Source organism: Youxingia wuxianensis (assembly GCF_014385085.1).
Taxonomy (GTDB): domain Bacteria; phylum Bacillota; class Clostridia; order Oscillospirales; family Ruminococcaceae; genus Youxingia; species Youxingia wuxianensis.
This window is the reverse complement of record NZ_JACRTD010000001.1, coordinates 400,188-446,317: the sequence shown is the minus strand read 5'-3', so window position 1 is coordinate 446,317 and position 46,130 is coordinate 400,188. Positions and strand designations below refer to the sequence as shown.

Below are 46,130 nucleotides of genomic sequence, written 5' to 3'. Positions count from 1 at the left end.
CACGGTTCACTCAGGTTGAGAGATCCGGCTATCATGTCAGGAAAGTTAGCTATCATCTGTATCACCCCCTAGAGAGTATATCACAAAATCCCTTTATCCACTAACTTTGGAGTAGAGCCGAAAAATATCAACGAAAAGGCCGCAAGAATATTGCCGCTATGGAGCAAATCTTGAAGCGGATAAAAAGAATGAAGTGACTGCGATCACTCACACTTGACATTATATAGATATTGTGATAATATGATAAACTGGAATAAGTGGTGGAGTCTGTCATAGAGAGCTTTTTGCATCTCTATTTATTCCAAAATGTTTTTAATCAAAAATTAGTTGCTGATATTTGATTAAGCACAGAAGGCAGAACTTCTCACAGAAGGGTCTGCCTTCTTTTTTTGCCAATGATTTGAGGAGGGAAATTGTGGATTTTTCTTTTAATGCATTTCTTGAAGGGGTCTCATCAAGTCCGATCTTATGCATCACAGTATTATTTACATTGGGCGTGATTTTTGTAAACGGTTGGACCGATGCGCCCAACGCTATCGCAACATGCATCACGACTCGATGTATGCGTGTGCGCAGCGCCATTTTGATGAGTGCGGTATTTAATTTTCTTGGCGTCTTAATTATGACTCAGATCAACAGCTCGGTAGCCTCCACCATAAGCAACATGGTTGACTTTGGCGGTGATACGCACAGCGCTCTCGTTGCCTTGTGTGCCGCCCTGCTTTCCATTGTGGTGTATAGCGTAGGTGTTTCCCGTTTAGGAATTCCCACCAGCGAGAGTCACAGTCTGATTGCCGGCTTGACCGGAGCGGCTCTGGCCATTCAAAACGGAACTGACGGGATCAATATGGATGAGTGATCCAAGGTGCTCTACGGTTTGGTACTGAGCCTTGTGCTGGGTTTTGCTATCGGCTGGATCATGTGCAAACTGGTTACGCTGATATGCAGTTCTAAGGATCGCCGAACGACCAATCGTTTTTTTGGAGCAGCGCAAATTTTCGGTGCTGCAGCTATGAGTTTTATGCACGGTGCACAGGATGGTCAAAAGTTTATCGGCGTTTTGTTTTTAGGGATCGCTTTTTCAAATGGCCAGAGTAGTGTTACTGGAATGACCATCCCGGTCTGGCTAATGCTGCTGTGCAGTATCATCATGGCTCTTGGGACAAGCGTAGGCGGAGAGAAAATCATCAAATCTGTGGGTATGGACATGGTAAAACTGGAAAAATATCAGGGATTCTCTGCCGATCTTGCCGCAGCGTTCTGCCTGTTGCTCTCCAGTCTGTTTGGCATTCCGGTTTCAACCACCCATACAAAAACCAGCGCGATCATGGGCGTTGGTGCTGTAAAAAGGCTTTCCGCCATCAATCTTGGTGTTGTGAAGGATATGGTGCTTACGTGGATTTTCACTTTTCCGGGGTGTGGATTGATCAGTTTCGTGGTAGCGAAAATCTTTATTGCCGTTTTTTAAGCATAAATGCATTTGCGTTAATATAATAACCAGTATGAGGTGGAAACAATGTCGAAAAAACAAGATTCTTTTTATTTTCAGAATTTTATGGACTGTGCAGATTGCTCACGACGAGCCGCGTATTTTTTAAGAGACACCCTGGAGCACTTTGATGCGACAGCTTTAAAAGAAAAGCTGGACGAAATGCATAAGATTGAGCATGCTGGCGACAGCAAAAAACATGAATTGATAAACACCTTGGTGAAAGCGTTTATTACGCCCATTGATCGGGAGGACTTGGTGCAGATTAGCCAGAACATGGATGATCTTACCGACAAAATTGAAGATGTTCTGATTCGAATCTATTACAATCATATTTCTGACATACGTGAAGACGCTTTCCAGATGGTAGATGTACTTATCCGCTGCTGTGAGGAAATCTGCTTATTGATGGAAGAATTTCCACATTTCAAACATTCCAAGAAACTCCACGAATGTATTGTTCGAATTAACAGTCTGGAGGAAGAATCGGACGAACTGTTCATCTCCTGTATGTACCGTCTGCACGGAACAAACATCGATCCGTTGCATATTCTCGTATGGCGGGAAATTTATCTCTATCTGGAAAAATGTGCAGATACCTGTGAACATATTGCAGATATTGTGGAAAGCGTTGTTATGAAAAACAGATGAGGAGAAAAATATGCTTGCGAAGATAAAAAAACAACCTCCAGGGCGATTAATTGCCATAGGGTTTGCCCTGGTGATATTGATTGGGGCACTTTTACTTATGCTGCCAGTATCGGTGCGAAATGATGCGAAGGTACATTTCATCGACGCCCTTTTTACCTCGACCAGTGCAGTTTGCGTGACAGGTTTGATTTCCATTGACGTTGCGGATCACTTCACCTTCTTTGGTCAGGTAGTCGTTGCTGCCCTGATCCAGATCGGCGGATTGGGCGTTACATCCATTGGTGTAGGACTGATTTTGGCTGCGAGAAAAAATATCGGAATCAAAGGACGGATCCTGGTCAAAGAGGCCCTGAATATAGATGGGATCAAGGGCATTGTCCGGCTTGTTAAAGCGGTTTTACTCATGACCTTCTGCTTTGAACTGGCAGGTGTTATTTTGAGCTTCATCGTATTTGTGCAGGATTACCCCGTCCTGAAAGCGCTTTGGATCAGCATTTTCCACTCCATCGCCGCCTTCAACAACTCCGGCTTTGACATTCTGGGCGGCTTGAGAAATTTAATCCCATATCAAAGCAATGTTCTGCTGAACTTGACTACATGTGGCCTGATCATTTTCGGCGGACTGGGTTTTCTTGTAATTTTAGACATATTGAAAAAACGGTCCTTCCGGAAATTGACTCTTCATTCCAAAGTGGTCTTGTCAACAACGCTTGCTCTGCTTTTGGGCGGTACGCTGCTTTTAAAGGCAACCGAGAATGTGACATGGATGGGTGCGTTTTTTCAGAGCGTATCTGCACGTACGGCAGGATTTTCTACCTATCCCATTGGCGAGTTTACCAATGCAGGCTTATTCACCTTGATCGTACTGATGTTTATTGGCGCCTCGCCTGGCTCTACGGGCGGTGGTATCAAGACAAGTACATTTTTTGTTTTGGTGCAGCATGTACGGAGCTTGTTTACCAAACGTCATATCGGCGCATTTCGTCGCAGTATCCCATTTGAAGTGTTCTCTAAGGCGTGCACCGTTACGCTGCTTTCCATGCTGTTGGTATGCGGCGGAACGTTTTTGCTCTGTGTGCTGGAGCCGGAATACAGTTTTGTGCAGCTTATGTTCGAAGAAGTATCCGCGTTTGGTACAGTGGGTCTTTCTACTGGAATCACGCCGGATCTCGGTGTGGCAAGCAAACTGGTGTTAATTTTCACGATGTTTGCCGGACGCGTCGGTGCGTTTACCTTGCTGACGCTCTGGATAGATCGTCCTTTGCCCAATATCCGTTATACGGAAGAATCTATCACAATTGGATAATACAAGGAGAAGTGCAAAATGAAAAAGAAAAATAATGCAAATTCCTACGGAATTATAGGGTTGGGGCGTTTTGGTATGGCGCTGGTGGAGTGCCTTGCATCAGCGGGAAAAGAAGTCATCGCTATCGATAAGGACGAGACGCGGGTACGAGAGGCCAGGCGCTTTACGGAAATGGCTTTGGTTGTTGATAATCTGGAACAAATGACCCTTGAAGAGGCCGGGATTCAGAACTGTGAAGTTGTTGCGATATGTATTGGAGAACAAATTGATGTCAGCATTCTTGCAACCATGACAGTATTGAAAATGGGCGTCGGACATGTCATAGCAAAGGCAACAAGCTTTATTCATGGCGAAGCGCTCAAACAACTGGGAGCATCGGTCGTATACCCTGAGAGAGATATGGCGATACGGCTTGGCAAAGGACTGCTGTATAATAGTTTTCTGGATTCTATCGCATTGAGCGGCAATGCTGAGGTGCGCCGTCTCCAGGTGTCTCAAAAACTGATTGGCACGACCATTCAGGATATGAACATCCGCCGCCGTTATGGAGTAAACATTATCGCCGTTGAACATGACGGCCATACAGATGTGAATTTTGCGGCGGAATATTGCTTCCGTGAAGGTGATGTGATCAATGTCGTTGGACAGATTAAAAATTTGGAACATTTTGAGGAGGATATCCAATGAACCACGGCGAATAACGCGGCATTGGAAAAACTACTTTTCCATCGCTGTGAAAGGGTGTATTGTCGGCGGAACGATGTTGGTTCCGGGTGTCAGCGGCGGTTCAATGGCCATGATTCTTGGCATCTATAGTTCTCTTATTTCCGCCGTCAGCTCATTTCGTCAGAAAAAAAGCAGGAACTTTTGCTTCCTGCTTGTGTTTTGTATTGGGGCAATGGTCGGAATGGCGTTGCTTTCAAATCCGATCTCTTATTTAATAACTACATACCCGAAACCGACGATGTATTTCTTTATAGGAGCAGTGATTGGGGGAATTCCCATGATAATCCGCGAATCAAAAATTCATGCGTTCTCATGGAGAGTCCCTGCGTATATTTCTCTTGGCGTACTGATTGTTGTCGGCATATCAGTATTTCCGTTCCGTTCGGAAAATATTGGACAATTAACTGGATTATCAGGATTTTTGAGTTTGTTCGCCGCAGGAGCAATTGCCGCAATCGCACTGCTTCTTCCCGGTGTCAGCGTATCTTATTTTCTGCTGTTGTTAGGGTTGTATGACGAAACAATAACGGCCATTCAAACATTTCAACTGTCTTTTCTGATTCCCATGTTGTTAGGAGGTATCGTTGGTATTATTTTAACAGCCAAGTTATTAGAAAAAGCAATGATGCGCTACCCGCGATTTACATATTTGGTCATCCTTGGCTTCATCCTTGGATCCGTCGCCAGTATTTTCCCTGGAATCCCCGCTTGGAGGGAGTTAATAGTATGTATCGCAGCCGGCTTAGGCGGCTTTTTCATAATCTATTTGCTTTCACATAATGGTGTTATCACAAAAGAGGAAAAATAAAAAGAACTTGACAAATCTCTTTTCAGCAGCAGAAATTAATAGATGCTCTATCGTTATGTCCCATGAGCCATCTACACCGTAAGGATTCGCATCGCATTTTCCGGGGATGTATGGAAAAAGGACAATCCCCATGTCGACCGAACCGGTATAAATGCTATTTTCCCGCACAAAGCATACAAATAAAGGCTCTACTCCCGTTTTAGTGGATAGGAGTATTTAGAAAGGGTTAGGGACAGCGAGTTGGAGTTTACCAGCAACAGGTAAATCATCGAGGCAAAGCCCTCATAGGTATTAAAGCCACGGGCTTTCCGTTTGGCTGCCTGTATCATGGAGTTAATACCCTCACAGACAGCGTTGGTAATGCGGTGGTAGAAGTAGGCCAGTATCTTCTCCTTGTGGTTGCGTAGTGTGGTGGCAGCGTCTTTCATTGGCTGCAACCGGCAACGGCGCATCCAGGAATAGAGAGAGTCAAAGGCGTTCCTTGCTTCCTCCACCGTATAGCAGTAACCGTCAAAGCTGAGGGCGGCTGGACAGACATGGGACAATAGTGGTGGGAAGTTGCGAAACTTCCCACCACTATAACGTTCAGGGGTGTACAGTAAATGACGAGCAATGAACTGAAACACGAAGCCAAGAAGCAGGAATGGAACATAGCTATACAGGAATGCCGGGGCAGCGGTCTCTCCGTAAGCGAATGGTGCCGGCAGCAGGGCGTTACAACAACCACCTATTACCGTTGGGAGCGGGAACTTCTGACGGGAGTGCGGAGCAACGGAACACCGCCATCAACGACCGTGACCTTTGCGGAGCTGCCGGCGCCGAAGCAGGTGTCACGCAACGTTGCAGAACGTTGCGCCACGCTGCATATTGGCAGTGCCAGTCTGGACATTTACTCGGGATGCGATGCAGAACAGCTGAAAATGCTGGTGGAGCTGCTGCGCCCATGCTGAACGATTTCACCGGCGCAGACAAAGTCTATATTGCCTGTGGCTACACAGATCTGCGCAAAGGTATAGACGGTCTGGCACGCCTCGTCCAGCAGCAGTTTGCGTTAGATCCATTTACCAACACATTATTTTTGTTCTGCGGACGGCGGCGGGATCGGATCAAGGGCTTGTACTGGGAAAAGGATGGCTTCATCCTGCTGTACAAACGACTGGAAATGGGCGCGTATCAATGGCCGCGTTTTGAATCTGAGGTAAAAACCTTAACGCCGCAGCAGTACCGTTGGCTTATGGAGGGGCTGCAGATCGAGCAGCCGAAAGCCCATCGCCCAGTAATGGGATTGACCACAGTCTAAGCAGAGAAAAAGTGGCTGGAAACCATTGAAAACACTGGCTTTTTGCCGTGTTCTGTGGTATAATATCTACATGGAAAACAAAGAAATGCAGACAAGGAACACGGAAGAAATGGTGACCATTTCCCGTGCGGAATATGAGCGTTTGCAGCAAGAAAATGCGCAGATGGAAGCAACGCGAGTAAGGCTTGAAGCAGAGCGCATCAAGCTTGAGGCGGAACATGCAAGACTGGAAGCAAAGCTTGCTGCCCGTGAGCAGGAGCAAGCTCAAGTCATTACCAGCCTTACGCTGCAAAATGAGTGGCTGCTGGAGCAGCTGAAGCTGTCCAGGAAAAAGCTGTTTGGCCGTTCTTCAGAGCAGGCGGAGCAGATGGTCATGGATCAGCTGAGCCTGACCTACAACGAGCTGGAAGCCTACGCCTTCGGCACAAAGGCCGCCACGGAGAAGCAGATCACCGTGAAGGCACACGAGCGCAAACGGCAGTCCGGCAATGTGCTGGATGTCGTTCCAAAGGGTACTCCCACCGAGGTGGTGGAGCACCGTCTGCCGGAGAATGAGCGGATCTGCTCTGCCTGCGGAAGCGAGTTGGTTGAGATCGGCAAAGAGGTTCGCCGGACGCTGCAGATGAAGCCGGCAGAGTTCTGGGTTCGCGAGGATGTATACTACACCTACGCCTGCAAGAACTGTGAGCAGGAGACTGGCGAGGCCAACATTGTGAAGGCAGCGAAAGAACCCTCACTGCTGCCCGGCAGTTTTGCCTCTGCGGAGGCGGTGGCGTATCTGGCAGCGCAGAAGTTTGTCATGTACTCGCCGCTGTACCGGCTGGAACAGGAATTTAATCGTCAGGGGCTGAAGCTGTCCCGGCAGACCATGGCCAACTGGCTGCTGAACTCTTCGGAGAAGTGGCTGCAGCCGGTCTACGATACGCTGCACGAGCAGCTCTGCAGGGAGACTGTGCTGCACGCCGACGAGACGACCTTGCAGGTGTTGAGAGAGCCGGGACGTTCCTCCACCAGCAAGTCCTACATGTGGCTGTACCGCACCAGCGGCTGCGCAAAACAGGCCATTGTGCTGTATGAGTATCAGCCCACGAGGAAAGCGGAGCACGCCGAGCGTTTCCTGCAAGGCTTCTCAGGATGGCTGCACGCGGATGGGTACCAGGGCTACCACAAGCTTCCTGAGAATATCCGGGTGGTTGGGTGCTGGGCCCACGCGCGGCGAAAATTTGACGAGGCACTGCAAACGCTGCCTAAGGAGATGCAAAAGGACTCCCCGGCAGCGATTGGCGAATGCTATTGCTCCCGGCTTTTCAAGCTGGAGCAGGCGTTTGCGGAGCTGACGCCGGAGGAGCGGTATGAAAAGCGGCTGGAACAGGAGAAACCTGTTTTAGACGCGCTGTTGTCATGGACAAATGAGATGCAGGTGAAAACAGTCCCGAAATCCACGTTGGGCAGGGCCATTCACTATCTGTTGGAGCAGTGGCCGTACCTGACAAGGTATCTGGAGGATGGCCGTCTAGAGCTGAGCAACAACCGCGCCGAGCGCAGCATCAAGCCCTTCGTGATGGGCAGGAAGAACTGGCTGTTTGCCAATACAGCCGGTGGCGCGCGGGCCAGCAGCTTGATCTACAGCCTGATTGAAACGGCGAAGGAAAACGGGCTGGATCCGTACCGATATTTGCTTTGGATCCTGCGAAATGCGCCGCAACTGAGTGAAACTGATGAAGCATGGGCTGAAAAGCTGCTGCCCGCGAGAGCCCCGAAAGAATGCTATATGCCGCAATAACAGAAGACCGCCATCTCGGTGAGCAGTAGCTCCTTGAGATGGCGGTCTTTTTATACGCGGGGAGGTTTGACGCTTGCGTATAGCAAGCGTAGAAGTCATCCAGGGCAGCAACAATGCTGTATGCCTTCCAGTAATATATACAGATAATTATCTCTTTCAAAAAAGGCGGAGGGTGCCCCCTCCGCCTTTTTGCTTATTTATGAATATGCTTTTTAATGGTCTTTACAATTTCTACTTGTAGGATTGACATAAGGGACAGCCCAATGACGATTAGCCACTGTGTGCCATCCAACAAGGTCAACCGGAACGCATTTTGCAGCGCAGGAACAAGCAGAATGCACGCCATCAGAAGAGCAGATACCACGAAGGAAACGATCAACCAAGGATTGATCCCTTCTGCCCGCACCCAGATAGGCTCCGTATTGGAGCGCTGATTAAAAGCGCGAAGCATCTGCGAGAAGGCCAGTACACAGAACGCCATTGTCTGACCGGTCACATGCCCGCCCATGCTTGCGCCGATCCAGTAAGCGCAGGTGGTCATGGCCGCCACAAAGATGCCTTGTATAATAACACGGCGTACCAGATCTTTTTCAAACAGAGTGCCCGATTTTACTGGCTTATGCTTCATAATGTTCTTGCTGGCCGGATCAACACCCAGTGCAAGGGCAGGCAAGGTGGCCGTGGCAAGGTTTACCCACAAAATGTGAACGGCCAGAAGGGGTGCATCCCAGTTAAACAGGGTTGCAACAAACAAGGTTAGAATTTCTGCAATATTACCAACCAAAAGGAACTGGATTACCTTCTGGATATTGCGGTAGACACGACGGCCTTCCTTGATGGCATAAGCAATCGTGGTAAAGCTGTCATCCAGCAAGATCATGTCGGCGGCATCCTTGGCCACATCCGTACCGGTGATACCCATCGCAACACCGATGTCCGCTGCTTTCAGGGCGGGGGAGTCATTGACACCGTCACCCGTCATAGCCGCTACTTCACCGGTGCGTTTCAAACTCTGGATGATACGCAGTTTATCCGCAGGGGATACACGGGCGAAGACGGTTGTTGTTTTTACCGCATCGTCCAATTCGTCATCCGTCATCGTATCCAGTTCCTCACCGGATACGACGGTGTTGCCTTCTCGGTAAATATCCAGCTCTTTCGCAATGGCAAGGGCTGTCACCTTATGGTCGCCGGTGATCATAATCGTTCGGATGCCCGCCTGACGGCAGGTACGCACGGAATCGGCTACTTCCTTTCGGGGCGGGTCGATCATTCCGGTCACACCCACAAAAGTCATGTCAAATTCTACATTCTCATCATCATCATCTGTAGGTAGCTCCATGAGGGTGCGCATGGCAAAGCCAAGCACACGCAAGGCACCCTCCGACATGGAAAGGCAAAGTTTTGTAATGTTTTCTTTGTCAGCCTCCGTAATAGGCCGCACACCTTCCGAAGTCAGAATGTGAGTACACAGGGGCAGCATTTCATCCACCGCACCCTTGGTATAAGAAATCCACTTTTCATTGATGCGGTGAACAGTGGTCATCCTCTTACGCTCAGAATCAAAAGGCTGCTCAAAAAGGCGGGGATAATCATCCTCCAGGGCTTCATGGTCGATTCCAAACGCCTGTGCCAGATAGATCAGCGCACCCTCTGTGGGGTCACCGATGATTTCTCCCTTTCTATCCGGGTCAAGGCTGGCGTCATTGCAGAGAGCCGCTGCATAAACCAATTCCTTATAGACCGCGGGATGCTGGTTGGTAGCATTTTCAACCGGGGTAGTTGTGCCGTTTTCAAAATCTCCGTTGACCGCAATGTGTGTTACCGTCATTTTATTGAGTGTGAGCGTACCTGTTTTATCGGAGCAAATGACGGTGGCGCTACCCAGGGTTTCCACTGCGGGCAATTTACGAATCAGTGCGTTTTTCTTAGCCATACGCTGCACGCCCAGCGCCATTACAATAGTGGCTGTAGCAGGCAGACCTTCCGGGATGATAGAGATTGCCAGCGAAATCGCAACCAGGAACTGCGGAATCAGCGGGCGCTGATAGAAAGCACCGATGGCAAAGATCAGGGCACAGACGATTAGTCCAACAATGGTCAATGTCTTACCAACTGCGTTCAGCTTTCGCTTTAAGGGCGTATCCGTATCGTCCTGATTGTCCAGCATACCGGCGATGTTGCCTACCTCGGTATCCATGCCGGTGGCTACCACAACGCCGGTCGCCCGTCCGTATGTGACAATAGCGGAGGTGTATGCCATATTACTGCGGTCGCCCAGGGGGCAGTCTTCCGGCAGCAAATCTTCCGCTTCCTTTTCAGAAGGGACGGATTCGCCCGTTAAAGAAGCCTCCTGCACCTTCAAGTTGGCGGAATCTATCAGGCGTAAGTCCGCCGGAACCATGTCCCCATCGCCAAGCATCACAACGTCACCCACTACCAGCTCGCTGGCGGGAATTACGGTCTCCTCCCCCTGGCGCAGAACACGGGCCGTTGGGGCGCTCATGTTGCGAAGCGCCTCCAAAGAGGATTGTGCCTTCTTTTCCTGCACAATACCAATGACAGCGTTGACGATTACAATAACAAAGATTACCGCCGCTTCCGTCCATTCCTGCAAAATTGCGGAAAAAGCGGATGCGCCGATGAGGATAAGTACCATCGGGTCAATGATCTGCGCTTTCAGCATTTGAAGAATGGTTTTGGGCGGTTTCGAGCGCAATGCATTGCGCCCATATTTTTCCAGCCTTTCGGCAGCCTCGGCATCACTTAATCCTTCCTCGGAGGTATGTAAAGTCTCATAAACCTCCGTAAGTTTCAGTGCGTGCCAAGGCGTCTGTCTGTGTCGATCCATGATGGATCAATCACTCCTTTCTTTGATAAAATTTATATTCTGACCGCCTTTCAGCGGTGGTCAGCAAAAAAGAACACAAATAGGCATAGCCTGCTGTCTAACAATTGGACGCAGGTTATGCCTATTATATATAAAATCTATTCAATTTATAGTTATTGTTACTTCGATCAGCGTCGCTACTGTCGGCGTTGTCCATAGTAAGTCTTTCAATTCCCTTCTTTGAATAATTTGCTTTTTATTGTATAGGGAAACCCGCAAGAAGTCAAGGCTGAATTGGGAAGTTCATACTAATTTTAATTTTGAGCGTTTCAAGTTCTCTTTTATAACATGGAAATTTAGATTCACTGACGTTTGCCTATCTTTTATTAAGAAATTAAAGAAAATAAATTCATAGATTACCGCAAAGGTTTTTGTAAAAAACACCCTTGACAAATCTCTTTCCAAAAGGAAATTCTCTTGGATTACGCTAAGAAACACGGATATTTGCATCCTCAATTTTTCGTAGATGATGGAGTAAGTGGGACTACCTTTAACCGTCCAGATTTTCAGCGTATGCAGCGAATGGTTGAAAACGGAGAAGTGGGCACGATTATCGTAAAAGATGTTTCCCGTTTCGGTCGTGAGCAAGTGGAAATGGGCAGATTGACACAGGTTGTTTATCCATCTTTAGGCGTTACCTTTATCGCTATTCAGGAAAATGTAAACAGCACCACCGGCGAAGGTATGGAAATGCTGCCCTTTTACAGTATTTTCAACGAATGGTATGCGGCGCAGACAAGCAAGAAAATCCGTGCCGTCAATGAACTCAAGGCTTCACAGGGAAAAAGAGTTTCGCCAACGGTAGCTTATGGGTATAAGAAAATTGAAGGCAACAAAGAACAATGGTACATTGATGAACCTGCGGCAGAGGTTGTCCGCAAGATATTTAATCTCTGCTTAGCTGGTAAAGGTCCGTTGCAAATTGCCAAACAGCTTGAAAAAGAGAAAGTACTTGTACCGTCTGCATATTATGATTCGATAGGCAGAAAGCACAGCAATCCCACTCCGGCAAATGTGTACGGATGGGACTGCGCAACGATAAGAAATATTCTTGAAAATCAGCAATACACAGGATGTACTGTAAACGGAAAGTCCAGTACCGTCAGCTACAAGGTGCATAAAAAGGTTCATAAGCCAAAAGAGGAGTACCAGATTATCTCCAACACTCAAAAAGCAATCATTGATGAGCAGATATGGCTGAGAGTTCAGGAACTGCGAAAAAACAAGCGAAGAAATACGGCAACAGGCAGACAGAGCCTATTTGCGGGATTGCTGTTCTGTGCTGATTGCGGCTCCAAGCTTCATTTTTGTGCGGCAAAATCTTTGAAACGAAATCAGGAATTTTACCGCTGTGCCAACTATAAAGACGGCAGAGGTTCCTGCACAATCCATTATATCCGTGATGTGGTTTTGCAACAGATTGTGCTTGACGAAATATCGGCTTTGGCAGATTTTGTTCGCTGTTACGGTTCGGTGTTTCGCATAATCCAACAGAACAAACAATCCTCATTACAGCAAAAGAGAGTTCACGAATTAACGCAAACTCTCGAAAACAGTAAAAAACGTATTGCAGATTTAGATAAGCTTTTCACTCGTATTTATGAAGATAATGTAATCGGCAAGCTTCCTGATGACAGGTATTCCAAAATGGCTGCTGCATACGAAAAAGAGCAAAAGGAATTGGAAGTGCTTATATCCAATTGTGAGAAAGAACTTCGTGACGCTGAGAAAAAGACGGTGGATATGAAAACCTTGTATCAGGGCTTGATGGAGTTTACCGAGGTCAAGGAGCTTACCCCCACGATTGTAAACAAGCTAATCAAACGCATAGAAATCCATAATCCCGAAAAGAAGCATTCTCACAATTCCGTAAAAGTGGATATTACCTTTACAGCAATCGGGTTATTTCAAAAGCCGGACGAGGCGGAACTTCAAAAACTTATACAGACAGTTAAGGATAATCCCGCTGAATACAAGCAAATATCTGCATAAACGCAAACGGAGTAACACCCCGAAAAGTGTTACTCCATCTACATTTCAAAAAACTTCCTTATGCGTAGTCAGCAAAGCGCAGGCTTTTTATTTTGTTAAACAGCGACGTTCGAGCGTTTACGTGAGGGCTTCCCCTCCCGATAAGAAGAACGAGAATTTTTTTCCCGGAACGCCGGACGGTTCGCACCGTGTTTACCCTCATGTCGGTTCCCTTGCTTATAAAGAGCTTTCGGTTTAACACCGGAAAGGGTAAATGTAACCGGCTGGCCTTTAATAGTAGCGTTTTCCATATTCTCCAATACAGTCAAGGCGTCGTTTTCAAACATTTCCACTACAGAATGATGATCAAAAATATCAATTTTCCCAATAGAGCGAGAAGGTAAGCCGGTAGCGTCGACAATTGCACCGACGATAAAGTTCGGGCCGATTCGCTGGCTTCTGCCGATATCCACATTAAGGACCACACGCTTTCCGCCCCGTCTATCAGTACGGTTGGCAGCTACCGGACCTTTAAAGGCGGGAACCAATTTTTTATCCTTGGCGGACATCATCTGCAAAAGTGCGCAGGCGATATCTTTTGGCTCATAACCTTGCTGAGCGATCTGTTCCACCGTTTCCCCCCAGCTCTGATATTCTTCCAGCGCCAAACACTTTTCAATTTTAGAGATAAATTTTTCTCGGCGCTTGTGCATAATGCTTTCCGGGGAAGGAAGGGGAGATTCTATAATTTCCGCATTGATAAATCGTTTTAATTCTTTTATTGTCCCCACCTGTTTATAATTGCAAACCAGGGTATGGGAAGAGCCTTCTTTTCCGGCGCGGCCGGTTCGGCCAATCCGATGGATATAATATTCAAATTCCTGTGGGATATCATAATTAAAGACAGCTTCAATATTTTCTACATCAATTCCTCTAGCCGCAACATCAGTAGCTACCAGAACATGAATTTTTCCATCGCGAAACGACTGCATCACCTGGCTGCGGGCAGATTGTTTCATATCTCCATGAAGCCCGGCGCTTTTAAATCCCCGGTCATTTAGATACTCTACCATGTCATCCACCATTTTTTTCGTATTGCAAAAGATGACCGAACGCTTACAATCATTAAATTGAAGCAGCAGGTTGATGGCATCCATCTTTCGGGCCTGAGGGACTTGATAATAATACTGCTGTATTGTGCTGATCGTACGCTGGGAGGATTGAATATCCACCATTTCCGGATCAGTTTGGAACTGCTTAGTAATCTTTAGAATTGCCGGCGGCATAGTTGCAGAAAACAAAATGGTCTGCCGATCTTCCGGAGTCTCAGTAAGAATTGTTTGGATATCCTCCAAAAATCCCATATTCAGCATTTCATCCGCTTCATCCAGGATAACCATTTTCAGTTCATCCAGCTTTAAGGTTTTCCGGCGCATATGATCCATTAACCGGCCAGGGGTGCCGATAACAATATTTGCAGTTTTCAATTGGCGGATTTGGTTATCCATAGGAGCTCCGCCATAAACACAAGCGATACTGACACCTTGTTTATATTTCGAATATTTACGCATTTCTTCCGTAATTTGCATAGCAAGTTCCCGAGTAGGGGATAACACCAGCACCTGTGGTTTTTTCGAACCGGATGCGGCGACCAGTTCTACCGCAGGAAGTCCAAATGCGGCAGTTTTTCCGGTACCGGTGCTGGAGCGTCCGATGACGTCTTTGCCGGAAAGGATCAGGGGGATCGCCTGTGCCTGAATTGCAGTGGATTCTGTATAGTTCATATCTTCAATCGCCCGGTGAAGTTCCGGGGATAAATCAAAACTATCAAATAAAGGATTGCTCATGTAATTTTATAACCTCTTTCTTCTTTAAAAAAAGCAAGGAGTACAAAATCCTTGCTTACTAAACAATAATTAACTGTATTATTTATATAATATCACAAAAAATACAGTTTGTGTGAGTTTTTTAAATTTTTTATTGTTAAATTTTGAAGAAGAAAAGATCAGTAATTTGTGAACTCTTACCTAGAAATATTGAAAATATGACAAAATCGTGATAAAATGCGGATAAATATTTAAATATCTAAAATCTCTAGTAATAAAAAAGAAAGAGGCACTAAAATGAAAAAATTATCCACAGGCATGATTGCCTTGATTGTTGTAATCGCGCTGCTGGTCGTCTTTTCTGTTATGGCGGTCGGAGTGTACAATGGAATGATCAGTACCAGAGAAAATGTCAATACTGCCCAGGCCGCTATTGACGCCCAGTTAATGCGCCGCGCGGATTTAATCCCTAACTTGGTAGAAACGGTAAAAGGTCTGTCCGCTCAGGAGCAGTCGGTAATCGACAGTGTGACTGAGGCCAGAACGCAGCTTGCAGGCGCACAGTCTATGGAAGAAAAAGCGGCGGCCAACGATCAGCTCAGTTCCGCATTATCCCGTCTTTTGATGGTAGTGGAAAATTATCCGGAAATCCAGTCCAGCCAGGGTTATATCTCGCTGATGGATGAACTTTCTGGGACCGAAAATCGCATTACCGTGGCAAGGACCGACTATAATGAGGCGGTAAAAGAGTATAATCTGAAAATTACCCGATTCCCTGGGAGTTTATTTGCAGGTATATTCGGATTTGAAAAGGCAGAGTACTTTACGGCCCCGGATTCCGCTCAGGATGCCCCGCAGGTGGATTTTAGCTAAAAGTGTTTGTGAAAGATAGAGAGTAGTGAGTAAACTTGAAAAAATATAAACGGCTTTTTTCCTTAGCGGCGGCCCTTGTAATGATTGCCGCTTTGTTTTGCGGCGCCATACCAAAGCCTACGGATCAGTTTTATGTAAACGATTATGCAGGGGTGCTTTCCGAGCAAACTAAGGATTATATTATGAGCCATTCGGCTGCGTTGGAAAAAGAAACCAAAGCACAGATCGTTATTTTGACAGTACAAACGTTGGATGGCCAGGATCCGGCGTCCTATGGATTGGAAGTAGGGCGCAGCTGGGGTATCGGAGGGGAACAGGAGGATAATGGCCTGCTGATTCTTTTAGCCACAGAGGATGGAGAAATCCGTGTAGAGGTAGGGACCCGTTTGGAAGGCGCTTTAAACGACGCCAAGGTGGGGCGGCTGATCGACGATTATGCCCTTTCTTATTATAAGCAGGGAGATTTTGACACGGGCTCCTATGAACTTTACAACGCGTTGCTTGCCAATGTGATGGAAGAATATGGGCTGGAAAGCCTTGCAGGTTATGAAGATGCACTGCAGCAGGAGGATTCTTCCGAAAATATGGATCTGCTCATCATGGTGCTTATTCTCGTATTCATGTTTGGCATTTCTCCGGTATTATTCCGCAGACGCGGTTCCCGTTATCACAATCATCGCGGGCCGTTTGGAGGAGGAAATTTCCCTGGAAGCGGCTTTGGCGGTTTTGGAGGATTTTCCGGCGGCGGAGGCGGATTCTCTGGGGGAGGAGGATTTTCCGGCGGGGGCGGTGGTTTCTCCGGCGGAGGCTCCGGACGCAGCTTTTAAAGGTATAACAGTCCCACTTTTGTATTTAACAAAGTGGGACTGTTTTTTTCTCTTGGAGGAAGGCAAACAAGTCGTCTTGTGAAAAAAATAATCGGCAGGAGGAAGGCAAAACATCAAACTGCCGACATACACCCAGGAGTTCTTCCGGTGTATGGCAGAGATAAGTAGTATTGGGCAACGGCAGAAATCTGGCGTTTTTCGGCCAGGAAAGGCCGTATATTTTAGGAGTAGGGGAGTAGTGAGAAAGATAAAGAAGGGAAAGCTTTGGATATTCCATAAGCGCTGTACGCAATGCCGTGTTAAAGATTAACTTATCGCCTCTGCTGAGGATGTCATAGAGGATACACAGTTCAACTCCCTTTAATGCCGCTGCGATTTCCTGCGCAAGTTTTTCGCTGAGATAAAAAAACTGCTGGGGCACTGGAGTGAATGGCTGGGAATAGTCATATCTATCCACCGGCTTTTTACAGAAGGTGTCCGTAATAGTAACAACCTCTGACGGAAACTGATTAAAACAACCAAAGCAATGTTCCCGCAGGATTAAGCGGGGAGAAAGATCTTTTTCAATAAAATAATCTAATTGAGAAAAGACCATGCTACCTGGCTGCTCTTCCATGGTTAAAATTGCGGTTTTGATAACAATCCCCCCGTTTATCCAATATTTTATGTACTATATTATGGATTTTTCAGGATTTTGTTACAAAGCTACTTCTGTATGTTGCCTGCTTTCTTTAAACTGTGGTATACTTTATAAATAAGTTAAAGAAAGAAGTAGGGATTTATTATCAGATGAAATACCAGGTTATCTTATGGGACATGGATGGAACCTTGATTGATACTTCCGCCGGATTATTTCAAAGTCTTAAACAGGCTTTCTTAGGACTGGGGATGCCGGAACCATCCCCGGAACTGCTTAAAATATTTATCGGACCCCCGGTAAGTTATATTTTTAAAAACTACATAGGGGCCGATGAGCAAACCACCCAAAAGGCGGTACAGCTTTTTCGCAGCGATTACCAAGCATCTGGAATTTATAACAGCGTTGTATACGAAGGATTGGTGCCGCTGATTGAAAAAATGCGGGAAAATAAGATGCTTATCGGCGTCGCTACCTTAAAGCCGGATTCCTCTGCCAAGTGGCTTCTTGACTACTTGAAGATCGATCATTTAATCGACGCTTGCCAAGGCAGCGACGACATAAAAAATATTACAAAGGCTCAGACTATCGAGCATTGTCTGGAGCGTCTTGGCGTTTCAGATAAAAGTAAGGTTGTCTTAATCGGAGACACATCGGTTGACGCCGCTGGTGCGAAAGAAGCGGGTGTTGATTTCATTGGGGTAGAATATGGATGCGGCGGTTTAAAAAAAGCGGAGAAAGAAAAATTAGGCGCCGCCTATATCGCCGCAGATATTGCAGATTTGGAAAAATTTATTTTTGAGTAAATGTTATTAAGGGGGTAGACAGTATGGATATGAGTTTAAAAGCCATCATGGAAAAAAGAATTAACAAGACCATTGGAAATCTACAGAATAATAAGATGGACGCTTATTACGCAAAAACGAAGGAAGATGCGGTAAAGTTGGTAGACAGCCTGATTGGAGATGGGGAAACGGTATCTTTCGGCGGTTCTATGAGCTTGTACGAATCCGGCGTCATTGATCATCTTAGAAATAGTAAAAAATACAACCTTCTCGACCGGGATGTACCGGGCCTTACCCCGCAACAGCGCCGACAGATTTTTATCCAAGCCTTCGACTGCGACACCTACCTTGCCAGCAGCAACGCTGTAACAGAAACGGGGGAACTCTATAATGTGGATGGAATGGGCAATCGTGTGGCCGCATTGACTTTTGGGCCGAAAAGCGTCATTCTGGTAGTGGGCTATAATAAGATCGTAAAAGACTTAAACGCAGCGGCTGACCGGGTAAAAAATATTTCGGCGCCGGCAAATGCCATGCGGCTTGATTGCCAAACCCCTTGTAAGGTCCTGGGGGGCTGCGCCAACTGCCGCAGCGACGGACGTATCTGCTGCACCTATGTAATTCACGCCCAGCAAAGAGAAAAGGGAAGAATTAAAGTGATCATTGTAGGAGAACCCTTGGGCTATTAGCGATCAAAAAAAGAAGCCTTCCGCGGAAGGCTTCTTTTTTTATATAGCCGCGCCTTGGCAAATCGAAGATTTGCTCCCGCCGTTGGCGGCAAAACGCTGTGCGTTTTGGGGGCGCAGACCGGGAAAGGGATCTTATGGTTTCCAAAAAAGCGAAACCATTCTCGGACGAGGTCCGAAGTAAAACGGTATTTTTCCGTTATTTTTTATAACTCGTTAAATTTAGATTGTAGAGTTATGCGCCCGCTCAAACAAATCTTTTACTTCCTGGGACGGTTCCTTATCAATCAAGGAAACAAGGACAATTACTGCCAAAGCGATAAAGAAACCAGGAACCAGGGAGTAGAGGCCGGTGCCCGAAAGGAAGGATACATTTTCCCAAACAACTACGGTAACACCGCCCACAATCATACCGGAGACGGCCCCCTTCAAGGTCAGGCGTTTCCAGAAAAGGGACAGCAGTATGACTGGTCCAAAGGAAGAACCAAAACCAGCCCAAGCATAGGACACAAGGCCCATAACCGTACTGTTAGGATCCAATGCCAAACAATACGCGATCACTGAAATTACCATTACCGCGATACGGGAAACCCAAATCAGCTCTTTATCGGAGGCCTTCTTTCTGAATAAGGCTTTATAAAAGTCATTTGAAACGGCAGACGCCGCCACTAAAAGCTGTGAATCGGCGGTACTCATCGCTGCCGCTAGAATTGCGGAAAGCAGAACGCCAGCAATAAGTCCTGGGAACAGATGGGTAACCAAGTCCATAAAAATCACTTCCGCAGCGCCTACGTCAGTATAAGCGCCGCGTCCGCCAAGGAAGGCAATCCCAACAACTCCCACCATAACAGCGGCCAACAAAGAAATGATCACCCAAATCATGGCGATAATACGGCTCTTTTTAATCATTGAGCTCTCTTTAATCGCCATAAAGCGGGTAAGAATATGGGGCATACCAAAATAACCGAGTCCCCAGGCCAGACCGGAAATAATGGTTACCAAAGCTACTTGCCCTGAAGCGTCTGCAAACAGATTTAAATAGTTGGTTCCGCCTAATTCACTGATCAGCTGAAAGGAAAAATCAGGGGTTTTAGCCGCCGCCGCGAAGGGCACAATAACCAAGGCTACAAACATCAGTGTCCCTTGAATGAAGTCGGTCCAGCATACTGCCATAAATCCTCCTAAGAAGGTATATGCGATGATGATAAAGGAGCCGATCGTCAGCGCAACCACATAATCCAATTTAAATACATACTGGAACAGTTTCGCTCCGGCAGAAAATGCGGAAGCAGTATACACCAAAAAGAATACAAAAATAATTACCGCACATACGCTGCGGATCAAAGTAGACTGGCTCAAAAAACGGTTCTGCAGATATTGGGGAATCGTGATCGAATCATTGGCTACAGCAGTAAACTTCCGGAATTTAACCGCAATAAATTTCCAGTTAAGATACGTGCCGATTGCCAGGCCAATGGCAATCCACCCAGCAGACAATCCCGACCAAAAGGCCGCTGCGGGAAGCCCCAAAAGAAGCCACCCGGACATATCCGACGCCTGAGCGCTCAAAGCAGTTACCCAACTGCCAAGGCCGCGTCCGCCCAGGAAATAATCGGAGATGTTTTTGGATTTACTGTAGAAGTAAATCCCGATGGCCAGCATCATCAGAAAATAAACAATAAATGCTGACAGGATACTGATATTAATTTGCAAAGCTGAACTCTCCCTCCGAATTTTATTTGTTCAATGGTTTAACGCTTTTATATAAAGAAAATATAAAGATTATTTTATACTATCTTAACTACTTTTGCAAGTTTACTGTTAAGATCATTCAAAATTATTAAAATGAAGGTTAGTCGGTTGACAGCGGACAGGAAATTGGTATAATAAAAGTGTCTAGAAATTGTGCTGACGCATATTGTCTTATCAGGAGGATCTCTACCATGTCTATCCATTATTTATCAAAGAAACTAATGTCTTTGTTTACCGCAATATTGTTTGCACTTTCTCTTGCGGTTCCGGCGTTGGCAGGAAATCCGGATACGGGGGATAACTCCGGCTTGCTTTTAGGAGTAATGGGAGCACTGCTTTTAATTTCTGTGGTTCTGATTGTGGTTTATGCGGTAATGTCCGCGAAAAAAAGAAAAAAATAGTTAGTTTCTTATGAGCTTTTGCCAGAAAATCCTTTTTCTAAAAGAAGAAGGATTTTTTTGTTGTTTTTGCACTTTATTAAGGCAATAACTAAAAGCGAATTTGTGGTAAATCTTGAAAATCGCCTATAAATGTTGTGGATGAAAAAAGAAAGTGTTATAATACAAAGAATACTCCAACTCATTATGAGAGGGTGAGCTTATGGTTACTAATTTAAAACGAATCGTTGTGATTGTCGGGCACTACGGCAGCGGTAAAACCAATCTAGCGGTCAATTTGGCCTTGGATATAAAGAAAAAGACAAAAGATGTGGTCTTGGTAGACCTCGATATTGTCAATCCATATTTTCGAAGCGCCGATTTTCAGACGCTCATGGAAAAGCATGGAATAGAAATGATTACTCCCACTTATGCCAAAAGCAATTTGGACATTCCAGCACTGACCGGGCAGTTGGATGCGGCGATCTGCACGCAAAAACATCTGATTATTGACGTGGGCGGGGATGATGCCGGAGCGGCGGCTTTGGGTAGATACAGCCATGAGATTGAAGAAGCAGGCGGCTGTGATCTTCTCTATGTGGTTAACGGCTATCGTTATCTGACCAGAACTTCAAAAGAAGCGGCGGAGATTTTGCAGGAAATCCAGAAAATCTCCCGGCTGAAAGTAACCGGGGTGGTCAACAATTCTAACCTGGCGGATATTACTACGGCGGACGATGTGGTTTCTACCCATCAATTCGCTTTACAGACGGCGCAAGAATATCAGGTGCCTTTGCTTTTTACCTCCGTCAAAGAAGATCTTGCCAAGCAAGTAAAAGCTTTGATGCCCGGGCAGAAGGTATATCCTGTAAAGATATTTGTTAAAAAACCGTGGGAAGAATAAAACTCCCTGAAAACCATAAAAGGAGGTGCTTTATAATGGCAAAAATGACAGTACGAGAAAATTTATGTAAGGGATGCGGGTTGTGTGTTGAGGTGTGCCCGAAAAAGATTATTTTCCTTGATAAATCGAAGCTGAATGTGAAAGGCTACCATCCTGCGACTGTAATAGAGATGGACAGCTGTATCGGATGCGCAATGTGTGCAATTATGTGCCCTGACTGCGCAATTACCGTTGAAAAATAGAGTACAATAGGTTGTACATGAAAGGAAAGTGACAAACCATGAGTTCCAATCAAAGAGTTCTTATGAAAGGAAATGAGGCTCTTGCGGAAGCCGCTATCCAAGCGGGATGCCATCATTTCTTTGGTTACCCGATCACGCCTCAAACCGAGGTTGCCGCATATATGGCCAAACGTCTGCCCAAAATCGGCGGTACATATTTACAGGCAGAATCTGAGGTTGCCGCGATCAATATGGTATTGGGCGCAGCATCAGCGGGTATCCGCGCCATGACTTCTTCTTCTTCACCGGGAATTTCCCTGAAAGCGGAAGGTATTTCTTATATCGCCGGATCCGATCTTCCTTGTCTGATCATCAACGTACAGAGAGGCGGCCCTGGGTTGGGGGGAATCCAGCCTTCTCAGTCGGATTACTGGCAGGCTACCCGTGCTCCTGGTCATGGGGATCTGCATGCGCTGGTATTTGCGCCTTCTTCTATCCAGGAAATGGTCGATATGGTATTTGACGCGTTTGACTTGGCGGATCAATACCGTATGCCGTCTATGATTTTAGCGGACGGTATGCTGGGTCAGATGATGGAACCGGTCGTATTTCCAGAAAAAAGCGTAAACCCGGTGGACAAAAGTTCCTGGGCGCTCACTGGTCATCAGGGCAAGCGGGCCCATCATATTGTAAATTCTTTGTATCTGCAGCCGGATGAATTAGAGAAAAACGTGAAAGAACGTTTCGAACGCTATGAGCTGATTAAATCCAAGGAAGCCAGAGCAGAAGAATATTTAGTGGAAGACGCTCAGCTGGTGGTGGTGGCTTACGGCGCGACCTCCCGTATCGTTCGTTCCGCCATCAATACCGCCCGGGGCAAAGGGATAAAGGTTGGCATGATCCGTCCTCTGACCCTGTGGCCGTATCCGTCTTCTGTGATTGCTAAAGCGGCGGAAACCGCACAGGCTTTCTTAACAGTAGAAATGAGCATGGGGCAGATGGTGGACGACGTCCGCCTTGCAGTAAACGGCAAGAAGCCAGTAGCGTTTTTTGGTCATACCGGCGGTGTTATCCCCACGCCAGCAGAAGTACTGGCTGAAATTGAAAAAATGACAGGAGGTGACAGATAATGGCTGTTGTATATGATAGACCTCACGCACTTTTAGATGTTCCTACCCATTACTGTCCCGGCTGTACCCATGGTATCATTCATAAATTGGTTGCACAGGCGCTGGATGATCTGGGTGTAGAAGGCAAATCAATCGGTGTAGCGCCAGTTGGCTGTTCCGTAATGGCATACAATTATTTTGGATGTGATATGGTGGAGGCTCCCCATGGCCGCGCACCGGCAGTAGCTACCGGACTGAAAAGAGCCAGACCGGAAAATGTGGTCTTTACCTATCAAGGGGATGGCGATTTAGCGGCCATCGGTACTGCGGAAACCGTTCATGCGGCGACACGTGGAGAAAATATCACCGTTATCTTTGTTAACAATGCAATTTATGGTATGACCGGCGGACAGATGGCCCCGACCACACTGCCTGGCCAGGTAACCCAAACGACCCCCTATGGGCGTGATGTAAATCAGATTGGTTTCCCCATCCGAGTATGTGAAATGCTTTCCACTTTGAGCGGTGTAGCCTACGCTGAACGGGTTACTGTAGACAGCGTCCCCAATATCCGTAAAGCAGGCGCAGCTATTAAAAAAGCATTTACCGCCCAGATTGAAAACAAAGGATTTTCTATAATAGAGGTTCTTTCCACCTGTCCTACCAACTGGGGACTGACTCCCTCGGAAGCGTTAGGTTGGCTGCGTGAGAATATGATTCCCTATTATCCTCTGGGCGTTTATGTGGACCGGACAGAAAAGGGGGTTAGGCCGTAATGGTAAGCATGTTATTGGCTGGTTTCGGCGGACAGGGCGTTCTGTTTGCTGGGAAAGTAGCGGCATATGCCGGACTGATTGATGAAAAATATGTTTCCTGGCTGCCTTCCTATGGCCCGGAAATGAGAGGCGGCACCGCCAACTGCAGCGTTTGTATTTCTGAAGAACCTATCGGTTCTCCGTTGGTTCTTAATCCAGATGTTCTAATTGCTATGAATTTGCCGTCTTACGATAAATTTATCGACAAAGTAGTCCCCGGCGGCATCGCAGTGATCGACAGTTCCCTGATCGATAAAAAATGCGACCGCACCGACATAAAAACATTTTATATTCCAGCTACTACCTTAGCGGATAAAGAAGGCCTGAAAGGGCTGGCAAATATTATTATCCTGGGCAAGGTGCTGGCAGAAGCAAAATTTGCCTCTTATGAAACGGTTGAGAAGGCAATCTTAAAATGTGTTCCGCCTAAAAAGCAGCATTTGGCACAGCCTAACTTAAAAGCGATTAAATTGGGCATGAGCTTATAATTTAACTTTAAATAACAATCCATCCCCTTGGGATGGATTGTTATTTTCATTTAAAGGGAAGTATGATAAAATAAGAAAGAAACACAAAGCTGTGCTTTTCCCTCCAGGAAAAAGCAAATTACCGCTTGCCCAGCGCGGCTATTTCATACATTGAAAGAAGGGAAAAAGAATGCTGGATTTGATTTTAGGGGCCGCCGGAACGGGAAAAACCACCTTGCTTTACCAACGAATTGAAGCGGCTATAAATAGCGGCGACAAGGTAATTTTGATCGTACCGGAACAGTATTCTTTTGAAAGCGAAAAAGCGCTCTACCGGCGGCTGGGTCCGCAGAAAGCATTATCTGTGGAGGTCCTTAGCTTTACACGTCTGTGCAATCGAATTTTCCGCGAGTTTGGCGGACTTGCCGGCGTTTATATGGATAATACCGCAAAATATCTCCTGATGAGCGTTGCCTTGGATGAATTGTCCGGCCATCTGCAGTCATATCATAAAAATATTAGTACGGCCGCCTTTATAGAAGAAATGTGCTCAATGATCAGTGAACTGAAATCTTCTGGGGTGGATTGTGATAAGCTGCGGGAAATCGCCGAAGAACAAGGCAGCGCCTTCAGAGAAAAACTTTCGGATATCGCTTTGATTTATGATACCTACCAGGCGATGATCCAGCGGGGATATGCAGACCCGGATGATGATCTCATCCGGGCGTACAAGCTGCTGGAAGAACATCCGTTTTTCCAGGGATATCAGGTATTTATCGATGGTTTCATGGCCTTTATGGGCAGCGAGTTCAAACTGCTTTCCAGAATACTTATGCAGAGCCCAAAGGTAACGGCTGCGTTTACCTGTGACGGACTTGCCGATAAAAGCGGACATACAGGGATGTTCTCTGCGGCATGCGCTACTGCTAACCGACTGGTTGAGTGCGCCAAAAAATGCGGCGGGAAGGTACTTGCCCCAACGATCCTCACCCGTCCCAAACGATACCATAATCCGGCAATTGCGCATCTGTCTATACAGCTTCCCAAGCTATCCCATAGCATGTTTCCTCAGGAGGCCGACGGAATAAGTCTGCTTGCCTGTACAGATATCTATGATGAATTGGAATATATCGCCTCCCAGATCTGCACCCTTGTAAGAGAAGAGGGCTATCGCTACCGGGATATCGTACTGATCTCCCGCAGTCTAGAACGGTATTTGGTTCCCCTGCAAACCGTATTTTCCCGATATGAGATCCCTTTCTTTGCCGATCTTCGCCAGGATGTACAGATATACCCGCTGGTCAGCGGGTTAATGAGCGCCTTGGAGTCGATCCGTTCGAATTTCGATACAGAACAGGTGCTCTCCCTGGGAAAAAAATGCATCACCGGAATTGATCCGGTAAAAATGGGAAATCTGGAAAACTATGTATATATCTGGCAGATAAAAGGCTCTTCCTGGACCCAGCAGTTTACCAATAATCCCGCGGGTATGTCAGAAAAGTTCGGGGAAGAAGAGCAAAAGCTGTTAGAAGAAATCAATCTTACCCGGATCCAACTGATAGAACCCTTGGTCGCTTTGAAAAAAAAGGTTTCCCGGTGTGATGGAAAAAGCTTTGCATTGGCGGTATTTCGTTATTTGGAAGAGATTAACGCAGTAGAAAATCTTCAAAACAGCGCTCAGGAAATGCCTCCCAGTGAAAGCAAGGCTTTTTTGGAGACTGGGGCGCAGATTTGGGATCTTCTGATGGATATGCTGGATGTATTTGGGGGAGCGCTGTCCGGTGTGTACCTGCCGCTCTCTAAGTTGATCGATCTGCTGCGCCTGAGCCTGGTTTCGTGTGATATCGGCCTTTTACCGCAAACCTTGGACCAAGTGATTGTAGGAACGGCGGACCGTATCCGTCCCAATGAGCCGAAGGCTGTTTTTGTATTGGGACTAAATGAAGGGGAGTTCCCACGCTGGAGCTCTGCTTCCGGACTGCTTTCTTCGGTGGAACGGGAAGAACTGCGAAAACAAGGAGTGGAGCTTTTAAACACTCCGGAGCAGACAGCTCTTTACGAAAAATATTATGTTTATTTTGCACTGAGCGCTCCTTCGAACAAGCTGTTTTTAACCTATCCCCAACAGGATACTGCCGGAGTTTCTCTGGCCAAATCCTCGGTGATCGATCAGGTAAAGGAGTGTCTGCCTATAGAGCAGACATTTTCTTCCCAAATTCCTATGCTGGAAAAGGCGCAAAATAAAAAAACCGCCTTTGATATTATGACCCGTCACTTTGGAGAGGATAGCGTCCAGGAAAAGGCTTTAAAATATTATTTTTACCATCAGGAAAGGGAGCGTTTCCTGCATCTGAGCTCCTCAAACGCGGGGAAACGTTTTGTTCTTGAGGACAAGTCGGTGATTAAAGATCTTTTTGGCCAAACCATGCGGCTGTCTCCTTCGAAGGTAGAACGATTTTATAACTGCCCATTTTCGTATTTCTGTCAGGTAGGACTGCGGTTGAATAAGCGAAAAAAGGTGGAGTTTAATCCGCTGCAGTCAGGTTCTTTAGTCCATTTGGTGCTTCAGAAGATCGTTTCTAAATATGGCGGAAAAGGACTTGCTGAAGTTACATCCAACCAACTGCGCGCTGAAATTACCGAACTTATTGATCATTATCTGCGGGAGCGAATTAAAGATTATGATACTATGAGTTCCCGGTTTAAATATCTCTTCCACCGGCTGGTCAACACATTGTTGCGGTTATTGTCCCAGCTGTCCCGGGAGTTTGCACAAAGCAGCTTTGAGCCGGCCGCTTTTGAGCTTCCTATCGGGCTGGGGGAAGAGATAAAACCCATGATTCTGGAAACTGCCCAGGGAAACCGGGTAATTGTAGAAGGCATTGTGGATCGGATGGACGTCATGGAAAAGGGTGGAAAAAAATTTATCCGTGTAGTGGATTATAAGTCTGGATCAAAGCTGTTTAAGCTGTCGGATATTTTTTATGGACTGAATATGCAGATGCTGATCTACCTGTTTTCCATCTGGGAAAATGGAGAGAATAATCTCCCCGCCGGGGTGTTATATATGCCGGCAAAAGATAATATTATCTCTGCCGGAAGAGATGCCTCGGACGAAGAAATTATCAACGAGCAGACAAAAAGGCTTCGTATGAACGGCTTGATATTAGATGATATGGATGTATTATCCGGTATGGAGAAAAATATTGCCGGAATATTTATTCCGGCAAAGCTGAAAAAAGACGGCACCTTGGATGCCCATTCTTCGATCGCCTCCTTACATGAGATGACTAAAATAAAAAAGCTGGTAGAAACGCTGCTGACGGGTATTGGAGAGGAGCTTTACCAGGGGCATATACAGGATATTCCCTGCGATGGACCGGGCTACTCTCCTTGCCAGTGGTGTGATTACAAAAGTGTATGCACCCACGAGGAAACAGACCCGGTGCGAGAGCTTCATGAACTGGATAAAAAAGAGATTTTACAATGGGAAGAGGCAGGTGAGCGCCATCATGGATAAAAACTGGACCCCACAGCAGATGGACGCAATCACTGCCAGAGGCGGCACCGTCTTGGTCAGCGCCGCCGCGGGAAGCGGAAAAACCGCCGTGTTGGTGGAACGGGTGATCGGAAGAATTTTGGACGAAGAAAATCCGATCGATGCACACCGAATGTTGGTTGTTACTTTTTCCAATGCAGCGGCTCTGGAGATGAAGCAGCGTATCGCCGCCCGGATTTCTTCTTTGGTTGCCCAACAGCCGGAAAACGCTCATCTGCGGCGCCAGCAGCTTCTTTTGGAAAGGGCGCAGATCAGTACGATCCATGCATTTTGTATGGATCTCATCAAAAGCAATTTTCACCTTCTAGGGCTTCCTTCCAGTCTGCGGGTAGGGGACGAAAAGGAGTTGGAAGTTTTACGCAGGGATTGTGCGGCGCAGGTAATCGAACGGTTTCACGAAAGGGACAAAGACGGCTCCTTTGGCCAGCTAGTAGAACTTCTTAGCACCGGCAGGGACGACAAAAAGGTCTTTTCTACTTTATTTTCTCTGTATGATTTTGTTCGTTCCCATCCTTTTTATAATCAGTGGCTGGAAAGAAAACTGGATTTTTACGACAGTGAAATTCCTGTGGCCCGCAGTATTTGGGGGCAATGTATTTTAAAGTATGCTGAGGAAGCGGTAGAATACTGTATTCAGCTGGAACACAGCGCCTTAGAAATGATCCTGGAAGACGAGGACATGAAAAAGGCGTATTACTCCGCTTTTTCCCACGATCTTTCCCAGCTGTGTGAACTGAAAAAACTGCTTGATGGGGGAAAGTGGGATGAGATCTGCCGCCGGCTGAATCTTTTTGTTTTTGATTCGCTGAGCTCTTTGCGGGGTTATGAAAACGACCAGAAAAAGCGCGATGTGACCAGCAGGCGTAAAAAGGTAAAAGATACTGTAAATGGCCTGCGGGATAAGCAGTTCTGCGCAACTTCGGCTCAGTTTTCCCAGGATATGGTTTTTCTGCGCCCCATGGTTGAAATACTATTTCAAATGGTAAAAGAATTTGATACCTTATTTACCCAGACCAAACAGGAAAAAAACATTATGGATTTTCCCGATATGGAACATTATTCCATTCGGCTGTTAGTGGCGCCGGCAGGGGCGGGTTATGCGCCTACGGCGCTGGCAAGGACAGTCTCACAGTGCTACGATGAAATCCTTATTGACGAGTTTCAGGATACAAACGAAGCCCAGGAGATGATTTTTAAGGCCATCTCACTAAGAGAGAACAACCTGTTTATGGTGGGGGATGTAAAGCAGAGTATCTACCGGTTTCGGCAGGCGATGCCGGAGATTTTTATGGAGAAAAAGGCTCGTTTCTCCGCTTTTGACGCAAAGACGTTTCCTGCCAAGATTACCCTGGGAAAAAACTTCCGAAGCGCAGAAAAGGTAACAGGGGCTATTAACTTTTTCTTTTCTCTTTTGATGAGCGAGAAGATAGGGGAAATGGATTATACCAAGGAAGAAGAGTTGGTAGCGCAGGCCGTTTATCCACAAGAGGAAATTACCGGCTGTGAAATTAAGCTCTTGGACAGTTTAGATTATCAAGGGGAAAAGGATAAAACGGCTTTGGAGGCTCAGTTTGTGGCAGGGCAGATCGCTGAGCTGTTGGACGGCGGAAGCATGGTTTCACAGGATGGAAACCTTCGCAGGATAATGCCAAAGGATATCTGTATTCTTCTGCGTTCCCCTTCCTCAAAAGCACAGGTGTACCTGGATGCTCTGACCTCCCAGGGAATAGACGGTTGGGCCGAACCAAAAAGCAGCTATCTTTCTACCCGGGAGATTGCTCCGGTGATCGCTCTGCTGCGGGTAATTGACAATCCGCTGCTGGATGTGGACCTGGCTTCCTGTATGATGTCGGTGCTGTTCGATTTTACCGCCGACGATATGGCGAAGATCCGGCTGGCGAATAAAAAAACGCCGCTTTACCTGGCGGTGATAAAAAGCGCTCAGGAAGGCAATAAAAAGGCGGCGGAGTTTTTGTCCCAGCTCACCTACCTGCGGCAGCTCTCGTCCAATGCCAGTGCACAGGAGGTGATCCGAAAAATTTATGATTTGACGGATTATATTGGCAAGGTGCAGGTTATGCGCATGGGGGAGAGCCGCCGGGCGAACCTTCTGATGCTGGTGCAATACGCCTGCAACTATCATGCAGGCGGCTACCGGGGAATTTCAGGGTTTATCAGCTTTATTGATAAAGTAATCGAACGGGACGGAGATCTCGCCCCAGCGTCCACCTTGTCCGAACAGGCCAATGTAGTGCGGGTGATGAGTATTCATCGTTCCAAAGGATTGGAATTTCCGGTGGTATTTCTCTGCGATACGGCAAAAAAGATTAATAAGGAAGATCTCAATGGAAATACTCTTCTTCACAGCAAATTGGGATTTGCCTGTGTGCGCCGGGATTTTGAACTGTTAAAGCAGTTTACCACCGTTCCTATGCAGGCGCTTCGTCTGGAACTGGATCGTTCCATACTTTCGGAAGAACTTCGGGTGCTATATGTGGCCATGACCCGTGCGAAAGAGCGGCTGATTATTACCGGCCTGACGGACAAAGCGCAGGAGAAGCTGGCTTCTTTCTCCTTTGGGCTGGAAAATGGCCGGCTGCCGCCTTATATGGTACGGAGCGCAGTTTCCTATTTAGATTGGCTTATGATGGCGGCAGTACACCATGAAGGGCTTTGCGCAAAGATGGAGGAACTGGGAATAAGTGTGACGGATCCTGTCCCGGCGACGCCAATCAGCTTAGATATTATTAAAATAAAAGAAGAAAAAGACGTTCTTGCTGTTTCTCCGCCGGCAGAAGAAATTCCTGTAGAGGCAGATAAAACGCTTTTAAGGCAGATAGAACGTCGGATAGAATATCAATATCCTTATAAGGAGCAAACGCAAATTCCCACTAAGCTGGCGGTTTCCCAGATCGCTAAGGGGGAAATGGCAAAAAGTTATCGTTTTTCCCGCAGGCCTGCGTTCATGCTTACCGGCGGTCTGACCCCGGCGCAAAGGGGAAACGCGCTTCATAAATTTATGCAATTCGCAGATTATAAAAAGGCCGCTGAGCATCCCAAACAGGAAATCCTTCGCCTATTGGAAAGAGGATATCTTCTTGCGCCAGAGGCCCAAGCGATTAACGAACAAAAGATACAGGACTTTTTCTGCAGCGATCTTGCCAAGCGGATATTCTCCTCTTCAAAGGTCTATCGGGAACTGCGCTTTTTGGCAGAGGTTGGCGAAGAGACCCTAGGGCAATATACCGATTTTATCCGTGGAGAAGGAAAAACTGCCATCCAAGGGGTAGCGGACTGTGTATTTATAGAAGATGGTCAAGCGGTGATTGTGGATTACAAGACAGATTATGTAAAAGATCCCCAGGAGCTGCTGGACCGGTATACGGTTCAGCTAATGCTATATCGCCAGATCCTTTCCAAAAGTTTAGGCGTTCCGGTAAAGGAGTGCGTTATCTACTCATTTGCCCTTTCAAAAGAGATAAAATTGGATAATAGTTATTGACACAGGGTAGAATGTGTGATATGATCATTTAGTAAACAAAGTAGAGCAGTTTCTGTTCTCACCTCGCCGTCAATGGACGGTTGGTCAATATCATGTAGTCTCCCGAATAGGGATTCGTATGTAATTGATGAGCGTGGGCAGAATCTGTCCGCGCTTTTGTTTTTATCAAAATTTATGAAAAAGGCGATGGAGGTGTTTCGCATTAGCACTAAGGATTTGCTCATTAATGAGGAGATTAGGGACAAGGAAGTTAGACTGGTAGATTTGGACGGAGCCCAGCTGGGGATTGTTTCGCTTGCTGACGCTCAGAGGATTGCACTGGAAAAGAACCTTGATCTTGTGAAGATTGCTCCTCAGGCGGTACCGCCTGTTTGTAAGATCATGGATTATGGCAAGTTTAAGTTTGAACAGGCAAAACGTGAAAAAGAAGCGAAAAAAAATCAGAAGGTCATTGAGATTAAGGAAATTCGACTTTCTCTTAATATTGATACTCATGATTTTGAAACTAAAGCGAACCGTGCGATCAAATTTCTTGAAGGCGGGGACAAGGTAAAAGTTTCTTTGCGTTTCAGGGGCCGTGAAATGGCGCATCCAGAGCTTGGCGATAACATTATGCAGCGGTTTATTGAGTATGTCGCTGAGTATGGCAATGTAGAAAAACAGCCGAAGATGGAAGGCCGCAGCATGGTAATGTTCATCTCATCTAAGCCGGCAGTCAATACAAAGGGAGGAAACAAGAATGCCTAAATTAAAAACCCATTCCGGGGCGAAAAAACGTTTCAAAGTATCTAAAAACGGTAAAATCAAGCGCGCACACGCTTATAAGTCTCATATCCTTAACAAAAAGAGCCGTAAGCTGAAAAGACGTCTTCGTAAAGCCGGCTTCGCGGATAAGTCCAATGTAGCACAGCTGAAGCTGCTCATCCCCTACAAATAATAGCTTAACGTAACGGAGGTAAATAGATATGGCTCGAGTTAAAGGCGCAATGATGACTCGCAAAAGAAGAAAAAAAGTTTTAAAAGTTGCAAAAGGGTATTTTGGAGCGAAAAGCAAGCTCTTTAAAATGGCCAAACAGCAGGTAATGAAATCCGGGAATTACGCGTTCATCGGAAGAAAACAGAAAAAACGTAATTTCCGCCGTCTGTGGATCACCAGAATTTCTGCTGCTTGCCGTATGAATGGTGTCAACTACAGCACTTTTATGAATGGCGTAACCAAAGCGGGAATTCAGCTGAACAGAAAAATGCTTTCTGAAATCGCGATCAATGATCCCGCGGCATTTACTGCCCTTGTTGAGAAAGCAAAAGCTGCTCTCTAATACTGTTGTGAATACGCCCTCGTCTATGACGATGGGCGTATTTTGATTAAACTGGCCAACGGCAAAGGAGGCGGACAGGTGACATACATGCAAACGATTACTTCCCGGGACAACTCCCAGGTGAAAAATTATATTCAGCTTGCCAGTTCCCGTAAAGAACGGGCGGCTCAGGGACAGTTTGTCACCGAAGGCTGCAAGCTTACCCGGGAAGCGTATGACGCTGGATGCGTTCCCGCAACGCTTTTTGTGACAAAAAGCGCAGCGGAAAAGTATTCGCAGGAATTAGAAGAAATTTTTCTTTCTGCGCAGAATATTTATGAAATTTCTGATAGTGTTTCACAGAAAATGACTCAAACAGTTACCCCCCAGGGCGTATTCGGAATTTTTCATATGCTTGACAAGGAACGGCAAGATGTTAAAATAAACGATAACGGCCGTTATCTTCTGCTCTCTTCTTTGCAGGACCCGGGCAATATCGGAACCATCCTGCGTACAGCGGCGGCTTTGGGGATAGACGGTATTTTTCTTTCCAGCGATTGTCCGGATATTTACAGTCCAAAGGTACTGCGCTGTACCATGGGAGGCGTATTTAAACTGCCGGTGACGGTAAGCCTGGATCTTCGGCAGCTGATCTCTCGGCTAAAAAATGCGGGCATCACAGTGTATGCCGCCGCATTAACGGATGATGCGGTATCCTTAAAGGATGTCTGCCTTGGGAGCGGATGCGCGGTTGTCATCGGAAACGAAGGCAATGGAATCCGCGGGGATGTTCTTGCGGAATGCAGCCGTGCGCTTATTATCCCAATGAGGCCGGACAGCGAATCTCTCAATGCGGCGATGGCGGCGGGAATCATTATGTGGGAAATGACAAAATAATAGATATGGGGAGGAAAACAGGATGTCAGACGCGTTATATTGGATTTGGCTGCAGGAGGCTGTGGGCATTGGAAATATAAAAGCGGACAAGGCTGTTGAACTCTTCCAGTCGCCCAAAGTAGTTTATGAACTTTCTCGGGACCAACTAACAGGGAGCGGACTGTTCACTCCCAAAGAAGCCGACAAGATAAAGAACACCACCTTAAAAAATGCCGAGATAAATTTGGAATTAGCACGGAAAATGGGCTGCCAGGTAATCACGCCGCGGGATTCACAATATCCGCGCAATTTGGCTAACATTGCCAGCCGTCCCTGCGTATTATATACCCTAGGCGATATTTCCGATCTGGATGACCGGCTGCTGATCACAATCGTAGGCGCCAGAGAAAGAAAAGCCAGCGATTATGGTATCACTGCCGCGAGAAAGTTATCCTTTGATCTGGCGGCCGCCGGATGTACGGTAGTCAGCGGACTTGCTAAAGGAGTGGATACCGCCGCTCATGAAGGCGCACTGCTGGCTGGTGGAAAAACTATCGGTTTCTGCGCCTGCGGATTGGATTATCGTTATCCTGCGGGCAGCGATGAGTTAAAACGTAAAATGCTTGAAAACGGCGGGGCGCTAATCTCTGAATTTCCTTTTGGAGAGCAGGCGCATAAATATAATTTTAGTATTCGAAACCGACTTCTTTCCGGAATTTCTTCCGGAGTGGTCGTCGCCCAAGCGTCCCTTACCAGCGGCGCTTTAATTACTGCGCGTTATGCTTTTGAACAGGACCGGGATGTATTTGCTGTTCCCGGCGATATGTTCGATCCAACTATGGCCGGATGTAACCGGCTGATTAAGGATCGGGCGAAGATTGTGCTGAATGTCTACAGTATTTTAGAAGAATATATTAACTGTTTTCCTCCCACAATCGATAAAACACAGGTGGTTGGGAAAATCAAGGAAGCCAACGCCAAGCTGAATAGACAGCCGGTTGATTTTGCCGGGAGAAGAGAAGGGGAGCCTCTTCCTATGGTAGCTCAGGACAATCCAGGTGAAAAAATGATACACAGACTTTCACAGGAAGAGCTTGACCGACAGAATATCAGTGAAATTGGGAAAAAGATTTACAGAATGTTAAGTTATGATCCCATGGATTGTGATATGATTTCTCAACGCGGCGGATTAGAAGCGATGGAAGTAATGTCCGCTATGACAGAACTGGAACTTGTAGGACTGGCGGATGTTTTGCCTGGAAAACGGTACATAATAAAAGAGAGAAACTGACATTTTAAATGTTATGATAAAATTCATTCCATGAAAGGATTGATTAAATGTCCAACCTTGTCATCGTTGAATCGCCTGCAAAGGCGAAAACGATCCAAAAGTATCTTGGCAAAGATTTTGAAGTAGTGGCATCTATGGGGCATGTGCGCGATCTGCCAAAAAGCAAGCTCGGCGTTGATATAGAAAATCATTTTGTGCCGCAGTATGTGGATATCAAAGGAAAAGAAGACCTGATCAAAGAGCTGAAAAAACATGCGAAAAAAGCGGATTCTATCTATCTGGCAACCGACCCGGACCGGGAAGGGGAAGCGATTTCCTGGCATCTGGCGCAGTTGCTGGGGGTAGATTTAATTGATGATAATCGAGTTACTTTTAATGAAATTACCAAGTCCGGCGTAAAATACGGAATGGAGCATCCGCGCAGCATTGATTTGAAATTGGTGGACGCTCAACAGGCGCGGCGTATTTTAGACCGGATTGTAGGTTACAAAATCAGCCCGTTCCTTTGGAGGAAGATAAGAAAGGGGCTATCAGCGGGGCGCGTTCAGTCGGTAACTGTACGGCTGATTTTAGATAGGGAGGAAGAGATCCGCGCTTTTGTCCAGCAGGAGTACTGGAGTATTGATGCAAAACTTACGGCAAAAGGTCATGGGAAAAAACCAATCAGTGCGAAACTTGCCTCTAAAAATGGAAAAAAAGTTGAGATTTCCAGCGAAGAGGAAGCGCACGCAATCTTAAAACAACTGGATGGCTGTGAATATCTTGTCACCAATGTTAAAACCGGCGTACGCAAAAAATCCCCGGCGCCTCCGTTTATTACCTCCACCTTGCAGCAGGAAGCTTCCCGCCGGCTTGGTTATCAATCCCGGCGGACTATGAAAATCGCCCAGGAACTATATGAAGGGGTGGATGTGGAGGAAATCGGTACTACCGGGCTTATTACCTATATGAGAACCGATTCCCTGCGTATTTCTGACGAGGCGGCCAGTAAAGCGGCGGAATATATTACACAGAAATATGGAAAAGAATACCTTCCCAGTACCCGCCGGGTATATAAAAGTAAAAATAATGCACAGGACGCCCATGAGGCGATCCGTCCTTCCGACTCGTCCCTTACCCCGGACAGGGTCAAAGGAAGTTTATCTTCCGAGCAGTATAAACTGTATAAACTGATTTGGGAGCGATTTATCGCCAGTCAGATGGCCAACGCCTTGCTGGATACGGTAGCGGCTACTATTACTGCCGGAGAATATGATTTTAAGGCTTCCGGCTTTACTGTAAAGTTTGATGGCTTTACTGTGCTTTATGAGGAGAGTAAAGAGACGGAAGAAGAGGCCTCCGGCGCCCTGCCGCCTATCTCTGCAGGCGATAAGCTGAATTTAAAAGAGTTGGTGCCTAACCAGCACTTTACGCAGCCGCCGGCGAGATATACGGAAGCTTCCCTGATTAAGACACTGGAAGAAAACGGAATCGGGCGTCCTTCCACTTATGCCCCTACCATCACCACTATCCTGGCCAGAGGATATGTTGAACGGGAAGGCAAGGCGCTGAAGCCTACCGCCTTAGGGGAAGTAACTACCAAATTAATGGAAGAGCAGTTCGCCAAGATTGTGGATGTAGCATTTACAGCCAATATGGAACAGAACTTGGATAAAGTGGAGGAAGGTACTGTCGATTGGCAGAAGATGCTGGAAGATTTTTATGACGATTTCTCCAAAACGCTGGAGCAAGCGGAAAAAAATATGGACGGCACTCGTGTGAAGGTACCTGATGAGGAGACTGATGTTGTCTGTGAATTATGCGGACGTAATATGGTGATTAAAACCGGCCGTTTTGGAAAATTTCTTGCCTGCCCAGGTTTTCCTGAATGCCGCAATACCAAAAAGATTGTCAAAGAAACCGGCGGTCTTTGTCCCGTATGCGGCGGAAAAGTACTTGCTAAAAAATCGAAAAACGGCAAAGGGTATTACGGCTGCGAGCATAATCCTACCTGCCAGTTTATGACCTGGGATAAACCGCTGACAGAACTGTGTCCGAAATGCGGAGCAACCTTATTCCAGAAAACCGGCAGGGGAGCGGTTATCCACTGTTTGAAAGAGGGCTGTGATTACAGCCGGCCAGTAAAAGCGAAGGAAAAAGATGAATAAAACTGTAACGATTATCGGCGCTGGACTTGCCGGCTGTGAAGCGGCATGGATTCTTTCACAGCAGGGAATTTCCGTGCGTCTTCACGAGATGAAACCACAAAAATTTTCTCCCGCCCATCACAGCGAAAATTTTGCGGAGCTGGTGTGTTCCAATTCCCTAAAGGCCCAGCGCTTAGGCTCCGCCGCCGGAATGCTAAAAGAAGAGATGCGCTTGATGGGATCTTTGGTGGTAGACTGCGCTTTGCAAACAAGCGTAGCTGCCGGCGGCGCTTTGGCTGTGGATCGGGAAGAATTTTCCGCTCTGGTAACCAGACGGATAAAGCAACAAGAAAACATCGAAATTATTTCAGGGGAAGTTACTTCTATCCCCAAAGACGGCTATACTATTATCGCTACCGGTCCCTTGACCTCAGATGCTTTCGCCGCGGAGATTGAAAATTTGTGCGGCGGCAGTTTGAGTTTTTTTGACGCGGCAGCGCCTATTGTCACATATGAATCTCTGGAGAAGGAAAAGATATTTTTTGCTGCTAGATATGGCCGGGGTGAAGACGACTATATCAATTGTCCTTTTAACAAGCAGGAGTATGAAAGGTTCCACCAGGAGTTAATAAACGCTCAAACCGTCCCCTTAAAAGAGTTTGACAAACGGGATTTCAAGGTGTACGAAGGGTGCATGCCAGTAGAAGTAATGGCTAAACGGGGAGCGGATACCATGCGTTATGGTCCGCTTAAACCGGTAGGGCTGCGGGATCCGGCAACGGGAAAACGGCCCTGGGCGGTTGTACAGCTTCGAAGAGAAAATAAAGAGGGGACCTTGTATAATCTGGTAGGGTTTCAGACAAACCTAAAGTTTGGAGAACAAAAGCGAGTGTTTTCCCTCATTCCAGGACTGGCTCACGCGGATTTTGTCCGTTATGGGGTGATGCATCGAAATACTTTTATCAATTCCCCGAAACTGCTGGATTCCACCTTTTGTATGCGGGAGAGAGAAAACATCTATTTCGCGGGGCAGATCACTGGGGTGGAGGGATATGTTGAATCCGCTATGTCCGGCCTTTTAGCAGGAACTCATCTCGCCAGAAAACTAAAGGGACTGCCGGATCTGGCGCTTCCTTTAACTTCTATGTCCGGCGCGTTGAGCCATTATATCAGCGGCTGCGCGACACAGGACTTTCAGCCTATGGGCTGTAATATGGGTATTTTGCCTCCCTGGCCCCAGCGGGTAAAGGACAAGCAGGAACGTTATTTACTTATTGCCCAGCGAGGGCTTCGCGATCTTAAAGCAGCGATAGGGGAAGAATAAATAGGAGGGACTATGAAATGAGAATCATTGTTGACGCTTTTGGCGGCGATAACGCACCGCTGGAGATTTTGAAAGGCTGTGAACTTGCCGTCAAAGAACTTGGTGTGGATATCATCGCCTGCGGTGACGAACGGATTATCCGCGACGTATGCGGGAAAAACAACATATCCCTCGATCGGATTGATATTCAGCATACCGAGAAAATAATCCCGGTGGAGTGTGATCCTACCGAGGTGGTAAAATCTTATGACGACTGCTCCATGGCCATTGGAATGAAAATGCTTGCCAATGGAGAGGGCGATGCTTTTGTCAGCGCGGGAAGTACCGGCGCTGTGGTAGTGGGGGCGTCTTTATTTGTAAAGCGTATTAAGGGGATTAAACGCGCGGCGCTGGCTTCGATTATTCCTACCACTACCGGCTGTTATATGCTTCTGGATATTGGCGCCAATGCAGAGTGCCGCCCAGAAATGCTGGTACAGTTTGGTATTATGGGGAGCTCCTATATGGAAAAAATCATGGGAGTGAAAGATCCCAGAGTGGGTATCGTCAATATCGGTTCAGAAGAAACCAAGGGACTGGATCTGCAGATTATCGCCAATGAGCAGATGAAACATGCCCCTGTTAACTTTATCGGCAATGTAGAACCCCGCTATCTTCCAGAAAACTGCTGTGATGTAGCGGTAACCGACGGATTTACCGGAAATGTTATCTTAAAGTTGACGGAAGGTCTGGGTTCCTCTTTGGGAAATGAGATTAAAGATATTTTTAAGAAAAACTTTCTTTCCAAAGTCGGCGCTTTGTTTGTTATGGACGGAATCAAAAACTTTAAAAAGAAGATGGACTACACGGAATATGGCGGCGCGCCTTTGATGGGAATTTCCAAACCAGTGATTAAGGCTCATGGCAGTTCCAACGCAAAAGCTTTTAAAAACGCAATCCGTCAGGCCAAAGAATATACCCAATTGGGAATTATCTCCCAGATTGAGGCTTCTTTGGAAGAGCTAAAGATAAAATCGCAGGCGAATTAAAACAGGGAGGCAGTTATGTCAAACAGCGTATCCTTTGAAGAGCTTGAAAAAACAATTGGCTATACCTTTAAAAATAAAAAATACCTTGATATCGCGTTAACCCATTCTTCGTATGCCAACGAGGTAAAGAAAAACCTTTCCAGCAACGAGCGTCAGGAGTTTTTAGGCGACGCGGTGCTTTCGATCATTGTGTCTGAGTATCTGTTTAACACTTTCCATCTGGCGGAAGGGGAGCTGACCAAGCTGCGGGCGGCGATGGTGTGTGAGAAGTCCTTATGGGAATTTGCCCAGGAAATTCATTTAGGAGATTACCTGAAGCTGGGCAAAGGAGAAGAAATGATGGGCGGGCGTACCCGCGCTTCCATTTTAGCGGACGCTTTTGAAGCGCTGATTGCCGCTATCTTCCTGGACGGCGGCATGGACGAGGCGAGAAAATTTGTTCTTGGTTTTATTATAGATGTAATTGAAAATAAGAACAAATTTGCTTTCAATGATTACAAAACTATGCTGCAGGAGATCATTCAAAAAAACCCGGAGGAGCGCCTCACCTATGTATTAGTGGAGGAATCCGGTCCGGATCATAATAAGCGGTTTGTGGTAGAAGTCCATTTAAACAGCAATGTGATCGGCCGCGGCAAAGGCCAGAGCAAAAAAAGCGCGGAACAGATGGCGGCAAAAGAAGCGCTGAAGTTAATGGGACAATGAAGCATGCCAATCTTTCCATTTTCGTGCCCCACGAGGGCTGCCCTCATCAATGTAGTTTCTGCGATCAGCGCAGTATCTGCGGAAAACAATCGGCTCCCGCCGGGCGGGAGATAACAGAGCTTTGCCGCCGGTGGGGGGAATATCTGAAACATTTGCCTGTCCCGGCGGAAATTGCCTTCTTCGGCGGGAGCTTTACAGCGATCCGGCGAGAAGTTATGGTAGAGCTGCTGGAAGCGGCAAGCCCTTTCGTAGAGAATGGGCTTTTTTCTGGAATACGGATTTCTACCCGCCCGGATTATATTAACAAGGAAATTCTCTCCCTTTTAAAACACTATCATGTCACTTCTATTGAGTTGGGCGCTCAAAGTATGTGTGATGAGGTGCTTAGTCTCAATCGACGGGGACATACCGCCCAGCAGGTACGCAAGGCGTCTCAGATGATTTCTCAGAACGGTTTTGAGCTGGGACTTCAGATGATGAGCGGGCTGTACGGCTCGAATAAGGAAAAAGACTGCTTTACTGCCCGGGAGCTCGCCGCTCTGTGTCCGGCAACTGTGCGTATTTATCCTACGATTGTGGTAAGGGGGACTTATTTAGCACAGCTTTACGATGAGGGAAAATACCAGCCTCAAACCATGGAGGAAGCGGTTGCTCTGGGAGCGCAGCTGTTGGCATTTTTTTCGGAAAGGGATATCCGGGTCATCCGCATGGGGCTGCACGCCGAGGAGAGTCTGGAAAAAAGCTATCTGGCGGGCCCCTATCATCCTTCCTACCGGGAATTGTGCGAAGGGTATCTGATGTATTCCAAAGGAGAAGAACTGCTCCTGCGTAAACCCCAGGGAGCATATACCTTATTGGTTTCGCCGAAAGGTATTTCAAAAATTGCCGGGCATGGGGGCAGATACATTGAGAAATTTCGCAAGATAGGGTATAATATAAAATTAGAGCAGAAACCGGAGTTGTCTGCTTTGGATGTTGAAATAAAGGATGTGTGAATTTGCGGCTTCGCAGTTTGGAAATACAGGGATTCAAATCATTTCCTGACAGGACACGGCTTACCTTTAATGATGGCATTACCGCAGTAGTAGGTCCTAACGGAAGCGGCAAAAGTAATATTGCGGACGCAGTACGTTGGGTGCTGGGCGAGCAGTCTACGAAAACCTTGCGCGGCGGGAAAATGGAGGACGTTATTTTTGGCGGAACCCAGGCCCGAAAAGCGCAGGGCTATTCTCATGTTATGCTGTCGATTGATAATTCTGATCGGGCGCTTCCTTATGAGAATGACGAGGTTACTATCTCAAGAAAACTTTACCGCAGCGGTGAAAGCGAATATCGAATCAATAACGTCAACGTCCGGTTAAAAGACGTGTATGAACTGTTCATGGATACTGGCTTGGGAAAAGACGGTTATTCTATCATTGGGCAGGGAAAAATCGCTGAAATTGTCAGCGCAAAGAGTACCCAGCGCCGGGAAATTTTTGAGGAAGCCGCGGGGATTTCCAAATACCGTTACCGAAAAGCAGAAGCGCAAAGAAAGTTAGAAGCGGCGGAAGAAAATCTTCTGCGTTTAAAAGATATCTTGCTGGAATTGGAAGGCAGGGTAGAGCCTTTGCGCATCCAATCGGAAAAAGCGCAGAAATTTTTAGAATATGCCGGGGAGAAAAAAGCTCTGGAAATTTCCCTTTGGGTTCTTACCCTGGACCGGTCCAAAGATCTTTTGCGGCAGCAAGAAGATAAAATTCTGTTGTGTAAAACACAGCATGAGGATATTCAAAAGGAATTGGATCAGCTGGAAAATAATATTAATGTCCTTTATACCACCATGCAGACGCTAGCGGTGGAGATGGATGAACGGCGCAATAAAATGAAAGAAATTGATGAGATTATTTCTCAGAATAATGCGGATATCGCAGTAATGAAAAACGATATCACCCACAATCAAACTTCTCTTGAACGTATCATCCAGGAGCTGGAGCAATCGGATATGTCGGGGGTGGATTTGGACACAAAAATTGCCGCCTGTGAAGAAGAGATTGCTCAGAAAGAACTTTCGCTGGAGGATTATAGAGAACAGCATCTGGACATTCAGGCGAAAATTACAGAATATACTGCTCTGCAGTCTCAGTGCCAGACACAGATTGATGCTTTGAAAGAACGCCGGTATGGTCTGTCCCAAAGTATTAATGAAACTAAACTCTCTTCCGCTTCCAGCAATTCTCTCATTGATGAGACGATCACCCGTCTTGGAGTATTAAAAGATAATGCTTTGATAAAAGACGAAACTATTGCGCAAATTGAAAAAGAACGCAAGGACTGTGAAGAATTAATCGAGGAAATTGAGGAAAATATTCTTTCCCTCACCAACTCCAGAAAAGGTTACCAGCTCAAGTTGGAAAGCCGGCAGGAAAAGATTGACAAACTCTCTCTAAAACGCCGGGAACTGGAGGATCACATGCGTCAGCGCCAGCAGAAAGCCAAGCTGCTTTTTGATATGGAAAACAGCATGGAAGGCTTTTCCGGAAGCGTAAAATATATTATGTCGCAAGCCTCTAAAGGCGCGCTGCCAAAGGTATACGGCCCGGTATCCAAGCTGATCACGGTGGACAAAAAATACTCCCTTTCCATTGAAATCGCCCTTGGCGCGGCTATGCAGAATATTGTGGTGGAAGACGAAAGCATCGCCAAACGTGCAATTGGGATGCTAAAAGAATCCCGGTCCGGGCGTGCAACCTTTTTGCCAGTTTCTACTGTAAAAGGAAATAAGCTATCTGAACCCAGCCTTGACGCTTGTGAGGGCTTTCTTGGGGTTGCCTGCGACCTGGTATCCTGTGACAGCCGTTACAATGGAGTTATTCAACAGTTGCTGGGCCGGGTTGTAATCGTAGAAGATCTGGATCGGGCGGTGACAATTGCTAAAAAGTTCAGCCACCGTTTTCGTGTGGTTACTCTGGATGGACAAGTAGTCAACGCCGGCGGCTCCATGACAGGCGGTTATTCCCCTAAAAGCGCTGGCATTCTCAGCCGTTCCAAAGATATCGAGGCTTTACAGGAGCAGGCAAAGGGATTTCAGGAGCAAATCTCCAAGCTGGACGAGGAGCTGAAGGCTGCCCAGCAGGAGTTAGGCTCCGTACAGGCCACGGTGTCTGGTATTATAGGGGAGCTGACGACGGCGCAGGAGGATAAAATTCGCTATGACGCCCAACTTCGTCAGTTAAAAGCGGCTTACGAGGACGCTGTTAAAACCAAAGAACAAGCGGTGCTGGAGTACGACCAGCTAAGCCAGCGCCTGGAAAGCCTGAAGGAAAAAAATGTAACCAACGACGAACTGATGGAAGAATTAAACCGGCAGTTGGAGGAAGTACAAAAACAGCTTTCTCAGTTGGGAGAGAAAAAGGAGGAGTATGCCCATGCGGGAGCGCAGACTTCTACCCGCTTGGCAGAGCATAATATTGAAATTATTACCTTAACCAAAGAGATTGATGGAATACGCCAGATGGCCGCCCAGCTTTCCGATCAAAAGATGGGACAGGCGGAGCATATGGAGGCCTTAAACTCTCAACGGCTTGAACTTACCGCCTTAAATCAGCAGATTACAGAAAAGATCGAAACCATGATCCTTCAGCAAGATACATATTCCCTGCAGATCAAGGCATTGGAAGAGGAAATTTCCCAGATGTCCGCCCAGCGTACCCAATGTGAACAGGAAACTACCCAGCTGCGCGCTCAAGAAAAGGAAATTACCTCCCGAAGGGAAGTAAGCGCACGGGAATTGGCACGGCTGGAGGAGAAAAAAGTTTCTCTGCAAAGCGAATATGACAATATTATCTCCCGTTTGTGGGACGAGTATGAAATTACCCGTTCCCAGGCGATAGAGCTGGCACAGCCGGTGGAAGACGTTTCAAAGGCTCAGCGCCGTCTAGGGGAGTTAAAAAGTAAAATTAAGTCTCTTGGAAGCGTTAATGTGAGCGCCTTGGAAGAGTACAAGGAGGTTTCCGAACGCTATCTTTTCTTAAAAGAACAGGTGGAGGATATTGAAAAATCACGGTTGGAACTGAACAATTTAATCCGGGAACTGACTGGGGATATGCAGAAAATTTTTGCGGAGAATTTTAAAAAGATTTCTTATCATTTTTCAAAGATTTTCGTTGAACTGTTCGATGGCGGAAAAGCGGAACTCACCTTAACCGACCCAGAAAATATTCTGGACAGCGGCATTGAAATTTATGTCCAGCCGCCGGGAAAAATCATTAAAAATCTGGCTGCCCTTTCCGGCGGAGAGCAAGCGTTTGTTGCGATCGCTATCTATTTCGCCATCTTGAAAGTGCGCCCGTCGCCTTTCTGTCTGCTGGACGAAATTGAAGCGGCGCTGGACGATGTAAACGTTGTAAAATATGCCCAATATCTTCGCAGGATGTGTGATAAAACCCAGTTTATCTGTATTACTCATCGTAGGGGCACTATGGAGGAAGCGGATATTCTATATGGGGTAACTATGCAGGAAGAAGGGGTTTCCAAGCTGTTGGAGCTGGATGTCAGCGAGATTGAAAGCAAGCTTGGTATGAAACAGAACAGTTAAGCTATATCACTTTACAGGAGGAACATGCATGGGATTTTTGGGCAAACTGGCCGAAGGATTAAAAAAAACCAGGGATTCAATGGCCAAGAGGGTAGATGAAATTGTAAATTCGTTCACTAAAATAGATGAGGATCTTTTCGAGGAACTGGAAGAATCTCTGATTTTGTCCGACGTAGGCATTGTAACCTCGCAAGCCATCTGCAGCGAGCTGCGGGCTCGGATAAAAAAGCAGGGCGTTACCGATTCTATGCAAGTAAAAGGCCTGTTAAAAGAAATTTTAATAGAGATGCTCCGCGGCGGCGAAGAACTGAATATATCTACCAAACCATCCATAGTTTTAGTTATCGGGGTAAACGGCGTTGGGAAAACTACGACGATTGGCAAGCTGGCTTCCAACCTAAAAGCGCAAGGGAAAAAAGTGCTTTTGGGCGCGGCGGATACCTTTCGTGCGGCCGCCATTGAACAGCTGGAAGTTTGGGCTCAGAGAAGCGGCGTGGATATGATTAAACAATCGCAAGGGTCCGACCCGGCGGCGGTAGTGTTTGACGCTATTACCGCTGGCAAGGCCCGGGGTGCGGATGTCATCATCTGTGATACAGCCGGCCGGCTTCATAACAAGAAAAACTTAATGGATGAGCTGTCGAAAATTTCTCGGGTCATCGCCAGGGAAGCTCCCGGCTGTGCTGTGGAGGTGCTGCTCGTTTTGGATGCAACTACCGGTCAGAACGCATTAAATCAGGCGAGGCAGTTTAAAGAAGCGGCGGGCATCACCGGCATTATCTTAACTAAACTAGATGGTACGGCCCGCGGAGGGGTTGTAATTGGGATTAAACAGGAGCTGCAGGTTCCAATAAAATATATCGGAATTGGGGAACAGATCGACGATCTGCGCGCGTTTAATGCAAATGATTTTGTAGAAGCTCTGTTTCCGTCACAGGAGGAACAAGAATGAAGGTCGTCGCAGCTACTGGCAATAAAGGTAAAATCCGGGAGTTTACCCGGATTTTCGCTCCCTTTGGAATAGAAGTCATCTCCCAGTCGCAGGTTTGCCCAGAACTTGAGGTGGAAGAAAATGGAACCACCTTCGAAGAAAATTCTTTTCTTAAAGCGAATGCAGTCCATCAGCATACAAAAACCGCTGTAGTGGCGGACGATTCCGGGCTTTGCGTGGATGCTCTCGGAGGGGCGCCAGGGGTATATTCCGCCCGGTACGCCGGGGAGGATACTCCTTATCCAGAGAAAATCCGTTTACTTTTAGAGGAGCTGAAGGATATTCCGGATGAAAAACGAACGGCACGTTTTGTAGCGCATATTTGTTTTATTGATGAAAACTCCAACCGCATTGATGTAGAAGGAGTATGTGAAGGAAATATTGGATATGAGCCGAAAGGAGAAAACGGATTTGGCTATGATCCCATATTTATGGTAGGGGAGAAAAGTTTCTCTGAACTTTCAGATGAGGAAAAAGATCAGTGCAGCCATCGGGGCAAAGCTCTTCGAGAGCTGACGAAAAGACTGGGACAACACTTATAATTGTGTGGAGGAAGATATATGCTTACTAGTAAACAGAGGGCGCAGCTTCGCGGCCTTGCAAATTCCATGGATACTATTCTCCAGGTAGGAAAAGGCGGCGTCATGGATC

39 protein-coding genes and 1 pseudogene (1 of these 40 only partly in view) are annotated in these 46,130 nt (G+C 46.7%); 35 read left to right on the top strand and 5 right to left on the bottom strand.

The window, feature by feature from the left end; translation table 11 throughout:
• Nucleotides 1-415 precede the first annotated feature (415 nt).
• The 5 genes and pseudogenes from H8705_RS02275 to H8705_RS02255 all read left to right on the top strand — a co-directional run bounded on the left by H8705_RS02275 (nucleotide 416) and on the right by H8705_RS02255 (nucleotide 4,980).
• A pseudogene (locus H8705_RS02275) lies at nucleotides 416-1,468 on the top strand (anion permease).
• A 48-nt stretch (nucleotides 1,469-1,516) separates the two neighbouring features.
• Entirely contained in the window at nucleotides 1,517-2,140 is a 624-nt protein-coding gene (locus H8705_RS02270) for a DUF47 domain-containing protein (protein WP_262394229.1), read from the top strand.
• A gap of 10 nt (nucleotides 2,141-2,150) precedes the next feature.
• Entirely contained in the window at nucleotides 2,151-3,446 is a 1,296-nt protein-coding gene (locus tag H8705_RS02265) for a TrkH family potassium uptake protein (RefSeq protein WP_087185441.1), read from the top strand.
• Between the two features lie 18 nt (nucleotides 3,447-3,464).
• Nucleotides 3,465-4,133: a potassium channel family protein gene (locus tag H8705_RS02260; RefSeq protein WP_262394228.1), complete on the top strand. Its 669-nt coding sequence runs from the start codon at nucleotides 3,465-3,467 to the stop codon at nucleotides 4,131-4,133.
• A complete protein-coding gene (locus tag H8705_RS02255) occupies nucleotides 4,081-4,980 on the top strand; it encodes a DUF368 domain-containing protein (RefSeq protein ID WP_262394227.1) in 900 nt (299 codons plus the stop codon). Before H8705_RS02260 ends, H8705_RS02255 begins: the two co-directional genes overlap by 53 nt.
• A 188-nt stretch (nucleotides 4,981-5,168) precedes the next feature.
• Here the strand turns inward: H8705_RS02255 and H8705_RS02250 are convergent, their stop codons facing one another.
• The gene (locus H8705_RS02250) at nucleotides 5,169-5,474 is read right to left on the bottom strand and encodes a transposase (RefSeq protein WP_262394247.1); all 306 of its coding nucleotides are present in this window, start codon (nucleotides 5,472-5,474) and stop codon (nucleotides 5,169-5,171) included.
• 108 nt (nucleotides 5,475-5,582) lie between these two features.
• Between H8705_RS02250 and tnpA the strand changes: the two genes are divergently transcribed.
• Genes tnpA through tnpC form a run of 3 tightly spaced genes read left to right on the top strand, consistent with a single transcriptional unit; the run spans nucleotide 5,583 to nucleotide 8,063 of the window.
• Nucleotides 5,583-5,930 (top strand): IS66 family insertion sequence element accessory protein TnpA, encoded by a 348-nt coding sequence (tnpA, locus tag H8705_RS02245; RefSeq protein ID WP_262394226.1) that lies wholly within the window; start codon nucleotides 5,583-5,585, stop codon nucleotides 5,928-5,930.
• Nucleotides 5,924-6,280, top strand: a complete 357-nt coding sequence (gene tnpB, locus H8705_RS02240) for an IS66 family insertion sequence element accessory protein TnpB (protein WP_262394225.1) — start codon at nucleotides 5,924-5,926, stop codon at nucleotides 6,278-6,280. The genes tnpA and tnpB overlap by 7 nt, the downstream gene beginning before the upstream one ends.
• A 25-nt stretch (nucleotides 6,281-6,305) precedes the next feature.
• Nucleotides 6,306-8,063: an IS66 family transposase gene (gene tnpC / locus H8705_RS02235; protein ID WP_262394224.1), complete on the top strand. Its 1,758-nt coding sequence runs from the start codon at nucleotides 6,306-6,308 to the stop codon at nucleotides 8,061-8,063.
• 193 nt (nucleotides 8,064-8,256) lie between these two features.
• Here the strand turns inward: tnpC and H8705_RS02230 are convergent, their stop codons facing one another.
• On the bottom strand, nucleotides 8,257-10,914 hold the full coding sequence (locus H8705_RS02230) for a cation-translocating P-type ATPase (protein WP_262394223.1): 2,658 nt from the start codon (nucleotides 10,912-10,914) through the stop codon (nucleotides 8,257-8,259).
• Between the two features lie 432 nt (nucleotides 10,915-11,346).
• Here H8705_RS02230 and H8705_RS02225 point away from each other — a divergent pair, with 432 nt between their 5' ends.
• Nucleotides 11,347-12,945 (top strand): recombinase family protein, encoded by a 1,599-nt coding sequence (locus tag H8705_RS02225; RefSeq protein WP_316248639.1) that lies wholly within the window; start codon nucleotides 11,347-11,349, stop codon nucleotides 12,943-12,945.
• A 95-nt stretch (nucleotides 12,946-13,040) separates the two neighbouring features.
• On the opposite strand, the gene H8705_RS02220 is transcribed toward H8705_RS02225, so the two are convergent.
• The gene (locus H8705_RS02220; protein WP_262394222.1) at nucleotides 13,041-14,771 is read right to left on the bottom strand and encodes a DEAD/DEAH box helicase; all 1,731 of its coding nucleotides are present in this window, start codon (nucleotides 14,769-14,771) and stop codon (nucleotides 13,041-13,043) included.
• Nucleotides 14,772-15,047: 276 nt separating this feature from the next.
• On the opposite strand from H8705_RS02220, the gene H8705_RS02215 reads away from it, so the two are divergent.
• Together H8705_RS02215 and H8705_RS02210 are read left to right on the top strand one after the other, a co-directional pair.
• Nucleotides 15,048-15,623, top strand: a complete 576-nt coding sequence (locus tag H8705_RS02215; protein WP_262394221.1) for a LemA family protein — start codon at nucleotides 15,048-15,050, stop codon at nucleotides 15,621-15,623.
• Nucleotides 15,624-15,658: 35 nt separating this feature from the next.
• The gene (locus H8705_RS02210) at nucleotides 15,659-16,450 is read left to right on the top strand and encodes a TPM domain-containing protein (RefSeq protein WP_262394220.1); all 792 of its coding nucleotides are present in this window, start codon (nucleotides 15,659-15,661) and stop codon (nucleotides 16,448-16,450) included.
• 25 nt (nucleotides 16,451-16,475) lie between these two features.
• On the opposite strand, the gene H8705_RS02205 is transcribed toward H8705_RS02210, so the two are convergent.
• Nucleotides 16,476-17,045, bottom strand: coding sequence for a hypothetical protein (locus H8705_RS02205; RefSeq protein WP_262394219.1), 570 nt, complete (start codon nucleotides 17,043-17,045; stop codon nucleotides 16,476-16,478).
• A 194-nt stretch (nucleotides 17,046-17,239) separates the two neighbouring features.
• Between H8705_RS02205 and H8705_RS02200 the strand changes: the two genes are divergently transcribed.
• Both H8705_RS02200 and H8705_RS02195 read left to right on the top strand, forming a co-directional pair.
• On the top strand, nucleotides 17,240-17,893 hold the full coding sequence (locus tag H8705_RS02200) for an HAD family hydrolase (RefSeq protein WP_262394218.1): 654 nt from the start codon (nucleotides 17,240-17,242) through the stop codon (nucleotides 17,891-17,893).
• Nucleotides 17,894-17,916: 23 nt separating this feature from the next.
• The gene (locus H8705_RS02195; protein ID WP_262394217.1) at nucleotides 17,917-18,561 is read left to right on the top strand and encodes a lactate utilization protein; all 645 of its coding nucleotides are present in this window, start codon (nucleotides 17,917-17,919) and stop codon (nucleotides 18,559-18,561) included.
• 219 nt (nucleotides 18,562-18,780) lie between these two features.
• Here H8705_RS02195 and putP read toward each other — a convergent pair whose 3' ends face one another.
• Complete coding sequence (gene putP / locus H8705_RS02190; protein WP_262394216.1) at nucleotides 18,781-20,271, bottom strand: sodium/proline symporter PutP; 1,491 nt, start codon at nucleotides 20,269-20,271, stop codon at nucleotides 18,781-18,783.
• Nucleotides 20,272-20,501: 230 nt separating this feature from the next.
• Between putP and H8705_RS02185 the strand changes: the two genes are divergently transcribed.
• From H8705_RS02185 to yhbY, 22 genes are all read left to right on the top strand, one after another.
• On the top strand, nucleotides 20,502-20,711 hold the full coding sequence (locus H8705_RS02185; protein WP_262394215.1) for a hypothetical protein: 210 nt from the start codon (nucleotides 20,502-20,504) through the stop codon (nucleotides 20,709-20,711).
• Between the two features lie 199 nt (nucleotides 20,712-20,910).
• Entirely contained in the window at nucleotides 20,911-21,591 is a 681-nt protein-coding gene (locus tag H8705_RS02180) for a nucleotide-binding protein (protein WP_262394214.1), read from the top strand.
• Nucleotides 21,592-21,626: 35 nt separating this feature from the next.
• On the top strand, nucleotides 21,627-21,833 hold the full coding sequence (locus tag H8705_RS02175; protein WP_262394213.1) for a 4Fe-4S binding protein: 207 nt from the start codon (nucleotides 21,627-21,629) through the stop codon (nucleotides 21,831-21,833).
• Between the two features lie 62 nt (nucleotides 21,834-21,895).
• The gene (locus H8705_RS02170; RefSeq protein WP_262394212.1) at nucleotides 21,896-22,942 is read left to right on the top strand and encodes a 3-methyl-2-oxobutanoate dehydrogenase subunit VorB; all 1,047 of its coding nucleotides are present in this window, start codon (nucleotides 21,896-21,898) and stop codon (nucleotides 22,940-22,942) included.
• A complete protein-coding gene (locus H8705_RS02165; RefSeq protein WP_262394211.1) occupies nucleotides 22,942-23,697 on the top strand; it encodes a thiamine pyrophosphate-dependent enzyme in 756 nt (251 codons plus the stop codon). The genes H8705_RS02170 and H8705_RS02165 overlap by 1 nt, the downstream gene beginning before the upstream one ends.
• Complete coding sequence (locus tag H8705_RS02160; RefSeq protein ID WP_262394210.1) at nucleotides 23,697-24,224, top strand: 2-oxoacid:acceptor oxidoreductase family protein; 528 nt, start codon at nucleotides 23,697-23,699, stop codon at nucleotides 24,222-24,224. Before H8705_RS02165 ends, H8705_RS02160 begins: the two co-directional genes overlap by 1 nt.
• Nucleotides 24,225-24,393: 169 nt before the next feature.
• Nucleotides 24,394-27,723, top strand: coding sequence for a PD-(D/E)XK nuclease family protein (locus H8705_RS02155; protein ID WP_262394209.1), 3,330 nt, complete (start codon nucleotides 24,394-24,396; stop codon nucleotides 27,721-27,723).
• Nucleotides 27,716-31,264: a helicase-exonuclease AddAB subunit AddA gene (gene addA, locus H8705_RS02150; RefSeq protein WP_262394208.1), complete on the top strand. Its 3,549-nt coding sequence runs from the start codon at nucleotides 27,716-27,718 to the stop codon at nucleotides 31,262-31,264. The genes H8705_RS02155 and addA overlap by 8 nt, the downstream gene beginning before the upstream one ends.
• Nucleotides 31,265-31,450: 186 nt before the next feature.
• The gene (gene infC / locus H8705_RS02145; protein WP_262394245.1) at nucleotides 31,451-32,011 is read left to right on the top strand and encodes a translation initiation factor IF-3; all 561 of its coding nucleotides are present in this window, start codon (nucleotides 31,451-31,453) and stop codon (nucleotides 32,009-32,011) included.
• Entirely contained in the window at nucleotides 32,004-32,201 is a 198-nt protein-coding gene (gene rpmI, locus H8705_RS02140) for a 50S ribosomal protein L35 (protein WP_262394207.1), read from the top strand. Before infC ends, rpmI begins: the two co-directional genes overlap by 8 nt.
• Nucleotides 32,202-32,229: 28 nt before the next feature.
• Nucleotides 32,230-32,583 (top strand): 50S ribosomal protein L20, encoded by a 354-nt coding sequence (rplT, locus tag H8705_RS02135; protein ID WP_262394206.1) that lies wholly within the window; start codon nucleotides 32,230-32,232, stop codon nucleotides 32,581-32,583.
• A gap of 87 nt (nucleotides 32,584-32,670) precedes the next feature.
• Nucleotides 32,671-33,459, top strand: coding sequence for a TrmH family RNA methyltransferase (locus tag H8705_RS02130; RefSeq protein ID WP_262394244.1), 789 nt, complete (start codon nucleotides 32,671-32,673; stop codon nucleotides 33,457-33,459).
• A 22-nt stretch (nucleotides 33,460-33,481) separates the two neighbouring features.
• Nucleotides 33,482-34,729, top strand: a complete 1,248-nt coding sequence (gene dprA / locus H8705_RS02125; RefSeq protein WP_262394205.1) for a DNA-processing protein DprA — start codon at nucleotides 33,482-33,484, stop codon at nucleotides 34,727-34,729.
• 47 nt (nucleotides 34,730-34,776) lie between these two features.
• The gene (gene topA / locus H8705_RS02120; protein ID WP_262394204.1) at nucleotides 34,777-36,876 is read left to right on the top strand and encodes a type I DNA topoisomerase; all 2,100 of its coding nucleotides are present in this window, start codon (nucleotides 34,777-34,779) and stop codon (nucleotides 36,874-36,876) included.
• The gene (trmFO, locus tag H8705_RS02115; protein WP_262394203.1) at nucleotides 36,869-38,179 is read left to right on the top strand and encodes a methylenetetrahydrofolate--tRNA-(uracil(54)-C(5))-methyltransferase (FADH(2)-oxidizing) TrmFO; all 1,311 of its coding nucleotides are present in this window, start codon (nucleotides 36,869-36,871) and stop codon (nucleotides 38,177-38,179) included. Before topA ends, trmFO begins: the two co-directional genes overlap by 8 nt.
• Before the next feature lie 17 nt (nucleotides 38,180-38,196).
• The gene (plsX, locus tag H8705_RS02110) at nucleotides 38,197-39,207 is read left to right on the top strand and encodes a phosphate acyltransferase PlsX (RefSeq protein WP_262394202.1); all 1,011 of its coding nucleotides are present in this window, start codon (nucleotides 38,197-38,199) and stop codon (nucleotides 39,205-39,207) included.
• A gap of 15 nt (nucleotides 39,208-39,222) precedes the next feature.
• Nucleotides 39,223-39,912 carry a ribonuclease III gene (gene rnc, locus H8705_RS02105; RefSeq protein ID WP_262394201.1) on the top strand — a complete coding sequence of 230 codons (690 nt, stop codon included), beginning with the start codon at nucleotides 39,223-39,225 and terminating at the stop codon, nucleotides 39,910-39,912.
• Nucleotides 39,909-40,907, top strand: a complete 999-nt coding sequence (locus H8705_RS02100) for an elongator complex protein 3 (RefSeq protein WP_262394200.1) — start codon at nucleotides 39,909-39,911, stop codon at nucleotides 40,905-40,907. The genes rnc and H8705_RS02100 overlap by 4 nt, the downstream gene beginning before the upstream one ends.
• Before the next feature lie 2 nt (nucleotides 40,908-40,909).
• A complete protein-coding gene (gene smc / locus H8705_RS02095; protein ID WP_262394199.1) occupies nucleotides 40,910-44,488 on the top strand; it encodes a chromosome segregation protein SMC in 3,579 nt (1,192 codons plus the stop codon).
• A 28-nt stretch (nucleotides 44,489-44,516) separates the two neighbouring features.
• Nucleotides 44,517-45,440: a signal recognition particle-docking protein FtsY gene (ftsY, locus tag H8705_RS02090; RefSeq protein WP_262394198.1), complete on the top strand. Its 924-nt coding sequence runs from the start codon at nucleotides 44,517-44,519 to the stop codon at nucleotides 45,438-45,440.
• Nucleotides 45,437-46,021 carry an RdgB/HAM1 family non-canonical purine NTP pyrophosphatase gene (rdgB, locus tag H8705_RS02085; RefSeq protein ID WP_262394197.1) on the top strand — a complete coding sequence of 195 codons (585 nt, stop codon included), beginning with the start codon at nucleotides 45,437-45,439 and terminating at the stop codon, nucleotides 46,019-46,021. Before ftsY ends, rdgB begins: the two co-directional genes overlap by 4 nt.
• An 18-nt stretch (nucleotides 46,022-46,039) precedes the next feature.
• Nucleotides 46,040-46,130, top strand: partial view of a ribosome assembly RNA-binding protein YhbY gene (gene yhbY / locus H8705_RS02080; protein ID WP_262394196.1) — the start only. The gene runs 200 nt beyond the window's last position; only the first 91 of its 291 coding nucleotides appear in the window; it begins with the start codon at nucleotides 46,040-46,042; its stop codon lies beyond the right edge, outside the window.

Coding starts and splice junctions, on each gene's coding strand:
- H8705_RS02270 (WP_262394229.1), top strand. CDS start 1,517: ATGTCGAAAAAACAAGATTCTTTTTATTTTCAGAATTTTATGGACTGT.
- H8705_RS02265 (WP_087185441.1), top strand. CDS start 2,151: ATGCTTGCGAAGATAAAAAAACAACCTCCAGGGCGATTAATTGCCATA.
- H8705_RS02260 (WP_262394228.1), top strand. CDS start 3,465: ATGAAAAAGAAAAATAATGCAAATTCCTACGGAATTATAGGGTTGGGG.
- H8705_RS02255 (WP_262394227.1), top strand. CDS start 4,081: ATGTCGTTGGACAGATTAAAAATTTGGAACATTTTGAGGAGGATATCC.
- tnpA (WP_262394226.1), top strand. CDS start 5,583: ATGACGAGCAATGAACTGAAACACGAAGCCAAGAAGCAGGAATGGAAC.
- tnpB (WP_262394225.1), top strand. CDS start 5,924: ATGCTGAACGATTTCACCGGCGCAGACAAAGTCTATATTGCCTGTGGC.
- H8705_RS02230 (WP_262394223.1), bottom strand. CDS start 10,914: ATGGATCGACACAGACAGACGCCTTGGCACGCACTGAAACTTACGGAG.
- H8705_RS02220 (WP_262394222.1), bottom strand. CDS start 14,771: ATGAGCAATCCTTTATTTGATAGTTTTGATTTATCCCCGGAACTTCAC.
- H8705_RS02215 (WP_262394221.1), top strand. CDS start 15,048: ATGAAAAAATTATCCACAGGCATGATTGCCTTGATTGTTGTAATCGCG.
- H8705_RS02205 (WP_262394219.1), bottom strand. CDS start 17,045: ATGGTCTTTTCTCAATTAGATTATTTTATTGAAAAAGATCTTTCTCCC.
- H8705_RS02200 (WP_262394218.1), top strand. CDS start 17,240: ATGAAATACCAGGTTATCTTATGGGACATGGATGGAACCTTGATTGAT.
- H8705_RS02195 (WP_262394217.1), top strand. CDS start 17,917: ATGGATATGAGTTTAAAAGCCATCATGGAAAAAAGAATTAACAAGACC.
- H8705_RS02185 (WP_262394215.1), top strand. CDS start 20,502: ATGTCTATCCATTATTTATCAAAGAAACTAATGTCTTTGTTTACCGCA.
- H8705_RS02180 (WP_262394214.1), top strand. CDS start 20,911: ATGGTTACTAATTTAAAACGAATCGTTGTGATTGTCGGGCACTACGGC.
- H8705_RS02175 (WP_262394213.1), top strand. CDS start 21,627: ATGGCAAAAATGACAGTACGAGAAAATTTATGTAAGGGATGCGGGTTG.
- H8705_RS02170 (WP_262394212.1), top strand. CDS start 21,896: ATGAAAGGAAATGAGGCTCTTGCGGAAGCCGCTATCCAAGCGGGATGC.
- H8705_RS02165 (WP_262394211.1), top strand. CDS start 22,942: ATGGCTGTTGTATATGATAGACCTCACGCACTTTTAGATGTTCCTACC.
- H8705_RS02160 (WP_262394210.1), top strand. CDS start 23,697: ATGGTAAGCATGTTATTGGCTGGTTTCGGCGGACAGGGCGTTCTGTTT.
- H8705_RS02155 (WP_262394209.1), top strand. CDS start 24,394: ATGCTGGATTTGATTTTAGGGGCCGCCGGAACGGGAAAAACCACCTTG.
- addA (WP_262394208.1), top strand. CDS start 27,716: ATGGATAAAAACTGGACCCCACAGCAGATGGACGCAATCACTGCCAGA.
- infC (WP_262394245.1), top strand. CDS start 31,451: ATGGAGGTGTTTCGCATTAGCACTAAGGATTTGCTCATTAATGAGGAG.
- rpmI (WP_262394207.1), top strand. CDS start 32,004: ATGCCTAAATTAAAAACCCATTCCGGGGCGAAAAAACGTTTCAAAGTA.
- rplT (WP_262394206.1), top strand. CDS start 32,230: ATGGCTCGAGTTAAAGGCGCAATGATGACTCGCAAAAGAAGAAAAAAA.
- H8705_RS02130 (WP_262394244.1), top strand. CDS start 32,671: ATGCAAACGATTACTTCCCGGGACAACTCCCAGGTGAAAAATTATATT.
- dprA (WP_262394205.1), top strand. CDS start 33,482: ATGTCAGACGCGTTATATTGGATTTGGCTGCAGGAGGCTGTGGGCATT.
- topA (WP_262394204.1), top strand. CDS start 34,777: ATGTCCAACCTTGTCATCGTTGAATCGCCTGCAAAGGCGAAAACGATC.
- trmFO (WP_262394203.1), top strand. CDS start 36,869: ATGAATAAAACTGTAACGATTATCGGCGCTGGACTTGCCGGCTGTGAA.
- plsX (WP_262394202.1), top strand. CDS start 38,197: ATGAGAATCATTGTTGACGCTTTTGGCGGCGATAACGCACCGCTGGAG.
- rnc (WP_262394201.1), top strand. CDS start 39,223: ATGTCAAACAGCGTATCCTTTGAAGAGCTTGAAAAAACAATTGGCTAT.
- H8705_RS02100 (WP_262394200.1), top strand. CDS start 39,909: ATGAAGCATGCCAATCTTTCCATTTTCGTGCCCCACGAGGGCTGCCCT.
- ftsY (WP_262394198.1), top strand. CDS start 44,517: ATGGGATTTTTGGGCAAACTGGCCGAAGGATTAAAAAAAACCAGGGAT.
- rdgB (WP_262394197.1), top strand. CDS start 45,437: ATGAAGGTCGTCGCAGCTACTGGCAATAAAGGTAAAATCCGGGAGTTT.